This window comes from Streptomyces sp. NPDC094032 (assembly GCF_040303965.1).
Classification (GTDB): Bacteria; Actinomycetota; Actinomycetes; order Streptomycetales; family Streptomycetaceae; genus Streptomyces.
This window is the reverse complement of the sequence record NZ_JBEOUE010000009.1, coordinates 1-57,671: the sequence shown is the minus strand read 5'-3', so window position 1 is coordinate 57,671 and position 57,671 is coordinate 1. Positions and strand designations below refer to the sequence as shown.

Genomic DNA, 57,671 nt, shown 5'->3' with positions numbered 1-57,671 from the left:
ACAGAACTCGGGGCCGGCACCGGCACGCATGCCGCCCACTCTAGGACAAGCGAATGGCGCCGTACGGCTGTTGACCGGACGACGCCATGAGCTCACCCCGAGTGGACTGTCACACCTTCAGGTACTTGCGCAACGCGATGAACGCGGCAAGGGCGGGCATCAGCAGCCCCACGGCGATGACGAGCGGCAGCTTGGACAGCACCGCGTCCCATCCGATGAACTCGACGAGCTGCATCTTGTCGGCGAGCGCGAGACCGTGGTCGATCAGGAAGTAGCGCCCGACCAGCAGCATCACCGAGGCGACGGCGCCGCCCAGGAGACCGGCGAAGGCGGCCTCCATGATGAACGGCATCTGGATGTAGAAGTTGGTCGCGCCGACCAGCCGCATGATGCCGGTCTCACGCCGCCGGCTGAAGGCGGAGACGCGCACCGTGTTGACGATCAGGATCAAGGCGATGACCAGCATCAGCGCCATCACGTACAGCGCGACGACGTTCATGCCGTTCATGAGGTCGAACAGATTCTGGAGGATGCCCCGCTGGTCCTGGACGGACTCGACGCCGTCCCGCCCGGCGAAGGCGGTCGCGACGACCTTGTACTTCTCCGGGTCCTTCAGCTTGACCCGGAAGGACTCCTGCATCTGGTCCGGCGTGACGACCGAGGCGATGGCCGTGTCGCCGTACTGCTCCTTGTAGTGCTTGAAGGCCTCGTCGGCGGACTCGCGGTGGACCGTCTCCACGATGTCCATCTTCTTCAGATCGGCCTCGATCTGCTCCTTCTGCTGCGCGGTGACCGCGCCCTTGGCGCACTTGGGCGAGGTGGCCCCGTCGCTCTTGTTGCAGAGGAAGATGGAGACGTTGACCTTGTCGTACCAGTAGTCCTTCATCGTGCTGACCTGCTCGCGCATGAGCAGCGCACCGCCGAAGAGGGCGAGCGAGAGGGCCACGGACACGACGACGGCGAAGGTCATCGTGAGGTTGCGCCGAAGACCGACCATGATCTCGGACAACACGAACTGAGCGCGCATCTGTCTGTATCCCCTACCGGCTCAGTGCTGATATCCGTAGACGCCGCGCGCCTGGTCGCGGACGAGACGGCCCTTTTCGAGCTCGATGACGCGCTTGCGCATCTGGTCGACGATGTTCTGGTCGTGGGTCGCCATGACGACGGTGGTCCCTGTCCTGTTGATCCGGTCGAGCAGCTTCATGATGCCGACGGAGGTCTGCGGGTCGAGGTTGCCGGTGGGCTCGTCGGCGATCAGCAGCATCGGCCGGTTGACGAAGGCCCGCGCGATGGCGACGCGCTGCTGCTCACCGCCGGACAGCTCGCCCGGCATACGGTCCTCCTTGCCGCCGAGGCCGACCAGGTCGAGCACCTGGGGGACGGCCTTGCGGATCTCGCCGCGCGGCTTGCCGATGACCTCCTGGGCGAAGGCCACGTTCTCGGCGACGGTCTTGTTCGGCAGCAGCCGGAAATCCTGGAAGACCGTCCCCAGCTGGCGGCGCATGTGCGGCACCTTCCAGTTGGACAGCCGGGCGAGGTCCTTGCCCAGGACGTGCACCTGACCTTGGCTGGTGCGCTCCTCGCGCAGGATCAGCCGAAGAAAGGTCGACTTTCCGGAGCCGGAGGAACCGACGAGGAAGACGAACTCCCCCTTCTCGATCTCCAGGGATACATCCCGGAGCGCGGGGCGGTTCTGCTTCGGATAGGACTTGGAGACGTTGTCGAATCGAATCACGGATGCACCACGGTCGGCCGGGAGTAGGTGTGCGTGACCATACGCGAACGGGGATGGCCCGCGCAGTCGCGGTCCGGACTTGTGTGCTTTATCCTTTTCGCCCTTCGGTACGCGTTCCCCCGGGGCGCGCCGAAAACCGCCGGAGCTGGCACAGTGGTAGGGGAACGCCCGGAGGGCCCGGACCGTTCTCCATAAGGCAAGGGGTCGAAGGATCGTAAGGACCACCAGGCCCGTGAGGATCGCGAGGATCCCCGCGCGGGAGGAGGAGAGCGCATGACCTATGACCGACTGGTGTGCGCCAACTGCGCGGCCCCCGTCGCGGAGGGCCGCTGCCCCGTCTGCCGCGCGAACCGCGAGCGCCTGCCCCAGCCCGGCGGCCTGACCCCGGCGATGCTCCTGACCCTGATCCTCGCCCTGGCGGCGACCCTGGCCCTGCTGGCGGCACTGCGGGGCGCGTAGAACGCGAGAGAGGGCCGGGGCGTTGTCCACACACCCCGACCCTCCCCTTTCACTCACCTACCTCAGGCGACGGTGCGCCCGCCACCCACGAGACGCGGCAGCATACGGAACCCGATGCCACCGGCGATCATGGTCGCGGCCCCGATGACCAGGAACGAGGTCTCGGCAGCACCGGTCTCCGCCAGCTCCTCCTTGGCCGCACCCTGCTCGACAGGCTGCGAGCCGGCGTTGTTGGTGCCGTTGTCGTTGCTCCCGTTGTCCACGCACTCGGCACCATCGAGATCGACGGTGCAGGTGCCGGTGCCGCCGTCGGTGGAGGACCCACCGCTGGTGGAGGAGCCACCCGAGGTGGAGGAACCACCCGTGGAGCCGGAGGTGCCGCTACCACCGGTGGCGGAGGAGCCGCCGGTGGTGGAGGAGCCACCCGTGGAGCCGGACGTGCCGGAGCTCCCGGACGTGCCGGAGCTGCCGGAGCTGCCGGACGTGCCACTGCCGCCCGTGGTCTGCGAACCACCAGTCTGGGACCCACCGGTCTCAGAACCACCGGTCTCGGAACCACCGGTCTGCGAACCGCCGGTCTGGGACCCACCGGTCTCAGAACCACCGGTCTGCGAACCACCAGTCTGGGACCCGCCGGTCTCGGAACCGCCGGTCTGGGACCCACCGGTCTCAGAACCACCAGTCTGCGAACCACCGGTCTCGGAACCACCGGTCTGGGACCCACCGGTCTCAGAACCGCCAGTCTGCGAACCACCGGTCTCGGAACCACCGGTCTGCGAACCACCGGTCTCAGAACCGCCAGTCTGGGACCCACCGGTCTCAGAACCACCGGTCTGCGAACCGCCAGTCTCGGAACCACCGGTCTGGCCACCGGTCTGACCACCGGTCTCGCAGAGGGTCGGGTCGATCTCGCAGTCGTCGCCGCTGCCCTGGGTGCTGAAGCCGATGCTCACACCCACGGCCTGCGCGGCACCGGCCGCGGTCAGCGAGGCTCCGGCGGCGATCACGGCGCTGGCCGCTATCCGCGCGACACGAACCCGCGTCTTCTTCGTCATCTGGCTGCTACCCCCAGTAGCTCATCTCGTCTGTAGAGCTGCGCTCGGGGCACGGACCCGGGGCACGGCCGAACCTCACCGGACCTGCCCCCGTTCACACGCGCCCCAGTTACACGCATGCCGTTTGCCACCCTTCCGAGTTTCCGATGGCCAGTCAAGGTCGTTGCGCGCGCAATGCCCGAAAGATCACCAGTTACCCCTCATGCGGCGATGCAACTGTGACGTAAACGCGGAACTACAGCTCCCGCAGCACCAGTTCCCATGTCGACAAAGCGCCAGACTCGCCACTCAACCGCTTGCGCCCGCGAACCCGCACCTTCATCACGGAGGTCACTTCGGGCAATGCGCCTGAGCGTTGATCTCATCCCGCGTCAGGATCTTGCCCTTGTCGGTCAAGTACTCGTTCGGGGCCAGGGACCTGTTCTTCAAACTCGACGGAGTGACCCAGTGATCCTGGCCGTCCTTCTCCTTGCCGGCGACGCGCTCCGTCACCGAGACGTAGTAGCCGTCCGGCAACGGCGACCTCACGGGGCGGGGCTCCTGACCGAAGCTGGTGTTCGTTCCCACGGTGAAGACGCCGCGCTTCGCCTCCTCCCCCGTCGGCTCGCTGCCGCTCCACAAGGTCGTGAAGCCATCGCCGTCCTCGCCCTTGCCCGTAGCGCGCACGTAGACGCTCGCGCCGACCACCTCGTGCGCAGCGCACAGCGGGTAGGCCACCACCACATCACCGGCGGAGTCCAGACGGAAGCCGAAGTCGACCTGCCGAGGAGCCGGTCCGGTGAGCGCGCAGCCCGTCAGAGCGAACGAGATCGCCACCAGAGCGGCGAGGACCACGCCTGGCCTGAGCGGTCGCTTCAGGGAGTGCCGCACGGATAGTCCCCCTTCCCCAGATCGGCATCGATCTCGTACTGATTGGTACATGGATTCAGGCCCTCGCCGAAGTAGCGCCAGATCATGGCGATGCCCTCCCTGTCCCACTGCTGGTGGTGCACTCGCTCGTGGTCCATCTTGTCCTTGTCGCTCATCCAGTCTTCCTTGCCGGTCACATACGTGTGGCCGATCGTCGTCCCACCTCGTCCGTAGATCGGGATGTCCGTCTGGCAGACGACCATGTCCCCATTGGGTGCGCACGCGCCCGGGCCCGCGGCCACATTCGCGACCATCTGATACCCGGCTCCCAGAAGGAAGCTCTGCGTCTCCTTCTGGAACTTTCCCATCCCCTTGTTGGGGACGAAGAGCTCGTAGGCGATCTTGTCGAGCAGATAGCAGCCCTCTCCGCCGCACTCGAAGAGATACCGGTTCCCGCCGCCGGTCGTCTTGTTGTCGGCGATGCTCAGGCGCAGGACTTCGGCCTTGCACGCGTCGTCGCAGCCGGTCATGTCGACCAGGGGCAGCAAGTTCGGCTTCTTCCAGCCGAGGCCGTTCGTCATCATCCGGATCTGGTCGGCCCTCGCCGCCCGCAGGGCCAGGATGCGCTGCTGTTCGTACAGGATCGCTGCCCGGCACTTCGAATCGCAGGTGTTGACGGAACTGGCGGTTCCCCCGCCCTTGCCGCCCTTGCCACCACGGCCACCACCCGTGCCGCCACCGCCGCTCTCAAGCTCCCCACCCAGCGGAGGGGACACCGTCTCTTCGCTCGCGATGACCTCCGGGCTGCAGGTCCTGCCCACTTCGCACGTGGACGAGGCCAGACCCGACGGGTCGGACACCGTGACCGGGTTGTTCTCCGCGTAGCCATAGCCGTTCATCGACTGCGGCTTCGACGACTCCAGTCTCGGGTCCACGCTCAGGAACTGGGCGATCTGCGGATCGTACTCACGCGCCCCGATGTGTGTGAGTCCTGTTCCCGCATCAGCCGGCTTTCCAAGGAAGCCCTGGTCATCCGGCCAGGTACCCACCGTGCCCGAGCGGGGCGAGCCGAACGGGGTCGTGTACCTCTTCGTGACCGCCTGCGTCACGGCATCCAGCGCGAGGCTGCTTGTGCCGTGGTGGTCGCCGGCCAGGAAGGACAGGCTCCCCGAACCGGACTCCGTTGTTCGGACCGCGATACTCACCACGCCCGCGGTGTAGGTACGTGTCGCCCATGTCTTCGTCGTCGCGCCCGCGACCTTGAGGTGAACCTCGGTCGCCCCGAGATACAGGACGGACTCTCCGTCGCCTACCGCGCGCCGCATCAGCAGCGCGCCCTCCGCGTCGTAGAGGTACTCGGTCCGCTTCGTCCCCTCTGTCAACGAGGACAGTTTTCCTTCCGCGTTCCACGTCAGTGTCTGCGCCGTGCCGTTCGGGCCGGTCCGCTTCTCGGTGTTGCCGGAGGCGTCGTAGCCGTATGTCTCCGTTACGTCCACGCAGCTCGCAGCGGTCGTCGTGGCCCGCAAGGTGTGACGCTGCGCGGGCTGTGTGTAGCAGGACCGCGTGGTGACCGGACTGCCCGCGGCAGGGGTCTGCGTCTCTGTCTCTCGCTGGCCCGCGGCATTGTAGGTGTACGACGTCCGGTACGGGGCGGGCCCGCCCAGCAGCGTGCTCGCGCAGTCGTCCGTCGACGGCGTCCATGCTTCGGAGAGGCGGCGCTGGCCGTCATACCGGAAACACTGGATATCGCTCTTCAGCATCGGGTCGGGATTCGGAATGTCCGCGATCCGCGTCACGTTCCCGGCCTGGTCGTATGTGTAGTAGAGGTCCTGCGGCTTGTACGGCGTCGTCTGCGGCATCGTCACATAGGAGCGACTGAGCCGGTCGGTGCCGCTCTCGTATTCGTTGTTGACGTACGCCTTCTTGCTCTCGGCCGCCGACGAGACGCCCAGCGTCAGCTGCTGCGGCAGACCGGTACTGCTGTAGCTGGCGGCGAGCAGGTAGCCGGTCGTGCCACTGACGGAAGTGACCTGTCCAGTCGTGGTGTAGTTGTACGACAGCGTCTCAGCAGGCAGACCGCCCGCGGCCGGCTCCTCCATCTGCTTGAGTGTTCCGTCGAGGTTGTACGCATTGCCGAAGACGTAACTACTCACCGCGGCGCCAGCCTTGACCATCGGATCGTTCGGATCCAACTGCAACTCGGTCGTCTTCGCCCGGTAGAACTCGTCGTATGCCGTGATCTTCTTGGTGTAGGTCTTGCCCGTCGTACCTCCGTCGTACCGGACGGAGCTTGCCTCCTTGCCTTTCATCACGGTGTCGTAGGTCCAATGCGCCAGCTTGGTGGCGTCATCTCGGGAACCCGACCACAGGTCGGTCTTCCGCCCGATCTCGTCGTAGGCGTACAGCAGCTTCCGGTGCTCGGCATCCTCGGTCGAATCCACCCGGTCCGAGAGCGTGTACCACGTCTTGGAGGTGCCCTTGTCGGGGTCGGTCGCCATGACCTGGCGGCCATGAAGGTCGTAGGTGTACGTCCATTGAGCGCCGTCCGGGCCCGTGATCGTGCTCTCCTTCCCGTCCCTCGTGTATGTGAACCGAGTGGACGAGTACGCAACTCCCAGCGCACCTCCGTACTGCGTGTCGGTCGGCGCCACGCCGGCGTACTCGCGCCGCTCGACCGTGCGGCCGAGTACGTCGACGATCACGCGGGTTGCCTGCCCCCCGGTGATCCCGCTGGTGGCGGTCGAGTCTCCGGTGTACGTCGTGGTCGTCGCCCAGTTGGGCTGGCCGAAGACCTTGAAGGCGGTATTCGTCGCGCGGCCCGCACCGTCGAAGACCGTGTCCGTCTGTTTGGGAGCCTCGCCGTACTCGGCGCGCGTGTATGTGCCGTTCGGCAATGCCGTCGAGTCGAAGATGTCGGCGTACATCTCGGTCGCCAAGCCTCGCGAGTCGTACCGGGTGTCGGTGAGGAGTCGACCGCCGTTCGAGGTCGGCTTCTGCTTCTGGAGCGGGCGGAGCAACGAGTCGAAGATCTCGTACGACGTCGAGACCGTGCTCGACGACTCGATCCGTGAGGTCCGCACGGAGGGGGCGACTCCCCGTTTCACGGTGTACCCGAACGTCATGCTGGCACTCTGGCCGGCGTCCTTGCTGCGGTTGGGCAGCCACAGTCCGGTGAGCCGGCCCATCGCGTCATAGGTCTGCTCGGTCTTCTTGGCGTTGATGTCGAAGGTGCGGACGGGCAACCCACGGAGACCGTCGAGATAGGTGGTGACCTTGTGACTCTTGGGGTTGGTCACGATGGTCTTCGTCGGCGTGCCCGCACCCGCCGGGGTGTAGTCGGTGACGGTGGGCAAGGCGTTCTCGGGGTCCTTCAAGGTCCGAATCCGGCCCAGGGAGTCGTAGGTCGACGTGGTCTGCGTCTGCCAGCCGGTGGTGGGCGCCGGATACCGTTCCCCGCCGGTGGCCGTCGCCGGATACCCGGTGGGACGGCCCGTCCAGGTGGCCTCACCCTTCGTCGGAAGCTGGTCGGGGGACCAGCCGGTGGCCGCCGGGTCGTCGTACACGGTCGCTGTGTCGGCGAGGACGCTGCCTCGCGTACCGGTGGTCGTCGGCAGGGTCAGGTTCGTCTCGGCGATGGCGCAGGTCGCACCGACCGTACGGGTCCGGGACACCAGGCTGTTGATGCCCTTGCTGTCATTGCGCGCATACCAGATCCGTGTGCAGGTCTCGTCACCGGTAACGTCGGTGTCGCCGAAGTTGTCGACCTTGGCCGCCATTCCATAGGCGTCGTACTCGGTTCCCGTGGTAGTCGTCCGCCAGGTCTTCGGAGCAGTGAGATAGGTGTGCTGCGATGTGCTTCCGGTCCGCACGTAGTACGCCTCGGTGTCGGCGTACGACTTGTGCTGAGTAGCCGTCTTCGCGGACCAAGGGGTGTTGACGGTAACGCTCACAGGAGTGGCGCCGTCATAGACGATCTGCTGGCGGGTGAAGCCCGCGTACTGCGCGTAGTCCGTCGTGTCCGGGACGTTCAGCCCGGGTGGGTCGACTCCAGGTACGGTGACGCTGCGGGTTCCGCCGGCCTTCAGTCGGTCGCCGTGCATGCCCTGGAGGAAAGTGGTGACGGTCTTGGACTGCGTACCAGTGGCCGCTCCGGTTCGTACGGTGACCTTCTGATAGCCACGCCAGATCGACCAGGTGCGCTCGTCCTCGGGAATGAAGGGGCTCTCGTTGTAGTGCCAGGCCGGGCTTCCGTACGTGTACTCGTGCTCGACGAGTTCTCCGTGGCCGGCCGGATCCGCGAGGCTGACATGGGTGACCCGGTACTTGTGGAACCAGTCGAGGCTCGCGACGTCGGAGCCGTTGATGTTCCAGTACAGCGGATAGCACGAAGTCGCGTTGTCGTCCTCCGCGGCCGGCATCGACGCGCCGCGTACACACTCCGGCTCGTTGTAGGTGACGGTGGTGATGGCCCCGGTCTCGGTCGTCACGCTGTTCACGCGGGGCTTGGTCAGCGGAAGGATGTTGCCGCCGCCGGGTTGGGTGCCGCCGGCGACCCGGTTCGGGCGCTTGTGGTAGGTGAAGGTGATCGGATCGAGTCCCATCGCCGCGCCGGTGCGCCCCGTCCGCCGAATACTGTCGAGGGTGAGGGTCTGATCGGACGAGTCGCCGATGTCCCCGCCGTCGTAGTAGCTCTGCGTGAACGCCCATGAGTCGACGGCCGCGTACGCGGACCCGCTCAGGACGGACGTATCGATCTGGGTGAGCCGCTTGCGCGTGAAGAAGCTCGGGTTCTCGGAAAGGCAGTCGGTGTTGCTTGCGCCCGCCGCGCAGATCCGGTCGAAGGGAACGTCCGGCCAGTTCTCGGCGGTCGCGTCGGTCAGTGAAGTGCAGTCGGAGACCGTACAGCGCTCCGCGTAGGTGAAGTCGACTTTGCCGGGAGCGGTGGCGGAGAAGAGCGTGTCCTTGGTCTGCCCGTAGAGGATCTTCTCAAGGTAACCACCGCGGGTATAGGCAGCATTGGCGGTGGACGCCTTGTTCTTGCGGTAGTAATTGACCTCTTCCTTGTACCAGTAGGTCATGGCGTTGCCATGAGTGTCCTCGACATAGTCGAGATTCCATCGCCACGCCTGTGTGAGCGAACGGTCCGCGAAGGATGAGCCCCCGGAGTAGCCCGGCTCCCCGGAGTCGTCACCGAACACCGGCACGGTCCAGACCGAGTTGGTGCGCTCGGTGGTCGCGCCGGAGAGTTTGTCGAGCCCGAAGACGTACTTGGTGCCGTCGCCTGTGATGACCGTCCAGTACTCGCCGTCGTCGTCGCCGTTGATCACGTTCCCGGTGCTGTGAATGACGGTAGAGGCATCGTCGTCCTTGAGTCGCCACCTTCCATCGGTGTCGTCCTTCACCAGCTCCGTCGCCTTGCCGTTCAGGACAAGGGAGGCGTTGTCGTACTTCCAACACAGGTCATAGACCTTGTCCTGGCCGTCCTTGGAACAAGAACCGTATGTGCGCTCCACAAAGGAGACTGTGGACAGATCGAAGCCCTCACCGACCTCGGTGCCCTGGTTGTTGGTCGAGGCGCTGCGCCCGTCGACCCCTCCGGAGTCGTAGGACAGCGTCAGTGATGGCGCGGGCCCGGCAGCCGGCTTGGGCGCCTCCATCGGATACGACCAGGAGAACGCTCCTGACGACTTGCCGGCCTCCCAGCTGGAGGAGGAGGCGAGCGGGGTGGCGGCGAAATCGCCGGTGCCGGAAGCGGACTGACCGCCGGATCCGGCGGTCACGGCGAAGAGAGTGGAGCCCGACGTGAGGTTCACATCGGCTGAGATCTCGTGGCTTTGAACGTCGTTGACCGACTCCAGCTCGGTGATCTTCCGGCAGGCCGCGGCCTTCGGGGTGGTGAGCAGGCAGGCGGGTAACCGGACGAGACGGAGCCGGCCTGACCAGCCTCCACCATAGGAGGAGGCGAAGGACGCGTAGTCGAGGGTGAGCTTCGCCGCGCCGGGGCGATTGCTGCGCGCGGTGAACAGCACGCCGCGAACACCGGCTTCCCTTGTCGCCTCACGTCCGAGGACCTGCACTGTGCCGGTGGCGGCAGGGACGTACGGAACGCCGGCGTTCGGCCTGGCAGCGCCGCTCCGCATCGTGCCCGTCGGCGCGAGGGTGACCGCCAGGCCACCGGCTTCTCTCGCGACCCCGTCGGCCGGGACAGTCGCAGTCCCACCCACCGGCCAATGCGCCAACCGCCGTTCCGCGGCGCCTCGGGCCACGTCGGAGGCATTGCGCGCCGCTGTGTCGACGACCCCCTTCCGGGTCTTCTCCGCACCCGGTGTTCTCATCGCTTCAACCTGGCTCACGCGCTGCTTCGGCACACCGGGTTTCCCGATGCCGCTTGTTCCGCCGACTGCCTCAGCCACCGGCATGAGCCCGGCGGGGACGGCCAGGACAGCCGCGAGCGCGATGACGCCCGACGTCCACACTCCGCCGGTGACTCCGCCGATCCGATGTCGCCTTCGGGCACCGTTGCCCATGGACCCAACCCCCACGAGTCGCGTACGCGTGCATCCGCGTACGAGGGCACGCTGAAGTGCCCTGACGAGAAAGCTCAGAAACGCGAGTGGCGAAACAGCGGCGACGACCCTCGCCGCCCGACCGCCCGCTCCCCAGGGCCGTGCGGCCTGCCGGGGAGCACGGCGCCCGCGTCACTCACCGATGACAATGTCCTTGACCTGCGCGTCGTCCTTCATCGCACCGGCCCAGAGACGTACGTCGCTGACCCGGCCGGGCAGGAAATGGCCCCAATCGGTGGCGCTGAGGCCCTTGCCGACGGCGAACTCACCGGAACCCACCAGAGTCGGGTACGTCGACTCCCTGTCCTGTGGGGAACTGCCGACGTAGAGCTCGAACGTCTGGCCGGTGGCCCCGTCCGCCTTCACGACGCCGGTCAGCTGGACAGCGTTACCGACATCGGCAACGTCGTCCGACTCCACCCAGTTCTTCGTTCCGTCCTTGTCGACTCGGCCGAAGTGCCAGAAGCCGATCGGTGAGACCTTCTCCTTGCCTTCGTCGTCGAGTTCGGTCGAGAGCGAGCGCAACTCGAACCAGAGCCCCCAGGAGGACCCGTCCGCAGCCCTCTGCCCGACGACCTGGCTGATGGAGCCCAAGGGGGCGTCGAGCAGTTTCGCCCGGTCCAGTTCCACCTTGGCGGTGACCGTGAACGACCCCGTGTCGTCCGTCAGCGGCCCGGGCGCGGTCGCACCGTCGTCCTTGCCGTCGAACACCAACGCCTGGCCGTCGGCAGCGGCGCCGCCTTCGAGTGTCAGGGCCGGACCGTACCCCGAGGTGCCGTCGATGAGCGGCGAGGTTCCGGTGACACCCGCGGCATTCCAGGCTGCTACCAGTTCGGCCTCAGGCCGGTCGGTTCTCGCGTTCACGGTTCGCGCTTCCGTCGCGATTTCTTCGGGTGTGAGCACACGCTGCCATACGGCCACCTCGTCGATGGATCCGTCGAAGTAGTCCACGAAAGTGTTCCCGTACAGCAGACGGCCGATCTGGAGGGCACCATCGGCGTTCCAGGCCAGCCCGGTGTCGATCGTCCCTTGTGTCCGTCCGTTGACGTAGAGCGTCGCCTTGTGGGCCACGGTGTCGTGGACGGCGGCCACGTGCGTCCACACTCCCTTGGCCGTCGGGGTGGTCTGCCGGATCTCCTGCGTCAAACCCCCATTGACACTCGTGGTCGACAGCGTCCGAAAGCTCCAGCCGTCTTTCCCGTTGGCACCGTAAGAGAGTATGAACGGGCTGTACTTGTCCACCCATGGGCTCGTCGTCGTAGCTTGACCGAGGACGGTCATGGTCCGGGTGGGCGCCTTGCTCACGCGGACCCATGCGGACACGGTGTACGAAGCGCGCGACTCGAGCGCCGGCCCCGCCGTCGCCGCGTACGAGGTCGAGCCATTCAGCTGCAAGCCGCGGTCCGCCCTCGGTGCGGTCAGCGGATTCCCCACCGCGTCGTACCAGACTTCACCGCGCCGGCCCTGGTCGCTCCGGACGGCACCGCCGAACAGTGTGGCGTTGTCCTGGTTCGCCGCCACCGTCGTGGACGTGTCCAGCGCGTCACCGCTGTCCTCGTCGAAGCGCCAGCGGCCGACCGGGCCGCTGCCCTCGTTCACGAGGATGCTCACGATCTGCGAGGCACCGTAGCGTCCGAGGCCGTCCTTCGCCCGGACCTCCAGCTGGTAGGTGCCAGGCTCCGGCGGGACGATCGGCTGCTTCACCGTGCTGCCTGCGGCGGTCTGTGACCACGCCGCCTGGCCCGAACGTCGGTACTGGTAGCCGGTGATGGTGTCGCCGCTCGCGGGCGTGAAGGTGAACGGAGCGGACACGCCAGGGCTTCCGCCGGGCAGGCACGTCGTGGCGCACAGCGAGTACGGAGTGCCGACGGTGACCGTCGGAGCCTTCGGAGCGGTCGGGTCGACCTTGAAGTAGCAGTATCCGGCGCTGGTGGAAACCAGCCAGCTGGAGAAGTTGTTCCAGTACGAGCGCGTCCACGAGCTCATCCGATAGCTGGTGCCCTCGGCGAGGGTTGTCGTCACGGACGGTGTGGTGCGCCCGCCGGAGGCGAGATAGCCGGTACCGGTCGGTGAGACGAAGTCGCTCTGGGCGGCGACCCATGACGTGCCGGACTGCTTCTCCACCCTGAACAGTGCCTTCAGCATCGCGCCGGACTCGCCGCCGGAGTACGTGCGGACGGTAGCGGCGAGCTGCGGGGTCGGGTCGCTGACAATGGTGGGCTTTGCGGCGTCCGGGGAGCAGGTGGTTCCGGAGCCTGCGACGATGCCCTGCGAGCTGGGATAGTACGGCTTGCCCACGTAGTCCACGACCAGCACGGCGTCGTTCCTGAACCGCTTCCAGGCGCTCGTGTCGGTCTCGGTCTTGGCGCGGAGTTCCAGTGTCAGCCTCGCGAACTTGCCCGCCGCGAAGTCACGGACGGTCGGCGTGAGGTTCTCGAAGGACTTGGTCGGGTCGTCGTTGAAGTCGATCGGGGCGTCCGGCTGGTTCGGTGCGCAGAGCGAGCCGCGACCGGCCGAGACCGAGCGCTCCACCATCCAGTCCAGCTCGGCGGGTCGACTGGTCCAGGTCGTGGCCGTGGAGATGTCGTTGGTGCGCACGAGGCTGACCACTCGGGGGTCGCACTGGAAGGCCCAGGGCTCGGTCACCCGGAAGGTCGCGTCGAGGACGTGCTTGCCGGCGAGGGCGCTCGGCGAGAACTCGAAGTACAGCCGCTGTACGTATCCGGGACCGCAGTAGTAGCCGTTCCAGGAGCCGCACTCGCCCACGCCCTGGCCCCGGTTGTCGTCACCGTTGCCCCAGCCGTACGACTCGTAGCCGTCGGACCTCAGCTGGGTCCGCTCCGCCTCACCCCATGTCACCTGGGGGTCGATGTAGATCGGGAAGGCAGAGCTGTCCTTGTCCCCGAGAAGCGCGGCGTCGGGGACGATCGTCAGGCGCTCCTTGCCCAGGACGATCGGCAGTCCCGCATGGCGGTCGCCCGGGCGCGGCGCCCTCAGGCGGGTCTCGGCCGTGGAGGCAGGAGCACGGCCCACGGTCGGCGGCGGTGTGCTTGTCGCGGGGGCCCCGCCCCGCGAGTCCCACATGGCCGCGGGTGGGACGGCGAAGATCTTCAGACCGTTCTCGTCGAGAGCCGCTACGCCTCCCTTGGCGGTGGGCCTGAGTTTGAGTCCCTTGCTCGCGAACCCGAAGTCGATCCGCTTGAGCGCCGGGTTCGCCGCAGCACGGGGTGTCTTGACGACGAGAACGTCCCGGAAGCCGTCGGTCGAGGCGGTCATCCTCAGGTCGACGCCGGGCAGGACGTCGGTGTAGACGGCGGTGTCACCGTCCAGGGTCGGCTTGGGCAGCCGCCCGGGCCACGCCATGGTCAGCGACTTCTGCCCGCGGGCGACCGTGGCAAGGGCCGCGCCGTCGCCTCCGCCGGAGAACCGCACGTCGACCGCGGCGGCCTTCGGCGCGACCGTCCCGTCGGGCCGGACCTCCAGGGTCGCGTCGGGCTTCACCCAGCCACCGGCACCGCCCCGGACGCGGACGGGGACAGCCGACTGCTCAAGCCGCAGCGAGGCGCCGTCGGGGTTCGCGTACGTCGTGGTGAGTTCGGTGCGCGCACCGACGACCTCGACGCGTTCGCCGGTCCTGGCCGCTTCGGCGAGGGCCGTCCGCTCCTCGGTGGCCGGGCCGCCGAGGGCGCTCGGCGCCGCGTTTCCGACCGCGTTCGCGGTCATGGCCGACAGTCCCGTCCAGGTCAACGCACCTGCTACGAGCACGGCGACGGTTCTGCGCCGTCGGCGTTTTCCGGCATGGCTGTGCATGACTCGCCCCCACCCCTGAGTGAACACATGTTCCACGAGCGGGGCGCAGCCTTGTGACTGTTGGGGTCTGGGTCAACGGTGTGGTGCGGAGAATGTCAGGTGCCGGTACGGCGAGGGGCCCCGCTCATCCAGTGAGCGGGGCCCCTCGCCGAAGCGGTGCGGACGGGCGACTAGCTCGCCTGTTCCTGCTGCTTGCGCCAGCGGATGCCGGCCTCCAGGAAGCCGTCGATCTCGCCGTCCAGGACGGACTGCGGGTTGCCGACCTCGAACTCCGTGCGGAGGTCCTTGACCATCTGGTACGGGTGGAGGACGTACGAGCGCATCTGGTTGCCCCAGGAGCTGCCGCTGTCCTTGAGGGCGTCCATCCTGGCGCGCTCCTCCTGGCGCTGGCGCTCCAGGAGCTTGGCCTGGAGGACGTTCATGGCGCTCGCCTTGTTCTGGATCTGGGAGCGCTCGTTCTGGCAGGAGACCACGATGCCGGTCGGGAGGTGGGTGATGCGCACCGCCGAGTCGGTCGTGTTGACGCCCTGGCCGCCGGGGCCGGAGGCGCGGTAGACGTCGATGCGGAGGTCCGACTCCTCGATCTCGACGTGGTCGGAGGACTCGACGACCGGGAGGATCTCGACGCCCGCGAACGAGGTCTGGCGGCGGCCCTGGTTGTCGAAGGGCGAGATGCGGACCAGGCGGTGGGTGCCCTGCTCGACGGAGAGGGTGCCGTAGGCGTACGGGGCCTTGACCACGAAGGTCGTGGACTTGATGCCGGCCTCTTCCGCGTACGAGGTCTCGTAGACCTCCGTGGAGTAGCCGTGGCGCTCGGCCCAGCGCAGGTACATGCGCTGGAGGCGCTCGGCGAAGTCGGAGGCGTCGACGCCGCCGGCCTCGGCGCGGATGTTGACCAGCGCCTCGCGCTCGTCGTACTCGCCGGAGAGGAGGGTGCGGACCTCCATCTCGTCGAGCGCCTTGCGGACGGACGTCAGCTCGGCCTCGGCCTCGGCCCGGGTGTCCGGGTCGTCCATCTCCTCGGCGAGCTCGAAGAGCACCCCGAGGTCGTCGATGCGGCCGCGCAGCGCCTCGGTCTTGCGCACCTCGGCCTGGAGGTGCGACAGCTTGCTGGTGATCTTCTGCGCCGCCTCCGGGTCGTCCCAGAGGGACGGGGCCGCGGCCTGCTCTTCGAGCACGGCGATGTCTGCCCTCAACTTCTCGAGGTCCAGAACGGCCTCGATCGACCCCATGGTCGAGGAGAGGGACTTCAGCTCTTCGGATACATCGACGACTGCCACGCGTCCAGCGTAACGGCTCCGGGCCGGGAGCCGGACCTGTGGATGCCGAAGGATGCCGAAGGGCTCCTACGGTTGTGAGGACTGCTTCGAGTCCTGTGGCGGGGTCTCCGTGTCGCCCGACACCGCCAGGTAGCCGCCCGCCCCCAGCGCGCCCGCGAGGACGACCGCGGCGACGGTGAGCGTGATCCGGCGTTTGCGGACCGTCTCGGCCTTGTGCCGGGCGGCTCCGGGCCGCCTGGCGCTCGCCGACCTGGGCGCCCGCGCGGTGCCCAGCGGGCCGCCGGAGAGCTCGTCGGGGCCGGGCACCCGCATGGAGGTGTGGGTGTCCCGGTTGGAGTCGGTCGAGGCGCCCGGGACGAGCGGGACGGCGGCCCGGCGCGGCGCGGGCTCGCCCGTACCGGTCGGGAAGGGGTCCTCCTCGTACGCGGGCTCCGCCGCCGGGTCCGCGTCGGGCTCGTCCACGTCGAGCGGCGGGATGCCCTTGAGCAGCGGCAGTACGTCCCTGAGCCGGGTGCCCAGCTCCGAGGCGCGCAGCCGGGAGGCGGGGGCCTTGGCGAGGCACTGGACCAGGAGCTGCCAGAGCTCCTCGGGGATGCCGGGGAGCGGGACGACGGTCTCGGTGACGTGGCGGCGCAGGACAGCGCCGGGGTGGCCGCCGCCGAAGGGAGTGAAGCCGGCGAGCAGCTCGTACAGGACGGTCGCCAGGGCGTAGATGTCGACGGCGGCGCGCGGCGGCAGGCCCTCGACGATCTCGGGGGCGAGGTAGTCGGGGGTGCCGATGATCCGGGTGGCCTTGGTGCGGCCGGGGGTGTCGATCAGCTTGGCGACGCCGAAGTCGGTGAGGAGGGCGGGGTGGGCGCCGCCGGGGCCGAGCGGGCCCTCCATGTCGAGCAGGATGTTCTCGGGCTTGACGTCCCGGTGGACGACCCCGGCCTTGTGGGCGGCGGCGAGGCCGTCGGCGACGTCGGCGATGATCGCGACGGCTGCCTCGGGCGCCAGCCGGCGTTCCCGGTCGAGGCGGGTGCGCAGGTCGGTGCCGCGGATGAGGTCCATGACCAGCGCCAGGTCGTTGCCGTCGACGACGAGGTCACGGACGGAGACGACGTGCGGGTGGTCGAGTCCGAGCAGGGCGGTGCGCTCCTGGACGAAGCGGCCGACGAGCTCCTGGTCGGAGGCGAGGTCCTCGCGCAGCAGCTTGATGGCGACGGGGCCCTCGGGGCCCTCGCCGAGCCACACCGTGCCGGCGCTGCCCCGCCCGAGGATCTGGTGGGCCGTGTAGCGGCTGCCGATATTCCGTGCCAAGACTGCTCCCTCAGCGGCTGCGGTTCGCGTCAAAGTTACGCGGCCGAGGGCGCTCACCGGCACTTCCGAGGGGAAATCACCCCTCGGAAGTCGACAAAGAGACAGAACCGGCGTCCACTGCCGCCTTTTTACTGCCCCGTACCGCCGGTAGTACCGCCGCTCGCGGAATCGCCGATCGACGACACCCAGTCCGCGATCGAGCTGATCCCGTCGCCGATCGCCTGCCAGTAGCCCTTGCCCTGGGCGACCCAGTCCTGGAGCGGGGTGAGCTCCCAGACGAGCCAGCCCGCGATCACGAACAGCACGATCGTGAACAGGCAGCCCTTGAGGCAGCCGAGGCCGGGGATCCGCATGGGGTTCGCGGTGCGCTGGCGCGGCGGGCGCGGCTCGCGCGGCACGGGGGCCGGCGCCGGGGCGGGCGGAGGGGCCTGCGGCGGCGTGTACTGCTGCTGCGGGGGCTGGGGCGCGTACTGCTGCCGCTGGGGCGGCTGAGGCGCGTACTGCTGAGGCTGGGGCTGCTGCTGGTACTGCTGCGGCTGCGGCGGGCGCTGCGGCTGCTGGTACTGCGGGGGCCGCTGCTGCCCCTGATACGGCTGCGGCTGCCCCTGCGGGTGCTGCCCCTGGTACTGCTGGGGCTGATGCTGCGGCTGCGGCTGCGCCTGGCGCTGCGGGCGGCGGCGCAGGGGGTCCTGGCTCGGGTCCAGGTACTGCATCTGCGTCTGCTCGTTGCGGTCGCGGACCGCGCGCAGCTGGCTCTCCCACGGGTGCGGCTCGTCGCTCTGCGGCGCGGACTGCGGCGGCTGCGGGGGTACGGGGGGCATGACGGCGGTCGGGTCGGCCGCGCCGGTCGCCGGGAGCAGCGCCGTCGGGTCCGCCGCGCCCGCCGGGCCGCCGAGCGGGCCGCCCGTGGGCATCACGCTGGTCGGCGCCGCCGGGTCGTACTGCCCGGCACCGCTCGGCAGCACCTGGGTCGCGCCGGCCGGGTCCACGCCCGGGGTCTGCGGGACGGGCGCCGGGGCCGGGTCGGGGGCGAGGAGGGCGCCCACGCCGTCCGCGGCCTCGATCTGGGCCGGGGTGGCGTGCACGCCGATGCCGGCGGCGACCGTGCGCAGGCCGCGGGCCAGGTTCTCGGCGCTGGGCCGCCGGTCCGGGTCCTTGTCCAGGCAGCGCTCTATCACCGTCCACAGCGGCCCGGGCACGGTCGAGGGGCGGCGCGGCTCCTCGCTCAGGTGCCGGTGCAGGACCTCCAGGGCCGTGCCGCCGGCGAACGGCGGGCGGCCGGTGACCAGCTCGTACAGCAGGATTCCGGCGCCGTAGATGTCGACGGCGGAGGTCTGCGGGCGGCCCTCGGCGGACTCGGGGGCGACGTACGCGGGCGTGCCGACGAACTCGTGGGTGCGGGTCAGGCCCGGGGAGTCGGCGAGCCGCGCGATGCCGAAGTCGGTCAGCATCGGGAACATGGCGCCGTCCCGCTCGGCGAGCAGCACGTTGGCGGGCTTGAGGTCGCGGTGGACCACCCCGTCGGTGTGGCTCGCGGCGAGGGCGTCGGCGATCTGCGCGGTCAGCAGCGCGGCGGCGACCGGGGTGAGCGGGCCGTTCTCGCGGATGTAACGGTGCAGGTCGGGGCCGTCGACGAGGTCCATGACCAGGGCGAGGAGGTCGCCCTCGACGACGAGGTCACGGGTGCGCACGATGTTGGGGTGGGTCAGCCGGAGCAGCACGGACCGCTCGCGCAGGAAGCGCATCACGATGTCCGGGTCGCCGGCGAGCTCCTCCTTGAGGACCTTGATCGCCACGGTCTCGCCGGGCTGGCCCGCGACGGCCGCCTCGGCGCCGGCCGCCTCCCGCTGGCGGGCTCGCCAGACGGTGCCCGTGGCGCCGCGGCCGAGCGGCTCCTCGAGCAGGTACTTGCTGCCGATAGGCCGCACGTCACGCGCTCCCTGCTGATCGTGGTCCTGGGGGGGCCTTGGGTGGATCTGAGGAGGGTCCCCGGGGTTCCTGTGTGTTCTGTGACCCGTCCGGGTGTCCGACCCACTTTAGTGCCGCCGAACGGGTCATCGACCGTGCACGGGAGGGCGTATTCCGGTGGGTCGGGCGGGGCCGGCCGGGGGATGTCGCCGGGTGCGGCCCGCGAGGGGACGGGTCCGGCCTGTCCGGAATGGAGACGCCCGGTACGCGCCGGAGGTTGCCGGAAGCGACGCGAGACATACGTAACCAGGCGTTTTCGCGTCGACGAGCGACCGAACAAGATCACTTCTGGTCGACCCGTGGGCGGGTTGTCAGCGGCAGGTGCGAGGATGCGTGCAGCACGTCGTGTCGAGGGTCGGGAGCCCTCGCGCCGTGCCGACCTGAACCGGACGACGCGTCCGTGCCGGGTGGGGGGAGTCAGTGGGCGGTCCCCCCGCCGGGCACGCCGCGCAGAAGGGACCGCTGACGGCGATGCAGATCCGGCTGACCGTCCTCGCACCGCACGCCGGCCACGGCGCGGGGCGCGCCTGCGACGTGCTCGTCACCGCCCCCGCGGGGACGGAGCTGGCCGCCGTGGCCTCCTCGCTCGCCGCGGCCGTCGCGGGCCCCGACACCTCCTCCTCCGGCACGACCGTGCTCTACGCGGGCGGGGAGCGGCTCGACACCCGGCGCTGCCTGCTCGGCGAGCCGCCGCTGGTCGACGGGGCGGTGCTCTCGCTCCAGGTGCCCGGCCCGGACGACGGGATAGGCGAGGGCGCCCCGGCCCGGCTGCACGTGGTGGCGGGGCCGGACGCCGGCGGCGTGCATCTGCTGCACGGCGGAGCGATCAGAATCGGCCGTTCCGTCGACGCGGACGTGCCGCTCGACGACCCGGACGTCTCGCGGTCCCACTGCACGGTGACGGTCGGCCCCGACGGCCGCGTGGCGGTCACGGACCAGGGCTCCACGAACGGGACGACCCTCGACGGCGCCCCGGTCGGCCCGCGGCCCGTCCGCTTCCCGCCGGGCGCGGTGCTGCGCGTCGGCGAGTCCGCGCTGCGGCTGACGGGCGGGAGCGGCGCGGGCGGCTCCGGCGGCCCCGGCGGGGCCTCCGCCGACGCCGGCCTCCCCACGACACCGGACGGCGAGGGACACCTCCGCGTGCCCCGCGAGGCCACCGCGTCGGGCGTTACGGGCGTTACGGGCGTTACGGGACAGGGGACGCGCCCCGTCGCGTACGCACCGCCGTACGGCCCGGGAGCGGTCTCCGAGGACGCCACCTTCGGCGGCTCCCACGGCGTCGGAGCCCCGGACGGTCACTCGCGCGCGCAAGAGCCTCCGGGGGCCGAGGGCGAGACCGAGATCGAGGCGCACAGCCGCACCCGCCAGACCCGCAAGCGCGGGCTCGGGGCGTGGGCGCGGCGGCTCGCGGGCGGCAAGGACGACGCCGGGAACGGCGAGTACGGCGTGGCGCCGGTGCCGGCGTTCGCCGAGACCAGGCCCGGCAGCCTGCCCGGCACCGCCGCGGCCGGTCCCGCGCCCTCGCCCGACAGCTGGCCCGACCCCGCCGCCGTCCTCCTCACCGCGCTCGGCCCCGGCCGGCGCCTGTGGGAGCGGGGCCTCGACCACCCCGAGGCCCTGGTGGTCCGGCTCGGCACGACGGACCGCGCCGAGCTGTCCGGAGTGCCCGTCACGGTCGGTCTGCGCGAGGCCGGTTCGCTGGGGCTCGCCGGTCCCGGCGGGCGGCTCGCGGGTCTGGCCCGCTCGGTCGTCGCCCAGCTGGCCGCGCTGCACTCCCCCGGCGACCTGGAGATCGTCCTGATCAGCGCCGACCGGAGCCGCCCCCTTGAGGAGCGGCGCCGGGCCTGGGGCTGGCTCGGCTGGCTCCCGCACGCGCGGCCGGTGCACGGCCAGGACTGCCGGCTGCTCCTCGCGTACGACCGCGAGCAGGCGCAGGCGCGGCTGACCGAGCTCACCCGGCGCCTGGACGACGGCCCGCTCGGCGCGGGCTGGCCCAGCGCGGACCGGGCCGCGGTCGCCGAGGCGGCCGCGCACCACGAGGGACCGGCGACGGTCGTGGTCCTGGACGGCGACCCCGGTTCCGCCGCGCTGCGCGAGACGGCGGCGCGGCTCGCCGGGGCGGGCGCCGCCGCCGGTATCCATCTGATCTGCCTCGCCGAGGCGCCCGCCGCCTCGCCCGCCTCCCCGGTGGCGGCGACGTACGAGGAGGCCTGCGCCGCCTCCTTCGCCTTCCGCGAGTGCGGGGCGGCGGCGCTGCTCAGCGGTGACGTGGCCACGGCGCTGCGGCTGCTGCGGACGGCCGGCGGCCGGGTCGCGGGGCACGGCACGGTCGGCGTCGTGGACGCGGTGTCGGTGGCGTGGGCGGACCGGTTCGGGCGGGCGCTGGCCCCCTTGCGTACGGAGACGGCCGCGGGCGCGGGGCAGGGGCGGTCCGCCGCGCTGCCGCCCTCGGCCCGGCTCCTGGACGAGCTGGGCCTGGCCCGGGCCACCCCGGCGTCGCTGATGGCGCGCTGGGCCTCGGCCGCGGACGGCACGGCGGTCCTGGGCGCGGGCCCGCGCGGGCCGGTGGCCGTGGACCTCACGGCGGAGGGCCCGCATCTGCTGATCGAGGGCCCGGCGGGCAGCGGCCGCACCGAGCTGCTGCGTGCCATCGCCGCCTCCCTGGCGGCGGGCGGGCGCCCGGACCGGCTCGGGCTGCTCCTGGTCGACGGCGCGGGCGGCGAGCGCGGTGAGGGCCTGGCGGCCTGTACGGAGCTGCCGCACGTCACCGAGCATCTGGTCGCTTCCGACCCGGTGCGGATGCGGGAGTTCGCGCAGGCGCTGGGCGGCGAGCTGAAGCGCCGCGCGGAGCTGCTCGGCGACACCCACTTCGCGGACCGCCGCTCCGGCCGCCTGATCGGCCAGCGCGCCGCGAGCCCCGCCGAGTCCGTCTCCCCACCCCCACGCGCCACCGTCCGCCTCCCGGACGCCCGCACGGGCGCGCCGGACCTCACGGACCGCCCGAGCGGCCGCACCCTCCGCACCAGCGGGGGCGACCTGGGCGACACGCCGAGCGGGCGCCTGCCGCGCGCGGGGGCGGGCGACCTAGGCGGTACGCCGAGCGGGCGCGTACCCCGCGCGGGGGCGAGCGACCTCGGTGGCACGCCCAGCGGGCGGCTGCCGTACCCCGGGGCGGGCAACGTCGGCGACACGCCGAGCGGCCGCGTGCCCCGCACGGGGGCGAGCGACCTTGGCGGCACGCCGAGCGGGCGCCTGCCGCACCCCGGAACGGGCAACCTCGGCGACACCCCGAGCGGCCGCGTGCCCCGCACGGGAACGGGCCACCTCGGCGACACCCCCAGCGGCCGCCTCCCCCACCCCGGCACCGGCGACAGCACCCGCACCCCCTACCCGAGCTCCGGCGCCCACACCCCGCCCCCCGGCTCCGACCTCCTCGGCGACCGCCCGAGTGGCCGCACCCTCCGCACCAGCGGGGGCGACCTCGGCGACACGCCGAGCGGGCGCGTGCCCCGCGCGGGGGCGGGTGACCTCGGCGGCACCCCTAGTGGTCGTCTGCCCTACCCCGGGGCGAGCGACCTCGGCGGCGCCCCCAGCGGCCGCCTCCCCCACCCCGGAACGGGCCACCTCGGCGACTCCCCGAGCGGCCGCCTCCCCCACCCCGGCACGGGCGACCTCGCCGACACCCCCAGCGGCCGCCTCCCCCGCCCCTCCGCCGGCGACCTCGGTGACCGTCCCAGTTCCCGTACCCATCGGCTCGGCGCCGACGACCTCACGTACCTCCCCAGTGGGCGTACGGGGCGGACGGCGCAGCCGGGGGGTGGTGAGGTGGCTGCCGGGTCGCAGTCGGCCTCGGAGGGGGTCGGGTCGTTGCCTCGGCTCGTCGTGCTCGTGGACGACTTCGACGCGCTGGTCGCGCCCGCGCTCGGCGCGCCGGGCCGGCCGGCCGCCGGGTCGGTGGTGCGGGCGCTGGAGGCGGTCGCGCGCAACGGTGCCCGGCTCGGGGTGCACCTGATCGCCGCGTCCGCGCGGCCGGACCGCACGGTGGACACGGAGCTGGCGCACGGCGCGCGGCTGCGGATCGTGCTCGACGCGCCGCCCGCGACGGCCGGTCCGGACGAGCCGCAGCCGGGACGCGGGCGCCTGGGGCATCCGGACGGCCGGGTGACACCGTTCCAGACGGGCAGGGTCACCGGCCGCATCCCGCGCACGGCGACGCTGCGTCCGACCGTGGTCCCGCTGGAGTGGGAGCGGATGGGCGATCCGCCCACCCGCCGCCCGGTCCGCGAGCTGGGCAACGGCCCGACGGACCTGGCCCTGCTCGCCAGCGCCCTGGACCGGGCCGCCAGGTCGGTCGAGGCCACTCCCGTACCGCCGCTGACCTCACCCACCCACGCCTGACGGCACGTCACGAGCCCATCACGATCCCCCTCTTGACACGGAAGGCGGTATTGCGGGCCCCGGGCGCCCGGCGTAGACCTGAGCCCACGGGACCAGGAAACGCGGGAGAGGCGGGGCTCGGATGCGTGGCAGCGGAACTCTTCGGATCGGCGCCGTGGCGGCGCTCGTCGCCCTCACGGCCACGGCGTGCGGCAGCGACGGCGGCGGGCACACGGACATCGGCCCCTCATGGAGCGCGAGCCCCGGCCCCGGGGTCTCCCTGCCCGCCCTCCTGGGCGAGAAGATCGAGGTGGCGGCCGTCTGGACCGGCCCCGAGCAGGAGAACTTCGCCAAGGTCCTGAAGGAGTTCGAGAAGCGCACGGGCTCGGCCGTCTACTTCGTGCCCGCGCAGGACCCGATCGTGAACTTCCTCGGCACGAAGATCGCCGGCGGCTCCCCGCCCGACGTGGCGCTGCTCCCGCAGGTCGGCGCGATCCACCAGGCCGTCGCGCAGAAGTGGCTCAAACCGCTCGGCCCGGAGGCGAGGGCCCAGCTGGCGAAGAACTACTCGAAGGGCTGGCAGGACCTCGGCACGGTCGACGGCACCCCGTACGGCGTGTACTTCAAGGCCGCCAACAAGTCCCTGGTCTGGTACAACACCGCCACCTTCGACGCCGCGGGCGCCGGCGAGCCGAAGACGTGGAAGGAGCTGCTCACGACCGCCGAGACGATCTCGGCCTCCGGCGTCGCCCCGGTATCCGTCGGCGGCGCGGACGGCTGGACCCTCACCGACTGGTTCGAGAACGTCTACCTCTCCCAGGCCGGGCCCGAGAAGTACGACCAGCTGGCCAAGCACACCATCAAGTGGACGGACCCGTCCGTCACCCGCACCCTGACCACGCTCGCCGAGCTGTTCGGCAAGCCGTCCCTCCTCGCGGGCGGCACCAGCGGCGCGCTCCAGACGGAGTTCCCCGTCTCCGTGACCCAGACCTTCACCGGCGGCGACCGGGCGAAGGCCGCGATGGTCTTCGAGGGCGACTTCTCCGCCGTCAACATCGCGCAGACCGGCGCCAAGATCGGTACGGACGCGAAGGTGTTTCCCTTCCCGGCCGTCGGCGACGGCGGCACGGCCCCGGTGGTGACCGGCGGCGACGCGGCCGTGGCGCTCAAGGACACCAAGGGGGCGCAGGCCCTGCTGACCTTCCTCGCCTCGCCCGAGGCGGCCCGGATCTGGGCGGCCGAGGGCGGCTTCGTCTCCCCCAACAAGGCCCTGGACAAGGCCGCGTACCCGAACGAGGTGCAGCGTGAGATCGCCACGGCGCTGATCGGCGCGGGCGACACGTTCCGCTTCGACATGTCGGACCAGATGCCGCAGTCGTTCGGCGGGACGCCCGGCAAGGGCGAGTGGAAGGCGCTCCAGGACTTCCTCAAGAACCCGAAGGACATCGCGGGGACCCAGGCCAGGCTGGAGGCCGACGCCGCCAAGGCGTACAAGGCGACCAAGGGCTGACCGGTGACCCGCGCCCGCCCCCGGTCCACCACCGCAGCCGCCCTCTTCCTCCTCCCCGCCCTCGTCCTGCTCGGCGCGCTCGTCGTCTACCCCATCGGCTACTCGCTCCAGCGCTCCCTCTTCGACAAGGCGGGCGACTCCTTCGCGGGCCTGGACAACTACGTCACCCTGTTCACCGACGAGTCGATCCGCACGGCCGTCCGCAACAACCTCGTCTGGGTGGTCGTCGCCCCCACCGTGGCGACGGCGCTCGGTCTGGTCTTCGCGGTGCTCACCGAACGGGTGCGCTGGGGAACGGCGTTCAAGCTGGTGGTCTTCATGCCGATGGCCATCTCGATGCTCGCCGCCGGGATCATCTTCCGGCTGGTGTACGAGCAGGACCCGGACCGGGGGGTCGCCAACGCGGTCTGGGTGGGCGTGCACGACACCTTCGCCGAGGCCTCGGGCTTCCCACGGGCCCGTCCGCTGCCGGTGCACCCGCTGAAGGACGCGGGCGGCGGGGCGTACGTCACCAAGTCCCCGGTCCGCGCCGGGGAGATCGCCCGGCTGCCGCTGATCGGCGTGGCGCCGGGGCGGATGCCCGAGGGCGCCCGCCCGGCCCGTACGCCCGCGCCGGCCGCCGACGCGATCACCGGCACCGCCTGGCTGGACTTCACCCGGGGCGGCGGCGGGAGGCCCAACGTCGTCGACCCGAAGGAGCTCGGTCTCAAGGGGCTGCGGATCGAGGCGGTGAAGGACGGCGTCGTCGTCGCGCGCGCCACGGCCGCCGCCGACGGCACCTTCACCCTGCCCCGGGCCGCCGACGGGGCCGTCCTGCGGCTCCCCGCCGGCAACTTCCGCGAGCAGTACGACGGGGTGGAGTGGCTCGGCCCCTCGCTCGTCACGCCCGCGATCATCGGCAGTTACGTGTGGATGTGGGCCGGCTTCGCGATGGTGCTGATCGCCGCGGGCCTCGCGGGTCTGCCGCGCGAACTCCTGGAGGCGGCCCGGGTCGACGGGGCGAACGAGTGGCAGGTGTTCCGGCGGATCACCGTGCCGCTGCTCGCGCCGGTCCTGGCGGTCGTCCTGGTGACCCTGATGATCAATGTGCTGAAGATCTTCGACCTGGTCCTCATCATCGCGCCGGGCTCGGCGCAGGACGACGCCAACGTGCTCGCGCTCCAGCTGTACCGCTCGTCCTTCGGCACGGACGCCGACCTGGGGGTGGGTTCGGCCATCGCCGTGCTGCTCCTGCTGCTCGTGCTGCCGGTGATGGCGTTCAACATCCGCCGGATGCGCCGCGCCCGAAGGGAGACCCACCGATGAGCCCCAGCCCGGCCCGGCCGCTGACCCGATCCCCGTACGGGCCCCCGACCCGGTCCCCGGCCCGCCCCCTAGGGGCCCGGATCGCCGCCCGTGTCGCCGGCGGCGCCGTACGGGTCTTCCTCGTCCTGGTCGCCCTGTTCTGGCTGATGCCGACGTTCGGGCTGCTCCTCTCCTCGCTGCGCTCCCCGTCCGACATCGCCTCGGGCGGCTGGTGGCAGGTCTTCGCCACGCCCGCGCAGCTCACCACCGAGAACTACCGGCACCTCCTCGCCGACCCGACGATCACCGACTCGCTCGTCTCCACGGTCCTGATCACCGTCCCGGCCACCCTCCTGGTCATCGTGATCGGCGCGCTCGCCGGCTACGCCTTCGCCTGGCTGGACTTCCCCGGCCGGGACTGGTGGTTCCTGGTGGTCGTGGGCCTGCTCGTGGTGCCGGTCCAGGTGGCGCTCGTACCGGTGTCGAAGCTGTTCGGCACGGTCGGGATCTTCGAGACGACCCTGGGCGTGGTGCTGTTCCACACGGCCTTCGGGCTGCCGTTCGCGATCTTCCTGCTGCGGAACTTCTTCGCGGAGATCCCGCGCGAGCTCCTGGAGGCGGCCCGGCTCGACGGGGCGGGCGAGATCCGCCTGTTCACGCGCGTGGTGCTGCCGCTGGGCGGCCCCGCGGTCGCCTCGCTCGGCATCTTCCAGTTCCTGTGGGTGTGGAACGACATGCTGGTGGCGCTGATCTTCGCGGACGCCCAGTCGCCGCCGATCACGGTGGCGCTCCAGCAGCAGGTACGCCAGTTCGGCAACAACGTCGACGTGCTCGCGCCGGGCGCCTTCGTGTCGATGGTGATCCCGCTGCTGGTCTTCTTCGCCTTCCAGCGGCAGTTCGTGTCCGGGGTGATGGCGGGCGCGGTGAAGTAGGGCCCCTGCCCCCGCCCCGTACCCGTCCCGTACGGACTACCCCGTACGGGCTACGCCCGCAGCGCCGCCACCGCCGACCGGGCGAGGTCGTCGAGGTAGCCCTTCGGCGTCCCGGTGCGGACCACGACGAGCCGCCAGTAGAGCGGGCCGACGACCAGGTCGAGGGCGCGGTCCGGGTCGGCGCCCTCGGGCAGTTCGCCGCGGGCGACGGCCTCGCGGACGACCTGGGCGACGACGCCCTGCTGGCTGTCGAGGAGGGCGGCCTTGATGGCCTCGGCGATCTCGGGGTTGCGCACCGACTCGACCAGCAGGTCCGGGATGACCTGCGAGGCCACCGGGTGGCGCAGGGCGTGCGAGGCGAGCTCCAGGAGGGCGCGTACGTCCCCGAGGAGCGAGCCGGTGGAGGGCGCGGGCAGGCCCTGGACGGCGACGGCGCCGACGAGGTCGAGGACCAGGGAGAGCTTGGACTTCCAGCGACGGTAGACGGCGGTCTTGCCGACCCCGGCGCGGCGGGCGATGCCCTCGATCGACATCCGGGCGAAGCCGACGGCGGCGAGCTCCTCGAAGACGGCGGCGCGGATGGCCTCGGTGACGTCCTCCCGGAGCACGGCGGCTCCCGCGGGGGTGCGGCGTGGGGTCCCGGAAGGTGTCGTCATGCCCAGGATTTTAGCCAGCGATTACCTGGGCGTAAACGACACGACGACACGGTTGCGTTCCGACGCAGCCGCCCCCTACTCTCCCCGTAGCGACGATACGGACCCGTTCCATCGAAACAGGAGCGGTACCGAGAGCGAAGGCGACCCCCGTGACCGTGACGACCCACACCCTCGACGCCCCCGAGGCCCCCGCCGTACCCCCCGCACCCCCGACCTCCGAGGAGCTCCAGGCCCTAGCCCGGCGCCACGGCCTGACCGTGAGCGGCGCACGGCCCTCCCTCCCCGCGTACACCCGGCAGATCTGGGCCCGGCGGCACTTCATCACCGCCTTCGCGACGGCCAAGCTGACCGCGCAGTACAGCCAGGCCCGGCTCGGCCAGGTCTGGCAGGTGATGACCCCGCTGCTCAACGCGGCCGTCTACTACGCGATCTTCGGCGTCCTCATGGACGTCCAGCGGGGCGTCCCCGACTACGTGCCGTTCCTGATCACGGGCGTCTTCGCCTGGACCTTCACCTCGCAGACGATCATGACCGGCACCCGGGCCATCAGCGGCAACCTGGGCCTGGTCCGCGCCCTGCACTTCCCGCGCGCCAGCCTGCCCATCGCGCTCGCGCTCCAGCAGCTCCAGCAACTGGTCTTCTCGCTGGGCGCCCTGGTCGTGATCCTGTTCTGCTTCGGCGAGTTCCCGCGCCCCGCCTGGCTCCTGGCGATCCCCACCCTGCTGCTCCAGACGCTGTTCAGCACCGGGCTCGCCCTGGTGATGGCCCGGCTCGCCTCCCGCACGCCGGACATCGCGCAGCTCATGCCGTTCGTGCTGCGCACCTGGATGTACGCCTCCGGGGTCATGTGGTCGATCCAGCACCTGGCCGGCAGCGGGCGCTTCCCGCACCTGGTGGTGCTGGCACTTCAGTGCAATCCGGCGGCCGTGTACATCGACCTGATGCGCTTCGCGCTGGTCGAGAGCTTCACGGGCGCCCAGCTCCCGCCGCACGTCTGGGCGGTGGCGACCGGCTGGGCGCTGCTCGCCTTCGTCGGCGGGTTCGTCTACTTCTGGAAGGCGGAGGAGCGCTATGGCCGTGGCTGAGCACGAGACCCCGGACGCGGCGGCGGCGCCCGACCGCGAGCCGACCGTCATCGCCGACGGTGTCCACGTCACGTACACCGAGCGGGGCGGCGCCGGGCGCAAGCCGCACACCGTGCACGCCGTCCGGGGCGTCAGCTTCGCCGCGTACCGGGGCGAGGCGATCGGCCTGATCGGTTCGAACGGATCGGGCAAGTCGACCCTCCTGAAGGCCGTCGCGGGCCTGCTGCCCACCAGCGAGGGCCGGATCTACACCCGTGGCCACCCGGCGCTCCTCGGGGTCAACGCCGCCCTGATGGGCGACCTGACGGGCGAGCGGAACGTGGTCCTCGGCGGGCTCGCGATGGGCATGAGCCGCAAGGAGATCGGCGAGCGCTACGCCGGGATCGTCGAGTTCTCCGGGATCAACGACAAGGGCGACTTCGTCTCGCTGCCGATGCGCACGTACTCCTCCGGCATGGGCGCCCGGCTCCGCTTCTCCATCGCCGCCGCGCGCAGCCACGACGTGCTGCTCATCGACGAGGCCCTGGCCACCGGCGACGCGCGGTTCCGCCGCCGCAGCCGGCGGCGGATCGACGAACTGCGCGCGGAGGCGGGCACCGTCTTCCTGGTCAGCCACTCGAACTCGACGATCACCGAGACCTGCGACCGGGCCCTGTGGCTGGAGGCGGGAACGCTGCGGATGGACGGCCCGGCGGACGAGGTCGTGGCGGCGTACGAGGAGTTCACCACGTCCGCCTAGGTCACCTGCCCGCACCCGCCGCGTTCACCAGTACGGACCCCAAGACCGGTAAGAACCAGGACATACCGGACTAGAGTGCGGAGGGATGACGACCGACCCGCCGCCCCCGCCCGGTGCGCCCGGCACGGCCCGTACGGAGTCCGCGCCGCCCGCCCTCACCCGCTCCCCGTTCGAGTCGGAGACCTTCACCTCCGCGACCTTCGTGACCGTCGGCCTCGGCCCCCGGCTCGCCCTCGCCGCGCTCTGGGTGCTCACCCGCGCCGGAATGCTCTATCTGCTGCACCGCGACAACCTCGGCATCGGCGGCGTCGCCAGCGAGGTGCACGTCCTCTACCGGCACTGGTACGGCCTGTTCGCCCAGGGCACCTTCCCGCCCGACGACGCCACCTGGCAGTACCCGCCCGGCGCGGGCCTGGTCATCATGTCCCCCGGGATCCTGCCCTGGCTGACCTACTTCCAGGGCTTCGTCCTGCTCACCCTCCTCGCCGACGCGACCGTCGCCGTGGCCCTCGCCCGCGCCGACGGCGCCCGGCTCACCCACGGCGCCTGGTACTGGGTCCTCGGCCTCCCCCTGCTCCTGCACATCCCGCTCGCCCGCTACGACGTGCAGACCACCGCCCTCGCCGTGCTCGCCCTGCTCGCCCTCACGGCCCGCTCCCCCGCCGCCCACCGGATCGGCGGGGCGCTCGCCGGGCTCGGCGCCCTGGTCAAGGTCTGGCCCGCGCTCACCCTGATCGGCACCCCGCGCGGCCGCACCACCCGCGAGGCCTGGACCGCCGCCGCCGTCACCGCCGGGGTCCTCCTGCTCACCCTGACGCTGCTCTTCTCCGACGCGCTGGGCTTCCTGCGCCAGCAGGGCAACCGGGGCATCCAGATCGAGTCCCTGGGCGGCACGGGCCTCGCCGTGGCCAGGGCGGCCGGGCTCTGGCCGGGCACCGTCCAGTTCCGCTACGGCGCCTACGAGTACGTCGGCCCCTACGTCTCCACCGTCGGCCACGTGGCCCTGCTGCTGACCGTCGCCGCCTTCGGCTGGCTGGTCCTGTGGCGGATGCGCGCCCGCTCCTGGACGGGGGCCACGCCGCTCGACGCCGCGTTCGCCGCCGTGCTGCTCTTCACCGTCACCAGCCGGGTGATCAGCCCCCAGTACATGATCTGGCTGCTCGGCCTGGCCGCCGTCTGCCTGACCTCCCGGCAGACGGTCATGCGCCCGGTCGCCCTGCTCCTGCTCCCGGCCGCCGCGCTGAGCTCCCTCGCGTATCCCGTGCTGTACGCGGACGTCGCCGCCGGCACCTGGACCGGCCTCACGGTGATGGTGCTCCGCAACGGCCTGCTGCTCGCGGCCGCGGCCCTGGCGGCCCGCCGCCTGTGGACCGGCTCGGTCACCTCGTAGAAGCGGATACGGGAAAGCGGATACGGGAAAGGGGGCGCCCCCACCGGTACGAACCGGTGGGGGCGCCCCCTTCGCGTATCCGCGACTAGCTGTGCGTCCGCAGCAGCGTGCGCATCGTCCGCATCGCGACCGAGAGGTTCGCCAGGTCGAAGCCCTCCGAGCCCTGGATCTCCTCCAGGGTGGTGCGCGCCCGGCCCAGGATCGCCGCGTTGTCGTCCTCCCAGGCCTTGAACCGCTCCTCCGGCGTGGAGGTGCCGTTCCCGGCCGCCAGGACGTCCGCCGTGAGCCCGGCGTGCGCGGCGAACAGGTCCTCACGGATGGAGGCGCGGGCCATCGACTGCCAGCGGTCGCTGCGCGGCAGCTCGATGATCCGGTCCATCAGGTCGGTGATCCTCAGCCGGTCGGCCAGGTCGTAGTAGACCTCGGCGACCGCCAGCGGGTCCTGGCCGGTGCGGTCCGCGATGGCGACGATGTCGAGCGTCGGGAACGCGGACGAGAACCCGGCCACGCGCAGCGCCAGCTCCTCCGGGACGCCGACCTCGGTCAGCTCGGCCAGGATCGACTCGTACCACTCCAGGTCCGAGCCGCGCAGCAGCTGCGGCAGCTTCTCCCAGACCAGCTCGACGCGCTCGGCGAAGAACTCGATGGTCTCGCCGATCTGGAGCGGCTGCGGCCGGTTGTTGAGCAGCCAGCGCGTGCCGCGCTCGACCAGGCGGCGCGAGTGCAGGCGCATCCGGGTCTGGAACTCGGCCGGCACCTTGTTGTCGAGCGCCTCGACGGCGTCCCAGACCTCGCCCAGGCGGAAGATCGCGCGGGCCGCGGCCTGCGCCCGGACGATCTCCTCGATGGACGCGCCCGACTCCTCGCGGAGGCGGTGCAGGAAGGTCGAGCCACCGGTGTTGACGGTGTCGTTGACCAGCACCGTGGTGATGATCTCGCGGCGCAGCGCGTGGTTGTCGACGGCCTCGGTGAACTTCTCGCGCAGCAGCGTCGGGAAGTACGCGTGCAGCAGCCCCCGCAGGTACGGGTCGTCCGGCAGATCCGTACCGATCAGCTCGTCGGCCACCGTGATCTTGGTGTACGCGAGGAGGACGGCGAGCTCGGGCTGGCTCAGGCCCCGGCCGCTGTTGAGCAGCTCGCGGATCTGCCGGTCGTTGGGCAGGAACTCCAGCGCGCGGTCGAGCGCCCCGTCGCGGCCCAGGCGGCGCATGAAGCGCTGGGCGGCGTGCAGCAGGGACGGCGACTGGGCGACCGCGTTGGCCAGGGCGGTGTTCTGCGCGTAGTTGTTGCGCAGGACGAGCGCGCCGACCTCGTCGGTCATCTCGGCGAGGATCTTGTTGCGCTGCTTGACGGTCATGTCGCCCTCGGCGACCAGACCGTTGAGCAGGATCTTGATGTTGACCTCGTGGTCGGAGGTGTCGACGCCGGCGCTGTTGTCGATGGCGTCGGTGTTCACCTTGCCGCCGGTGCCCTCGGGGCCGCCGGAGCGGGCGAACTCGATGCGGCCGAGCTGGGTCGCGCCGAGGTTGCCGCCCTCGCCGATGACCTGGGCGCGGACGTCCTGGCCGTCGACGCGGATGGCGTCGTTGGCCTTGTCGCCGACCTCGGCGTTGGTCTCGGCCGAGGACTTCACGTAGGTGCCGATGCCGCCGTTCCACAGCAGGTCGACCTGCGCGTGCAGGACGGCCTTCATCAGCTCGGCCGGGGTCATCTTGGTGACGCCGTCCTCGATGCCGAGGGCGGCCCGCACGTGCGCGTTGACCGGGATCGACTTGGCGGTACGCGGGTGGATGCCGCCGCCGGTCGACAGGAGCGAGGTGTCGTAGTCGGCCCAGGACGAGCGGGGCAGCTCGAAGAGGCGGCGGCGCTCGGCGTACGAGGTGGCCGCGTCCGGGGTCGGGTCGAGGAAGATGTGCCGGTGGTCGAAGGCCGCGACGAGGCGGATGTGCTCGGAGAGCAGCATGCCGTTGCCGAAGACGTCGCCGGACATGTCGCCGACGCCGACGACGGTGAAGTCCTCGGTCTGGGTGTCGTGGCCCAGCTCGCGGAAGTGGCGCTTGACCGACTCCCAGGCACCGCGGGCGGTGATGCCCATGCCCTTGTGGTCGTAGCCGGCCGAGCCGCCGGAGGCGAAGGCGTCGCCCAGCCAGAAGCCGTACGACTCGGCGACACCGTTGGCGATGTCGGAGAAGGTCGCGGTGCCCTTGTCAGCGGCGACGACCAGGTAGGTGTCGTCCTCGTCGTGGCGGACCACGTCGACCGGGGGCACGACCTCGCCGGCGACCAGGTTGTCGGTGATGTCGAGCAGCGCCGAGATGAAGGTCTTGTACGAGGCGATGCCCTCGGCCAGCCAGGCGTCGCGGTCCACGGACGGGTCCGGGAGCTGCTTGGCGACGAAGCCGCCCTTGGCGCCGACCGGGACGATGACGGTGTTCTTCACCATCTGCGCCTTGACCAGGCCGAGGATCTCGGTACGGAAGTCCTCGCGCCGGTCGGACCAGCGCAGACCGCCTCGGGCGACCTTGCCGAAGCGCAGGTGGACGCCCTCGACGCGCGGCGAGTACACCCAGATCTCGAAGGCCGGGCGGGGCGCCGGGAGGTCGGGGATGGCCTGCGGGTCGAACTTCATCGACACGTAGGAGTGCTGGCGCCCGGCCGCGTTCTTCTGGAAGAAGTTGGTCCGCAGGGTCGCCTTGATGACGGTGAGGAAGGACCGCAGGATCCGGTCCTCGTCGAGGGAGGCGACCTGGTCCAGGGCGCCGTCCAGCTCCTCCAGGAGGCCGTCGATCAGCTCGGTGCCCGCACGCTGGCGCTCCGGGGCCATCCGGGCCTCGAAGAGGTTGATCAGCAGCCGGGTGGTGTGGACGTTGTTGCGGAGGGTGTCCTCCATGTAGTCCTGGCTGAAGGTCGAACCGGCCTGGCGCAGGTACTTCGCGTAGGCGCGCAGCACCATCGCCTCGCGCCAGGTGAGCCCGGCGGACAGGACGAGCGAGTTGAAGTTGTCGTTCTCGGCCTCGCCGGTCCAGGTGGCCGCGAAGGCCTCCTGGAAGCGCTCGCGGGCGTCCTCGCCGATGTAGTCGCCGCCGTTGCCGGTGGGCGTGGGCATCCGCAGACCGAAGTCGTAGATCCAGGAGTGCGGGCGGTCGGCGCAGCGCAGCTCGTACGGGCGCTCGTCGGTCACCTCGACACCGAGCCGGTTGAGGACCGGCAGGACGGCGGAGAGGGAGATCGGGTCGCCGGTCTTGTAGATCTTGAAGCGGCGCTCGCCCGCGCCGGAGGCGACGGGCTCGTACAGGGAGAGCGCGAAGTCCTTGTCGCTGTCGGCCAGGGCCTCCAGGTGGACCAGGTCGGAGACGGCGGCGCGCGGCGAGTGGTCGGCCTTGTAGCCCTCGGGGAAGGCGTTGCCGTAGCGGCGCAGCAGCTCGGCGGCGCGCTCCTCGCCCAGCTCGGCGTTGAGCGCCTCGCCGAAGCCGTCGGCCCAGGAGCGGGCGGCGTCGGCGAGCCGGGCCTCGATGCGGTCGACGTCGGCCTCGGTCAGCTTGGCCAGATCGGTGCCGGGCTCGACGCGGATGACGAAGTGGAGGCGGGAGAGGATCGACTCGGTGTTCCAGGCCGTGAAGTCGACGCTGGTGCCCTGGAGCTCCTCCTTCAGGAGGTCGATGATCCGCAGCCGGACGCGGGTGGTGTAGCGGTCCCGCGGCAGGTAGACGAGGGCCGAGTAGTAGCGGCCGTACTCGTCCTGGCGCAGGTAGAGCCGCAGCCGGCGCCGCTCCTGGAGGTACAGGACGCTGGTGACGATGGCGCGCAGCTCGTCGGCCGGGGTCTGGAAGAGCTCGTCGCGCGGGTAGGTCTCCAGGATCTGGAGCAGGTCGCGCCCGTCGTGGCTGCTCGGCGAGAAGCCGGCGCCCTCCAGGACCTCCTGCACCTTGCGCTTGACGACCGGGACGCGGCGCACGGACTCGGTGTAGGCGGCCGAGGAGAACAGGCCGAGGAAGCGGCGCTCGCCGATGACGTTGCCGTCGGCGTCGAACTTCTTCACGCCGACGTAGTCGAGGTACGAGGGGCGGTGCACGGTCGCGCGGCTGTTGGCCTTCGTCAGGACCAGCAGCTTGTGCTCGCGCGCCTTGGCGCGGGCGTCGGCGGGCAGCCGGCTGAACGAGGGCGAGACGGGGTGGGCGTGCGGGTCCTCGCCGCTGTGGTGCGGGTCGGCGCGCAGGATGCCGAGTCCCGTGCCGGGGACGGCGGACAGGGCGTCGCCGTTGACCAGCTCGTACTCGCGGTAGCCCAGGAAGGTGAAGTGGTCGTCCGAGAGCCAGCGCAGCAGCTCGCGGGCCTCCTCGACCTCGGTGGGCCGCAGGTCGGCGGGGGTGGGCTCGTCGGGCAGGGCGTCGGCGATGCGCAGCGCGGCGTCGCGCATCTTCTCCCAGTCCTCGACGGTCTCACGGACGTCGGACAGGACGCGCAGCAGGTCGGCGGCGATCTGCTTGAGGTCGGCCTTGTCGGTCTCGCGGTCGATCTCGACGTGGATCCAGGACTCGACGAGCGCGTCGTGCGGCAGGGCGCCCTTCGGCTGCTCGGTGAGCACCTCGATGAGCTTGCCGGTCACGTCGCGGCGGACGAGGACCTGGGGGTGGATGACGACGTGGATGCCGCGGCCCTGGCGGGACAGCTCGTTGGTCACGGAGTCCACGAGGAACGGCATGTCGTCGGTGACCACCTCGACGACGGAGTGGCTGCAGGTCCAGCCGTTCTCCTCCACCGTCGGCGTGTGGACGCGGACGCTCGCGGTGCCCTGGGGACGGTTCTCCGCGAGGCGGTAGTGCGAGAGAGCGGCGCCGAAGACGTCGACGGGGTCGCGGTCCGTCAGGTCTTCCGGCGCGGTGTGCAGGTAGTAGCGCTGGAGGTAGTCGAGCAGGGTGTCACGGTCCGGACGCTCCCCGTTCTCCGGCCCTGTCGGAAGTCGCCCCCCGACCGGGCTGTTCTCAGCTACCCGGGCGGCCCGATCGAGCAGCTCGGCCTTGGCTTCGTCCAGCTTGGTCTGCATGTCCTCTGACTCCTGTCGCGCGCCATTGCGTGACGTCGGTGGAAGAAAGGGCACAACGCCACGACGCGGTGGTACCGGTCGAGGTCGACGTTATGCCGCGATGAGAGATGTCCGGGCGCATATCGGCCATCACGGCCGTCGTGCCCGGACGGAACGGATCGGCGAACGCACCATCGGCCCGGTCGCCGTGGCGAACCGAGCGGAGGCCGGGGGCCGCACTGCCCCCTCGGCGTATCGCGCTGATCACGGGAAAAGCCTATCGCTGTTGACCCCCGGACCGTCATGGTCCTTATGTGTACAAAACCAGGGGGGGAAGTTTGACACTGTGGACAGCGACGAATGGTTACCCGGGGCATACCGACCGACGAGCGCTCTTGGGGAGACGCAGTGGCGAAGATTCTGATCGTGACCGGTGACGCGGCGGAGTCGCTGGAGGTGATGTACCCGTACCAGCGCCTGCTGGAGGAGGGGTACGAGGTCGACATCGCGGCCCCCGCCCGCAAGCAGCTCCGCTTCGTGGTCCACGACTTCGAGCCGGGCTACGACACGTACACGGAGAAGCCGGGCTACACGTGGCCGGCCGACCTGGCCTTCTCGGAGGTCGACCCGGGCGAGTACCTGGCCGTGGTCATCCCGGGCGGCCGCGCCCCGGAGTACCTGCGCAACGACCCGGAACTCCGCAAGATCCTCAAGTCCTTCTTCGACGCGGACAAGCCCGTGGCCCAGATCTGCCACGGCCCCCTCCTGACGGCCGCGACCGGCAGCCTGGAGGGCCGCCAGGTCACGGCGTACCCGGCCCTGGAACTCGACATGCAGGCAGCCGGCGCCACCTTCCAGGACGCGGCCGCCGTAGTGGACGGCACCCTGGTCTCCTCCCGAGCCTGGCCGGACCACCCGAGCTGGATGCGCGAATTCCTGAAGGTCTTGCGAGACACGAAGGCGTAAGGAGGCCTGCGGCCGGGGGTTTGTGGGCAATCGTTCCGCAGGGCGGAACGGGTGGGCACAAACCCCCCACCGGGCCGCACGGCCCCCTCCCCGGCACCGCCCGCAGCCGCCAACGGCGCCCGGCCCCCCACGGGAAGTCCCGCAGACGTCGTCGTTGTCGCACGGGTGGTGCGGGTGGGAAACACAGCCCGGCCGGAGGCCGGGCGCACCCCCACCGGCGCGGCACCGCGCCGGAAAGCCCCGCCCTAGACCAACCCCTCCGCCACCGCCACCGCCTCCGCGAGCGAGTCGACCACCGGCACCCCCACCCGCTCCAGCGACGCCCGACTGTGCGACCCCCCGGTGTAGAGCACGGCCCGCGCCCCCACATGCGCCGCGGCCACCGCGTCGTCCGCCGCGTCCCCGATGACCACGACCCGCTCCGCCGGCACACCCTCCAGCGCCGCGAGATGCCGCACCATGTTCGCCGACTTGCCGTCCGTGGACCGGTCCACCCGCCCGTCGACCCGCAGGAACCGCTCCGCGATCCCGTGCCGCCGCACCAGCGGCAGCAGCTCCTCGTGCGGCGCGAGCGACAGCAGCGACTGGGTGAAGCCGGACGCCTGCCGCCCCGCCAGCAGCTCCGCCGCGCCCGCGGTCAGCCCGCAGCCCTCGGCCCGCTGCCAGTAGTGCCGATGGAAGGCGCCGTCCATCACCGTCCACTCCTCGGACGTGGGCAGCCGCCCCATCAGCCGCTCGTAGAACTTCGGCACCGGCACCGTGTACAGCTCGCGGTACCGCTCCAGCGTGATCGGTTCGAGCCCCAGCTCCGCGAAGGCGGCATTGGTCGCCCCGATCACCGCGCCGATGTCGTCGAGCAGTGTGCCGTTCCAGTCCCAGACCAGATGCTTCCCGTGCTTCCCCATGCAGGCACGGTACCGGTCGGCTCAGCCCAGCAGCGCCGGGATCTCCTGCACCCCGTACCAGAGCAGCTCGTGGTCCTCGGCGCCGTCCACGACGAACTGGGCGTCGTCGTCGCCCTGGTCCGCCGCCCCGAGCGCGTCCGCGGCGGCCGTGACGTCCGCCCGGGCGTCGTCCGCGTCGGCGTGCACGGCCGCGGCCTTGGCCAGCGACACGGCCCCGGCGATCCGGACCTCACCGAGCGCGCTCGCGTCGAGCCCCCGGTCGGGGTCGACGGCCGCGTCCTTGTCGGCCACGTCCACCGCGACGACGATCCGGCGCCGCGCCGCCCCGGGGTCACCGGCGAGCAGCCGCAGCGAGGCCGCGGCGGCGCGGTTGAGGGCCGCGTACTCCAGCTCCTCGATGTCGTCGGAGACGTACCACTCGCGCAGCGCGGGGGTGACGGCGTAGGCGGTGAGGGGCCCGGGGCCGAGCTCGCCCGCCTTGTGCGCCTGTGCGAGACCGGGAAGGGTCAGGGGGACGTAGACGCGCATGGCTGGCCGCTTTCGTAGTCGGAGACGCCCTCAGGATACGTGTGGAGTCCCCCTTCGGGGCCCCCGGCCCGACCCCTCCCCCCGTCACCCCGGGGAGTCGCGCCCCCAAGGCCCCATGGGCCCCCGGAGCCCCTCGTCACCCAGATAGGTGAATCGCCGCGCGCCCCAGCACACGCATGCGCGCCCCTTGCCCGGACGCCCGCCACCCCCGTACAAGATCCCCAAGAAGTTACCGACTGGTACCAGTCGATGACTCACCGCGACGATCGCGACGAACGGGGACCCCGATGACCACGCACACCCCCACCCGCCCCGCAGGCCCCGCAGGCACCGGCCCCCGCGGCCGTGCCGGCACCGCCCCGCGCCGGACGGCACCCCCGCACGTCCTCTTCGCCGAGAAGCTGCTCGCGGTGCTCAGCGGGGAGCGCCCGGTGCACTGGATGCTCGGTCACACCATCGGCGAGGCGTACGAGCAGCTCGTCCGGCTCGCCCCGACGACCCCGCTGCGCTCCTGCGGCCCCCGCCCGGTCCTGCGCCACTGCTCGGCGCGCCCACCGGGCCCGGGCGCCGTCGAGGTCTGCGCGACGATCGCGACCGGCGAGCGGGTCCGCGCCATGGCCTTCCGCCTGGAACGCGGCCGGGACCGCCGCTGGCGCTGCGCGGCGGTGGAACTCGACGGCCTGCCCTCGTAGCCGTACGCACGCATGGCCGTACGTACGCCGAGGGGCCGGCCACCGCACCCGGTGACCGGCCCCTCGTACCAGCTCTGCCGCTTACTTCTTCCGGCGGCGCCCGCCCGCGTTCTTCTGCGCCTTGCGGCGCTCCGCGCGGGTCATGCCGTCGCCGGACGCGTCACCGCCGTCGGAGGCGAAGTCGCCCTCGACGACCGATCCGTCACCGTCGACCTTCGGCGCGGAGAAGTGCAGCCGGTCCGGGCGCTGCGGCGCGTCCAGGCCCTTGGCGCGGATCTCCGGGCGGCCGGCCGGGACGGCGTCCTTCTCCAGGGACGGCGAGTCCTGCACCGGGACCTCCTCGACCTGCTGCTCGACCTGGACCTCCAGGTTGAACAGGTAGCCGACGGACTCCTCCTTGATGCCCTCCATCATCGCGGAGAACATGTCGAAGCCCTCGCGCTGGTACTCGACCAGCGGGTCCTTCTGGGCCATCGCCCGCAGGCCGATGCCCTCCTGGAGGTAGTCCATCTCGTAGAGGTGCTCGCGCCACTTGCGGTCGAGCACCGACAGGACCACGCGCCGCTCCAGCTCACGCATGATCTCCGAGCCGAGCTGCGTCTCACGGGACTCGTACTGCTCGTGGATGTCGCTCTTGACGGACTCGGCGATGAACTCGGCCGTGATGCCCGCCCGGTCCCCGGCCGCGTCCTCCAGCTCGTCGACCGTGACCTTGGCCGGGTAGAGCTGCTTGAAGGCGTTCCACAGCCGGTCCAGGTCCCACTCCTCGGCGAAGCCGTCGGCGGTCTCCTGGCGGATGTAGTCGTCGATCGTGTCGTCCATGAAGTGGCCGACCTGCTCGTGCAGGTCCTCGCCCTCCAGGACGCGGCGGCGCTCGCCGTAGATGACCTCGCGCTGGCGGTTGAGCACCTCGTCGTACTTCAGGACGTTCTTACGCGTCTCGAAGTTCTGACTCTCGACCTGGCCCTGCGCGGAGGCGATGGCCCGGGTGACCATCTTGTTCTCGATCGGGACATCGTCCGGCACGTTCGCCATCGCCATCACGCGCTCGACCATGGCGGCCTTGAACAGGCGCATCAGGTCGTCGCCGAGCGACAGGTAGAAGCGGGACTCGCCCGGGTCGCCCTGACGGCCGGAACGACCGCGGAGCTGGTTGTCGATACGACGCGACTCGTGCCGCTCGGTGCCCAGGACGTAGAGCCCGCCGAGGTCCTTGACCTCCTCGAACTCCGCCTTCACGGCCTTCTCGGCCCGCTCCAGGGCGCCGGGCAGGGCCGCGGCCCACTCCTCGACGTGCTCGACCGGGTCCAGGCCGGACTGGCGCAGCTCGGCCTCGGCGAGGTCGTCCGGGTTGCCGCCCAGCTTGATGTCCGTACCGCGGCCGGCCATGTTGGTGGCGACGGTCACGGCGCCCTTGCGGCCCGCCTGCGCGACGATGCTGGCCTCGCGCTCGTGGTGCTTGGCGTTCAGCACCTCGTGCTGGATGCCGCGCTTGCTGAGCTGCTGCGACAGGTACTCGGACTTCTCGACCGAGGTGGTGCCAACGAGGACCGGCTGGCCCTTCTCGTGCTTCTCCGCGATGTCGTCGACGACGGCGGCGAACTTGGCGACCTCGGTGCGGTAGATCAGGTCGGGCTGGTCCTTGCGGACCATGGGGCGGTTCGTCGGGATCGGGACGACGCCCAGCTTGTAGATCTGGTGGAACTCGGCCGCCTCGGTCATGGCCGTACCGGTCATGCCGGAGAGCTTGTCGTAGAGGCGGAAGAAGTTCTGGAGGGTGATCGTGGCGAGCGTCTGGTTCTCGTCCTTGATCTGCACCCCCTCCTTGGCCTCGATCGCCTGGTGCATGCCCTCGTTGTAGCGGCGGCCGGCGAGGATACGGCCGGTGTGCTCGTCGACGATCATGACCTCGCCGTCGATGACGACGTAGTCCTTGTCCTTCTTGAACAGTTCCTTCGCCTTGATGGCGTTGTTCAGGTACCCGACGAGCGGGGTGTTCACCGACTCGTAGAGGTTGTCGATGCCCAGCCAGTCCTCGACCTTGGCGACGCCGGACTCGTGGATGGCGACGGTGCGCTTCTTCTCGTCGACCTCGTAGTCGCCGGTCTCCTCGATGCCCTTCAGCGGGTTGCCGGGCTCGCCCTTGGAGAGGCGGGTGACCAGCTTGGCGAAGTCGCCGTACCACTTGGTGGCCTGGTCGGCCGGGCCGGAGATGATCAGCGGCGTACGGGCCTCGTCGACGAGGATCGAGTCGACCTCGTCGACACAGGCGTAGTTGTGGCCGCGCTGGACGAGCTCGTCCTGGGACCACGCCATGTTGTCGCGCAGGTAGTCGAAGCCGAACTCGTTGTTCGTGCCGTACGTGATGTCGGCGCCGTACTGCTCGCGGCGCTGGGCCGGGGTCATGTTGGCCAGGATGCAGCCGACCTCCAGACCCAGGAAGCGGTGCACGCGGCCCATCATCTCGGAGTCGCGCTCGGCCAGGTAGTCGTTCACCGTGATCAGGTGGACGCCCTTGCCGGACAGCGCGTTCAGATACGCCGGGAGGGTACCGACGAGGGTCTTGCCCTCACCGGTCTTCATCTCGGCGACATAGCCGAGGTGCAGGGCGGCGCCGCCCATGATCTGGACGTCGTAGTGGCGCTGGCCGAGGACGCGCTTGGCGCCCTCGCGGACGGTGGCGAACGCCTCCGGAAGCAGGTCGTCGAGGCTCTCGCCGTCGGCGTACCGCTGCTTGTACTCATCGGTGAGCGCCCGCAACTCGGCGTCGGAGAGGTTGACGAAGTCCTCTTCGATGGAGTTGACCTGGTCCGCGATGCGGTGCAGTTTGCGCAGGATCTTGCCTTCGCCTGCACGCATGAGCTTGTTGAAGACGGACACTGAGGCTGGTCTCCTTGCCGGTCGGGCCTGGCACTGGGTCTTGTCATGACTCGGGCGCGGGCACGGCAGGTGGTCCCCACCGCAACGGCCATCGTAAGCGAGACCACCGTCGCGGAGGGAGGCCCGCTGTGCCGGAGCCCCGCTCTCGCCCGTGAGAGCTCTCCGAGAGCTCCCTCAGAGAGAACGCACGAGGCCACCGGAAGGTGCCGCCCATTACCGAAAACTGTTCGCATCGGTCCGGGCGGGTCACCAGAATTCCGTCATGGAGCCCATCACTCTCACCACCGACCGGCTGCGCCTGCGCCTCTTCACCCCGCAGGACGCGGAGGCGGTCTACGCGGCCTGTCAGGACCCCGACATCCAGCGCTGGACCACCGTGCCCTCCCCGTACCAGCGCAAGGACGCCGACTTCTTCGTCAACCGCCTGGTGCCCGAGGGCTGGAGCACCGACCGGGAGTACACCTTCGCCGTCGAGCCGGTCCAGGGCGGGCCGCTGCTCGCCGCGACGGGTCTGATGGCCCGGGGGGAGGGCGTCCGGGAGGTCGGCTTCTGGCTCGCCAGGGAGCACCGGGGCAAGGGCTACATGACGGAGACCGTCGGCGCCGTCGCCCACTGGGCCTTCACCTCGCTCGGCTGCCACCGGCTGCTGTGGCGCGCCGAGGTCGGCAACACCGCCTCCCGCGCGGTGGCCGAACGGTCCGGCTTCACCCTGGAGGGCGTCGAGCGGGCCGGCCTGGTCAACAACGGCACGGTCCGCGACGCCTGGCTCGGCTCCCTGCTCCCCTCGGACCTGGGCCTCCCGGCGAAGCTGCCGTACCTCCCGTCGGGCGGGTGAGGGCGGGCGGCAGGAGGCCGGGGTGCGCTGCCGACGGCGGGCGGTCGCGGCCGACGGGAGGTGCGGCGGCAGGCCCGGAGCGTTGTCAGTGCCGCCCTCTAAGGTGCGGATCATGACGACCGCCCCGCGCCCCGCCGCCGAACTGTCCGCCGACGACGCCCGCCGGATCGCCCTGCGGGCCCAGGGGTTCCTCGGCTCCCCCGACCGCCGGGCCGGGGTGCGCGGCGTGCTGCGCCACCTCGGGCAGGTCCAGCTGGACACCATCTCCGTGCTGGCCCGCTCGCACGAGCTCATCCCGTACGCGCGCCTGGGCGCCGTCGGCCGCACCGCGGTCGAGGAGGCGTACTGGACCGAGGGCCACGCCTTCGAGTACTGGTCGCACGCCGCCTGCATCCTGCCGATCGAGGAGTGGCCGCTCTTCGCCTTCCGCCGCCGCGCCTACCGCGACCGCCCGCACTGGGGGCACGAGCTGTCGGACGGCGCGTACGACGCCGTGATCCGGCAGTTGCGGGACGAGGGCCCGCGGACGGCGACCGAGCTCGGCGGCGCGAAGAACAAGGGCGAGTGGTGGGACTGGTCCGACTCGAAGATCGCCGTCGAGCGGGCGCTGATGTACGGCGAGGTGGTGGTCACCGAGCGGCGCGGCTGGAAGCGCGTCTACGACCTGGCCGAGCGGGCCGTCCCGGAGGCGCTGCTCCACGACGACCTGGACGACACGGAGTGCCTGCGCCGGCTCGTACGGCAGGCGGGCGAGGCGCTGGGCGTCGGCACCCGCGCGGACATCGCCGACTACCACCGGATCAAGGGCGAGGCCTTCGACGCGGTGGTGGCGGACTCGGGGCTCGTCCCGGTGACCGTGGCGGGCTGGGGGAAGCCGGCCTGGGCGGATCCGGCGGCGCTCGCGGCCGAGCCGCGCGGCCGGCACCGGACGACGCTGCTCTCGCCCTTCGACTCGCTGATCTGGGAGCGGGCCCGCACCGAGCGGATCTTCGGCTTCACGCACCGCCTGGAGGCGTACGTGCCGAAGCACAAGCGGGTGTACGGGTACTTCGCCATGCCGGTCCTGTCCGGCGGCCGGCTGGTCGGCCGGGTGGACCCGGCGCGGGAGGGCGGGACGCTGGTCGCCCGGCAGGTGTCCCTCGACGGCCCGAAGGCGGTGCCCGCGGTGGCACGGGCGCTGCGCGAGGCGGCCGAGTGGGTGGGCTGCGACGCGGTGGCGGTGGAGCGCGTGGATCATCCGGAACTCGCGGCAGAGCTCGTCAAGTCGCTCGGCTGAGAGGGCCTGACGGGGGCGGATCCGGGGGGGGGCGGCCCGTCAGCGGATTTCGAGGATCTTCTCCCGCATCGCGTAGACCACGGCCTCCATCCGGGAGTGCAGCTGGAGCTTCTCCAGGATGTTCCGGACGTGGTTCTTCACGGTGTTCTCGGAGATGAACAGCTGCTTGGCGATGTCCCGGTTGTTCATCCCGGTCGCCACCAGCTTGAGGACCTCCAGCTCGCGGTCGGTCAGCCGGGGCGCGGGCACCAGCCGGCGCTCGTCGGTGCGCTGGATCATCGACTTGAACTCGGTGAGCAGCTTGGAGGCCATGGAGGGGCTGATCTGCGACTGTCCGTCGGCGACCGCGCGGATCGCGGTGGCGACCTCGTCGGTGGAGATCTCCTTGAGGAGGTAGCCGGTCGCGCCCGCCTTGATGGCGTCGTAGAGGTCGGCCTCCTCGTCGCTGATGGTCAGCATGATGATCTTCGCGCTGGGGGCGACCTCCTTGATCGAGGTGCAGGCCTCGATCCCGCCGCGCTTGGGCATCCGCACGTCCATCAGCACGATGTCGGGCAGCAGATCGGCCGCCTTGTCGACGGCCTCCGCGCCGTCCCCGGCCTCACCGACGACCTGGATGTCCTCCTCCTGCGCGAGGACGATCTCCAGTCCCCGGCGGAAAAGAGCGTGATCGTCCACGACCAGGACCCGGATCGGCTCGTCGCGCGAAGCGCCCATGGCCGGATCCGATCCCTCCGGATTCACCGTGCCCAGTGACTCTCGCCCGCCGTGCACCGGCCCGAAGCTGTCCGCCATCGTTCCTCCCCCTGAAGGCCGTGGCCTGAAGTCGTGTACTGCATCGCTTTCGGTCCTCCAACCGCTGCTCAGGGAGCTCCGGTTGGCGTGCACGCCATGATTTCATGCCCCGGCGCCCTCGCGGTGAACGCGTGGTCGCACGCGGTCGCATTCCGTCGTTTCCGGTCACACAGGGGTGCCCCTGGGAGCACGGGGGGCGCTCCAGGGGCACCGTGTCGAAATCATCGACCGCGGCTCGGCCGACGGGGTGGGCTCGGGCGGGCCGGATCAGCCGCCGAGCGCGCCGCCCGCGCCGCCGAGGTCCTCACCCGCGAGCGGGTCGCTCTCCAGGTGGATGACGCCGTAGTCGTAGGCGTGCCGCCGGTAGACGACACTGGGGTGCTTCGTGTCGGAGTCGACGAAGAGATAGAAGTCGTGCCCGACCAGCTCCATCTCGTAGAGCGCCTGGTCAAGCGTCATGGGGGCGGCCTTGTGGGTCTTCTCGCGGACCACCAGCGGTCCTTCGCCCTGGACCTCGATCGAACCCATCATCGTGGTGGGGACGGCACCGGACTCCTCCGGCACCACCTGACCGTTGCCGTTCAGCGACGCGACGCCCGGCACCACGTCGGCGACCTCCGCCGCCGAGAGCCTGCCGTTGCCACGGCGGGTGAACCGCTTGTCATGCTGCTTGCGCAGCTGGGTCTCCAGCTTGTCGCTGGCGAGGTCGAGCGCTGCGTACGCGTCACCGGCCGCCGCCTCCGCCCGGATCACCGGGCCTCGGGAGTGGAGGGTGATCTCCACGCGGTCGGACCGGTCGGCCTGCCGCGGGTTGTGCTCCTTGGACACCTCGACGTCGAGGCTGATCACCTTGCCGTCGAGCTTCTGGATCTTCTCCAGCTTCAGCTTCTCGGCCACGTGCTTACGGAACCGCTCGGGCACCTCGGTCTTGCGGCCCTTGACGACGATGTCCACGCAGAACTCCGTTCCCGGATCGCTCACTACGGCTCCTTGGCCGTCGAGCATCTCCCTTTGCACCAGACTCCGGCGATTGCCGGGGTCTCGGACTTGGCGACTTCGCCCCTCTCCTCCCCAGTCGGCAAGCACCCCACCCCATCAACAAGAGGTTAATTCGCCCTGAACTCCTGTCCTGTAGGCGCACCCGTGCATTAGGTGAGGTATAGCCTTCGCCATTCCTCACAACCGAACATAGCTCGTTCGGACGGGTGTCGTCACCCGCTGACGGGACTTACCTCCATTCGGGTGTTCTCACCTCTCACCACCTGCAACGATGCAAGTTCTCCATGAGTTCCGGTTTATTTCGAACGAAGCCGGAGAGGATGCGACTACCGCCGCTGCCGGCTGTTCGAAAAGGCCTTCCGCCACACGTTCCTTCGGGCTGCCCTTGCCGCCTCGTAATCCGTGAATGAACGTGGGGTGTACGCGAGGACGGACGGCACCCAGTGCCCTCGCCGCCTCCGCGAGCGACGCCCCCGTGGTCATCAGGTCGTCCACGAGAACCACTCTCCCGGCCTCCCGCGCGGCCTCGTCCAGGAGCCGTACGCCCCCCGCGGCGACCTCCAGGGCCCCGGCCAGGTTGGCGAACCGCCCACGCGCCCCGAGCCCCGTCTGGTCGGCCACCGCCCTGCCCTGCCGCAGCACCGGCAGGACCCGGGCCGCCCGGCCCGAACGACGCAGCCGCGCCGCCGCGGCCAGCGCGATCCGCCGGGTCGGATCGTGGCCACGCGCGCGTACGGAGCGCCGCGAGGACGGCACCGGTACGAGGAGCAGCGGTCGGCCCCCGGACGCCTCACAGGGCCCGGTGGCGGCCGCCACGGCACCCGCGAGCGCGGCGCCGAGGGCTCCGGCGAGCGGCAGCGCCCCGCGCTCCTTGTGGGCGAGGAGCAGCGCGCGTACGGCCCCCTCGTACGGCGCGGCGGCGTGGACGACCGGCAGCCCCGGGGGTTCGGGCCACGGACGCACCCTGCGGGGACCGGCGCCGGTCAGCCCGGCCTCGCACCGCGGGCACAGCGCCGTACGGGGTCTCCCGCAGCCTCCGCAGGCGACCGGCAGCACCAGCCCGGCGATCTCACGCCACCACCCCCGCATGGCTCCACTGTCCTCCCGCGGAGCCCACCCGGCCACCCCTGTGGAAAACCGGCGCCGCCCCTCTCCGGACCAGGTCGAGAGGGGCGGCGCAGGTACCGTCAGCCGGGGTGGACGCGGGTGCCGTCAGCCGGGGTAGACCGGCGACCGCCCGCCCTTGACGATGGGCTGCCAGTTCGCCCCGGGCACGAGCCGCACGATGCCGTCGTTGTCGGAGTCCGCGACCACCGGCGACTGCTCGCCGTACGGCGCGGCGACCGCCGTGACCCCGTTGAGGCCCGGCAGGACCGACGTCGTCGACGTCGAGCCGTCCGTCTGCACGTACCGCACCTGCTGCACCCCGCCGGCCTCCGTACCGACCACGACCAGGCGGCTCGGGCCCGCCCAGGACACGGAGGTGACGGACTCCAGGCGCGGCGCGGCCCGCTGCGGGGACTCGACGGAGACGCTCTCGCGTCCCTCGCTGCGGGTGCGCTCGACCCGGCCGATCTGGAGGGTCGTGCGGTCGTCCTTCGTCACGAGCAGCGCGATCCGCACGCCGTCGGCGGAGACCCGCAGGGACTCGATCCGCGCGCCGTCCTTCAGCCACGGCGTGCTGACCTCGACCGGCTCGCCCTGCCCGCCGGGCACCAGCCACAGGCGCGGCTTGGCCCGGTTGCGGTCGGCGACCCACAGGTCGCCGTGGCCGTCCCAGCTCGGCGCCGAGAGGCGGTCCTCGTGCCGCAGGCCGCTGCTGGTCACGATCGGCGCCGCGGGCTCCTCGTCGGAGGTGATCGACGCGACCCGCAGCTCACGGCCCTCCTGCACGATCCCGGCGGCCCGGTTCTCCTCGCGGTCCACCGCCACGGACGTCAGCGGCAGCGTGCCCCGGCCGAACGGTCCGCTCACCTCGACCGGCTTGTCCAGCTGCTTCGAGGCGACCGACAGCATCTTCAGCCGGCCGTGCTCGTCGACGAAGAACGGGTTCTCGCCCCGGCCCGGGTCGCGCACCGGCGAGTACTCCTCCGTGGCCTGCCCCTTGCCGAGCAGGCAGAGCCGGTTGCCGTCGCTGCCCTGGAGCTCCACCTGCTCCACCCGTGCCGACGTCAGGTCCCCGAGCGTGAACAGCAGTTGCGCCGCCATGCCCTTGCAGACGAGGGCGCTGACGTGGTCGGCCTTGGCGTTGAGCGGGACCTTCAGCGTGGACTGGTCGTCGGTCGTGAGCGTCGTGACGCCCCTCTTCAGCTCCGTACCGGAGGGGAAGCGCGAGTCGACGGCCGGCCCGAGCCAGCCCGTCGGCCCCTCCAGGAGCGCCTTCACCGTCTGCGTCACCGGGTCCATGCGGGTGACCGGGTCCTGCCGCTGCCGGATGTAGACCGGGTCGGCGACGACCCAATCCTGCCCGGAGGCGAAGTAGTACTTGTTGACCGAGCGGTAGTTGCGCAGGAAGTCCGCCTCGCCGAGCACCAGGCCCGAGGGGAGGCTGTCGATGCGCCACTCCTTGCCCTTGCCGTCGGCGGAGGGCTGCTGCACCACGTGGATCGACTCGTTGAACTCGGCCGGGACCTCCGGCCGGTACGCGTGCCGGGCGTCGACCTTCGCGATCCGACGACCGGAGATCGGGTAGGACTTCCCCTGGTTCTCCGTGTCGGCCATGCGGTCGGCCTGGTCGCGGTCGGGCGCGTTGGTGAGCACCGTGATGCTCGCCTCCGGCCGCCAGGTGCGCGCGGCCTGCCGGGTCAGATACTTCCGCGCCGTCGCGAAGCCGGGGTCGTCACTCGTCATCGCCTCCAGGAACCCGTCGACGATCTCCTCGGGATCGGCGTTGTCCCGGGGCGCGACCGCGTACACCCGCACCTGCGAGTCGCCGCCGTTGGCCGCCTTCACGGCCCGTACGTCCCCGCGGTCGGGCATGCTCGCGCAGCCGGCCACCAGCAGCGAACCGCAGGCCAGCAGCACCACGCCGCGCACCGACCGTGCCCGCCCCAGGGCCTCCCTCGTCCCTCGAAGGTCAGCGCCCACGTGTCCCGCCCTCCTGCTCGGCGCGCGTCGACGCCATCGGCTCGCTCCCGGCACCCGCGTCGTCGTCGGCCCCCGTCGCCTGCCGCGCGACCACTCGCGCGCCACTGCCCGGCAGGGCCGTCGGATCCACCGTCGCCCGCGGCACGGACGGCATCCGCGGCGGTACGGGCAGAGCCGGATGCTCCCCTGCGGACTGCGCGGGCACCGCCGCCAGGCGGGTCCCGGCCGAGGCGGCCGCCTGCTCGCGGTTGCGCCGCGAGTCCTCGGGCTCCAGCGGGATCGGCGAGCCGCGCAGGGGCTCGTCCGCGGTGCGCGGCAGGGTCAGCCGGAACTGCGAGCCGCCACCGGGCTCGCCCCAGGCCTGGAGCCAGCCGCCGTGCAGCCGCGCGTCCTCGACGGCGATCGACAGGCCGAGGCCCGTACCGCCGGTGGTGCGCGCGCGGGACGGGTCGGCCCGCCAGAACCGGTTGAAGACCCGGGTCGCCTCGCCGGGCTTGAGCCCGATGCCGTGGTCGCGCACGGCGACGGCGACGGCCCCGCCCGCGGCGGCCAGCTTCACGGTCACGTCCCGGCCCTCGCCGTGCTCGACGGCGTTCACGACCAGGTTGCGCAGCACCCGCTCGACCCGGCGGGCGTCCGCCTCGGCCACCACGGGCTGCTCGTCGCCGACGACGAGGATCCGGCTGCCCTTGCGCTCGGCCAGCGGCTCGGCGCCGCCGATGACCCGCCGTACGACCTGGCGCAGGTCTATCGGCTCGGCCTCCAGAGCGGCGGCACCCGCGTCGAAGCGGCTGATCTCCAGCAGGTCCGACAGCAGCGACTCGAACCGGTCGAGCTGGTCGCCGAGCAGCTCGGCGGAGCGCGCGGTAATCGGATCGAAGTCGACCCGAGCCTCGTGGATGACATCGGCCGCCATCCGGACCGTCGTCAACGGAGTCCGCAACTCATGCGACACATCCGACACGAACCGCCGCTGCATCCGCGACAGGTCCTCCAGCTGCTGGATCTTCAGCTGGATGGTCTGCGCCATCTTGTTGAAGGCCTCGCCGAGGCGCGCGATGTCGTCCTCGCCGGTGACCTTCATGCGCTCCTGGAGCCCGCTGGCCGACAGCCGCTCGGCGACCGCGGCGGCCATCCGCACGGGGGTGACGACCTGGCGCACGACCAGCCAGGCGATGGCCCCGAGCAGCACGACGACGAAGAGCCCGGCGGTCGCGAGCGTCGTCTTCACGAGCGCGAGGGAGTCCTCCTCCTGCGTCAGCGGAAAGAGGTAGTACAGCTCGTACGGGGTGCCGTCGGCGTCGTTGAGCCGCTTGCCGATCACCAGGCCGGGCTCGGACGCCTTGCCGCTGGTGTAGTGGATCCGCGCGGGCTGCTGGAAGGTGCTGGTGCCCTGGGCGACGTTGTGCCGCAGCTCGGCGGGGATGCTGGTGGTCGGATCGACCTCGCCCGAGGCGCGGGCGCCCCGGCTGGCCGTGTTCCCGGTCTCCAGCGACAGCGCGACCACGTTGAACGCGCTCTGCCCGCCACTGGCCAGCTGCTCGACCAGCGTCGAGCGCCAGTTCACCGAGGCACCGGCCCGGCCGCCGTCCTGCCCGCCCGGGGCGGACGGCGTGGTCGCCGCCTTGTCCTGGGCCGCCGAGAAACCACCGGCGGCCTGGCTCTGCGCGGCCTTCTCCTTGGCGTCGAGCAGCCCGTTGCGCACCTGGCCGATGACGACCAGGCCGAGCAGCAGCACGACACCGAGCGACATGAGCAGGGTGCCGGCGACCACCCGCACCTGGAGGTTGCGCCGCCACAGCCGTACGGCGGGCAGCAGCGGCCGGCGCACCCAGCGCGCGACGAGCCGGAACGCGGGACCGCCCGGTGCCCCGTCCTGGAGCAGACGGCCGAAACGCGAGCCCCCCCGCCCCGGTCCGGCAGCCCGCCCCGTACGGACTCCCGGATCCCCGGGCTTCGGAGCAGTACTGCCTGCGCTCATGTCAGCTCGGCCCTGCCTTGTAACCGACACCGCGGACGGTCACGACGATCTCCGGGCGCTCGGGGTCCTTCTCGACCTTGGAGCGCAGCCGCTGCACATGCACGTTCACGAGCCGGGTGTCGGCGGCGTGCCGGTAACCCCAGACCTGCTCCAGCAGGACCTCACGCGTGAACACCTGCCACGGCTTGCGCGCCAGCGCCACCAGCAGGTCGAACTCCAGCGGCGTCAGCGCGATCGACTGCCCGTCCCGCTTGACGGAGTGCCCGGCCACGTCGATCACGAGATCCCCGATGGCCAGCTGCTCCGGCGCGGGCTCCTCGGACCTCCGCAGCCGCGCCCGGATCCGGGCGACGAGCTCCTTCGGCTTGAACGGCTTGACGATGTAGTCGTCAGCCCCGGACTCCAGGCCCACGACGACGTCGACCGTGTCGCTCTTGGCCGTGAGCATGACGATCGGCACACCGGACTCGGCCCGGATCAACCGGCAGACCTCGATGCCGTCCCGACCGGGCAGCATCAGATCGAGCAGCACCAGATCCGGCTTGGCCTCGCGAAAAGCAGCGAGTGCCTTGTCACCGTCCGCGACGAACGACGGCTCAAAACCTTCACCACGCAGCACGATCCCGAGCATCTCGGCCAGTGCGGTGTCGTCGTCGACGACAAGAACGCGTCCCTTCATATCGACATCATCCCATTTCCGTATCAGTCTCAAGGCGACTGGTGAGATACCTCACCGACCTGCGGTGACGTCCGTGCTTGCCCGCCGTTTTCCGCCGGTGTCTGTGGGTGTCGATGTCAGACATGGATGTCACCCCCGTGCCCCCCGTGGTCGCCCAGAACCGTACCCTGCGGGGCCACCACCGGCCCATGGCGAGGACCGGCCCGATCGGCGGCCTTCGCACCCGGCCTCCGCCACCTTGATCGAAAGCGCCCACGAGACGGCCCCCCGGCCCCTTCCACCGGGGGTGGGCGGGCACAAGGCACCCAGGTGGGACAGGGCCCGCCCGCGGGCGGGTCCCGCGTGGCACGATGGCTCCCGGCCCGTCGCCGCACCAGGCGGGAGGCCGCAGTGACCGAGCCGGTTCGCCGATCCGGCCCCGCGACCATTCCTCGAGGTGGACGACCGTGAACGACACTCCGGGCTGGACCTCGCCCGGATCCGCTCCCTCCGACGGCCAGGACGGCTCCGGCGTTCCCCGGCCCGCCTCGCCCGGCGACGCGGACGGCTCCGCCCCCCACTGGTCCAAGGAACAGCCGCCCGCCGGCCAGTGGCAGCCGCCGACCGCTCCGGTCCCCGGTGCCCCGGCCCCGGCCCGCGCGCAGTCCGGCCCCGGCTGGGGCGGCCAGCCGCCGTACCAGCAGTGGGGCCGCCCGCCGGCCGCGAAGCCGGGAGTGATCCCGCTGCGCCCGCTCACCATGGGCGAGATCCTCGACGGCGCGGTGACGACGCTGCGCCGCTACTGGCAGACGGTGCTGACCATCTCGGTCACGGTCGCCGTGATCGGCCAGGTCGCCCAGATCCTCGCGCAGCGCTATCTCGTACCGGCCACCCCCGCGGCGGATGCGAGCGCGAGCCCGTCGGAGGTACTCCAGCAGACCGCCGACGCCATGAAGAACAGCCTGATCGGCATGGCCCCGGCCTACCTGATCATGCTGGTCGCCACCCTGGTCTGCGCCGCGCTGCTCACCGTGGTGATCAGCCGCGCCGTCCTGGGCCGGCCCGTCACCCTCGGCGCCGCCTGGCAGGAGGCGAGGCCCCGGCTGCTCCCGGTGATCGGCCTGACCCTGCTGGTGGTGGGGATGACCGTCGGGATCGTGTTCGTCGGCCTGCTGCCGGGCATGCTCCTCGGCGGCGCGGGCGGCATGGCCCTCAGCGGCGTGGGCTTCATCGCGGCCGCCGTGGTCGCCGTCTGGCTGACCGTCCGCTTCACCCTCGCCTCCCCGGCGCTGATGCTGGAGCGTCAGGGCATCCTCACGGCCCTGAAGCGTTCGGCCAAGCTGGTCCAGGGCTCCTGGTGGCGCACCTTCGGCATCCTGGTCCTCACCCAGCTGATGATCTTCGTCTTCGCGATGATCATCGCGATCCCGTTCACGGCCATCGCCATAGGCGCGAGCGAAGGCGGCTTCAGCGGGCTCCTCTCGGGCACCACTCCCGAGAACAGCTGGTCGTTCCTGATCATCACCGGCATCGGCGGAGTGGTCATCAACGCGATCACCTACCCGATCTCCGCCGGCGTGACCGCGCTCCTCTACGTCGACCAGCGCATCCGCCGGGAGGCCCTGGACCTCGAACTCGCCCGATCCGCCGGTCTGCCCGGCTACGGGGGCTGATGGCGTGAGGCTCACGGGGGGCACGGCCGGTGACGTACCGGTGGACATACCCCGCATCCCCGCCCAGGAGGCGGCCGAGCGGGAACTGTCCAAACCGATGTACCACGAGAACGATCCCAACCTGCTCCAGCGCGGCCTGAACGCCTTCTGGGACTGGATCGGACGTCTCTTCGACTCGGCCTCCGGGGTCACCCCCGGGGGCGTGGTCGGCCTCGTGGCCGTCGTCGTAGTCGTGCTCGCCGTGATCGGCGCCCTTTGGTGGCGCCTCGGCACCCCCCACCGGTCGCCCTCCGGCACCGGCGGCGACGCCCTGTTCGACGACGGGCCCCGGACCGCGGCCGAGCACCGCGAGGCCGCCGCCCGGCACGCCGCCGCCGGCCAGTGGAACCAGGCCGTCCAGGAGCGGATGCGGGCGATCGTCCGCTCCCTCGAAGAGCGCGCCCTGCTCGACCCGCGCCCCGGCCGCACCGCCGACGAGGCCGCCGCGGAGGCCGGCCGGTCGATGCCCGCGCACGCCGACGGACTGCGCTCCGCCGCCCGCGCCTTCGACGACGTCACATACGGCGGCCGCACCGCCGACGAGCCCGCGTACCGACGTGTCGAGCAGCTCGACACCGCCGTGGAGCGGACCAGGCCGACCCTCGAACCGGCCGCCGTCTCCACCGCTTTCACGGAGGCCCCCCGATGAGCCGGCCGGCCACCAGCACCACCTCGACCTCGCTCACCCCCCGCCAGCTCTGGGCCCGCGCGCGCGGCGCCCTCCTGGTCCTCGCCCTGATCCTGATCGGCGGCATCGTCCTCGCCACGATGAACTCGTCCGACCAGCACGGCCGCCTCGACCCGCGCTCCGCCGACCCCTACGGCAGCCGCGCCCTCGCCGAACTCCTCAAGGCCCAGGGCGTCTCCGTCGAGGTGACCACCACCCTCGCCGGAGCCACCGCCGCCACCGGCGCGGACACCACGCTCCTCGTCACCGCGCCGGACCTGCTCACCTACGACCAGCAGTCCACGCTGTACGGAGCGATGAAGGGCTCGGCCGCCCGCACCGTCCTGCTCGGTGCCGGCGCCCCCTCCCTCGGCACCCTGGTCCCCGGCCTCAGCACCGGCGGCGACACTCGGGTGACATCCCTGGAACCCGCCTGCACCCTGACCGCCGCCACCCGCGCCGGCAGTGTCGACCTCGGCGGCGAGCGCTACGTCACCGACCACACCACCGCCGACAGCTGCTACTACGCCGACGGCCTGCCGACCCTGGTCCGCGTCCCCGGCGAGGGCACCGCCGACACCGTCCTGCTCGGCTCCCCCGAACCCCTCTACAACAAGCGGCTCGACCAGCAGGGCAACGCCTCCCTCACGCTGCAACTCCTCGGCTCCCGGCCCCATCTCGTCTGGTACCTCCCCTCGCTCACCGACGCCCCGGCCGACCCCGCGGCCGAGGACACCGGCACCGCCTTCTTCGACCTGATCCCCTCCGGCTGGCTCTGGGGCACCCTGCAACTAGCCGTCGCGGCCCTGCTCGCCGCCGTCTGGCGCGCCCGCCGCCTCGGCCCCCTCGTCACCGAACGCCTCCCCGTCGCCATCCGCGCCTCCGAGGCCACCGAGGGCCGCGCCCGCCTCTACCGCAAGGCCGACGCCCGCGACCGCGCCGCCACCGTGCTGCGCACCGCGGGCCGCACCCGGCTCGCCCCGCTCCTCGGCGTCCCCACCCGGGACGCCCACTCGGCCGAACTCCTCCTCCCCGCACTCTCCGCCCGGATCCCGGCGAACGCCGTGGACCACCGGGACCTCCTCTTCGGCACGGCACCCGCCGACGACGCCGCCCTCATCCGCCTGGCGGACCAACTCGACGCCCTCGAAAGAGAGGTACGCACCTCATGAGCGCCCCGACCCCCGAGACCGTCACGACCTCGGACACCGCACGCGCCTCCCTGGAGGCCCTGCGCACCGAGATCGGAAAGGCCGTGGTCGGCCAGGACCCCGCCGTCACCGGTCTCGTCGTCGCCCTGCTCTGCCGGGGGCACGTCCTCCTCGAAGGCGTCCCCGGCGTCGCGAAGACCCTGCTCGTCCGGGCGCTCGCCTCCGCTCTCGAACTCGACACCAAGCGAGTCCAGTTCACCCCCGACCTGATGCCGGCCGACATCACCGGCTCACTCGTCTTCGACAGCAGGTCCGCCGAGTTCTCCTTCCAGCCCGGCCCGGTCTTCACCAACCTGCTGCTGGCCGACGAGATCAACCGCACCCCTCCGAAGACCCAGTCCTCGCTCCTGGAGGCCATGGAGGAGCGCCAGGTCACCGTGGACGGCGAACCCCGCCCGCTGCCCGAGCCGTTCCTGGTCGCCGCGACCCAGAACCCCGTCGAGTACGAGGGCACCTATCCCCTGCCCGAGGCCCAACTCGACCGCTTCCTGCTCAAGCTGACGGTCCCCCTGCCCTCACGCGAGGACGAGATCAGCGTCCTGACCCGCCACGCCGAGGGCTTCGACCCCCGCGACCTGAAGGCCGCCGGCGTCCGCCCGGTCGCCGGTCCGGCCGAACTCCAGGCCGCCCGCGAGGCGGTGGCCAAGGTCGCCGTCTCCCCCGAGATCGCCGGCTATGTCGTCGATATCTGTCGTGCCACGCGTGAATCCCCCTCGCTCACTCTCGGTGTCTCCCCCCGAGGAGCCACCGCCCTGCTCTCCACGGCCCGCGCCTGGGCCTGGCTCACCGGCCGGGACTACGTCACCCCGGACGATGTGAAGGCCCTGGCCCTGCCGACCCTCCGTCACCGCGTCCAACTGCGGCCCGAGGCCGAGATGGAGGGAGTCACCTCCGACTCCGTCATCAACTCGATCCTCGCCCACGTCCCCGTACCCCGCTGAGAACGGCGCCCCATGGCCCTCACCGGACGAACCGCGCTGCTCGCCGCCCTCGGATCACTCCCCGTAGGCATCCTCGCCCCCAGTTGGACGGGGATGCTCGCGGTGAACGCGCCCCTCTCACTCGCGATTCTGTGCGACTACGCGTTGGCCGCGCCAGTGAGAACGCTCCAGTTCACCCGAAGTGGTGACACAAGCGTTCGACTGGGTGACGGCGCGGACGTCCAGCTCACGGTCACCAACCGGTCCCGCCGCCGCCTGCGCGCCCAGCTCCGCGACGCCTGGCCGCCGAGCAGCACCCAGGACCCCACGCGCCAGAAGCTGACGGTCCCGGCCGGCGAACGCCGCCGCCTCGCGACCCGCCTGCGGCCCAGCCGTCGAGGCGACCACCGCGCCGAGCGCGTCACCGTCCGCTCGTACGGCCCGCTCGGCCTCGCAGCCCGCCAGGGCAACCACGAGGTGCCCTGGACGGTCCGGGTCCTGCCGCCGTTCGCCAGCCGCAAGCACCTGCCGTCGCGCCTGGCCCGCCTCCGCGAACTCGACGGCCGCACCAGCGTTCTGACGCGCGGTGAGGGCACCGAATTCGACAGTCTCCGCGAGTACGTCCCCGGCGACGACACCCGCTCCATCGACTGGCGGGCCACCGCCCGCCGGACGACCGTCGCCGTCCGCACCTGGCGGCCCGAGCGGGACCGGCACATCCTCGTCGTCCTCGACACCGGCCGCACCTCGGCCGGCCGCGTCGGCGACGTTCCCCGCCTCGACGCCTCAATGGACGCCGCTCTCCTCCTGACCGCCCTGGCCTCCCGCGCCGGCGACCGCGTGGACCTCCTGGCCTACGACCGACGCCTCCGCGCCCAGGTCCAGGGCCGTTCCGCGAGCGACGTGCTGCCCGCCGTGGTCGACGCCCTGGCGCCCCTCGAAGCCGAACTCGTCGAGACCGACGCCCGCGGCATGGCGGCCACCGCCCTGGCCCGCGCTCCCCGCCGGTCCCTGATCGTCCTGCTCACCGGCCTGGACGCGGCCCCGGTCGAGGAGGGCCTCCTGCCCGTCCTGCCGCAGCTCACCCAGCGCCACACGGTCCTGGTGGCCGCCGTCGCCGACCCGCGCATCGCCCGCATGGCCGACGCCCGCGGCACGGTCGACGGCGTCTACGAGGCCGCTGCCGCCACCCAGGCCCAGGCCCAGCGCCTCCGCACCGCGGAACAGCTCCAGCGCCACGGAGTCACCGTCGTGGACGCGACACCCGACGACCTGGCCCCCGCCCTCGCGGACGCCTACCTGGCCCTGAAGGCGGCCGGCCGCCTCTGACACACCCCGGTGGGGCTTCCTGTACACAAGGGAGCCCCACCGCAGGGAACAGGACTGCCCCGTAAACGCAGAAAAGCCCCGCACCATAAGGTGCGGGGCTTTCCCACAATGATTGTTCGGCGGCGTCCTACTCTCCCACAGGGTCCCCCCTGCAGTACCATCGGCGCTGAAAGGCTTAGCTTCCGGGTTCGGAATGTAACCGGGCGT

The 57,671-nt window shown here is 71.3% G+C and carries 37 protein-coding genes, 1 rRNA gene and 1 pseudogene (1 of these 39 running past the window's edge); 17 read left to right on the top strand and 22 right to left on the bottom strand.

Going from position 1 to position 57,671, the window contains the following annotated elements; genetic code table 11:
• From ABTZ54_RS15270 to ftsE, 3 genes are all read right to left on the bottom strand, one after another.
• Nucleotides 1–30, bottom strand: the start of a protein-coding gene (locus tag ABTZ54_RS15270; RefSeq protein WP_351662558.1) for a S41 family peptidase. It extends 1,152 nt beyond the left edge of the window; the window shows 30 of its 1,182 coding nt (coding positions 1–30); it begins with the start codon at nt 28–30; the stop codon falls past the left edge of the window.
• A gap of 79 nt (nt 31–109) precedes the next feature.
• Entirely contained in the window at nt 110–1,027 is a 918-nt protein-coding gene (gene ftsX / locus ABTZ54_RS15265; RefSeq protein ID WP_351662555.1) for a permease-like cell division protein FtsX, read from the bottom strand.
• A gap of 21 nt (nt 1,028–1,048) precedes the next feature.
• Nucleotides 1,049–1,738: a cell division ATP-binding protein FtsE gene (gene ftsE, locus ABTZ54_RS15260; RefSeq protein WP_046910798.1), complete on the bottom strand. Its 690-nt coding sequence runs from the start codon at nt 1,736–1,738 to the stop codon at nt 1,049–1,051.
• A gap of 273 nt (nt 1,739–2,011) precedes the next feature.
• On the opposite strand from ftsE, the gene ABTZ54_RS15255 reads away from it, so the two are divergent.
• On the top strand, nt 2,012–2,197 hold the full coding sequence (locus tag ABTZ54_RS15255; RefSeq protein WP_351662552.1) for a hypothetical protein: 186 nt from the start codon (nt 2,012–2,014) through the stop codon (nt 2,195–2,197).
• 62 nt (nt 2,198–2,259) lie between these two features.
• On the opposite strand, the gene ABTZ54_RS15250 is transcribed toward ABTZ54_RS15255, so the two are convergent.
• The 7 genes from ABTZ54_RS15250 to ABTZ54_RS15220 form a co-directional block, all read right to left on the bottom strand.
• Nucleotides 2,260–3,252: a hypothetical protein gene (locus ABTZ54_RS15250; protein WP_351662549.1), complete on the bottom strand. Its 993-nt coding sequence runs from the start codon at nt 3,250–3,252 to the stop codon at nt 2,260–2,262.
• Between the two features lie 330 nt (nt 3,253–3,582).
• Nucleotides 3,583–4,122 carry a hypothetical protein gene (locus ABTZ54_RS15245; protein WP_351662546.1) on the bottom strand — a complete coding sequence of 180 codons (540 nt, stop codon included), beginning with the start codon at nt 4,120–4,122 and terminating at the stop codon, nt 3,583–3,585.
• Complete coding sequence (locus tag ABTZ54_RS15240) at nt 4,107–10,628, bottom strand: RHS repeat domain-containing protein (protein ID WP_351662543.1); 6,522 nt, start codon at nt 10,626–10,628, stop codon at nt 4,107–4,109. The genes ABTZ54_RS15245 and ABTZ54_RS15240 overlap by 16 nt, the downstream gene beginning before the upstream one ends.
• 171 nt (nt 10,629–10,799) lie before the next feature.
• The gene (locus ABTZ54_RS15235; RefSeq protein WP_351662540.1) at nt 10,800–14,390 is read right to left on the bottom strand and encodes a LamG-like jellyroll fold domain-containing protein; all 3,591 of its coding nucleotides are present in this window, start codon (nt 14,388–14,390) and stop codon (nt 10,800–10,802) included.
• Between the two features lie 257 nt (nt 14,391–14,647).
• Nucleotides 14,648–15,757, bottom strand: a complete 1,110-nt coding sequence (gene prfB, locus ABTZ54_RS15230; RefSeq protein WP_351662538.1) for a peptide chain release factor 2 — start codon at nt 15,755–15,757, stop codon at nt 14,648–14,650.
• Between the two features lie 66 nt (nt 15,758–15,823).
• Nucleotides 15,824–17,059, bottom strand: coding sequence for a serine/threonine-protein kinase (locus ABTZ54_RS15225; protein ID WP_351662535.1), 1,236 nt, complete (start codon nt 17,057–17,059; stop codon nt 15,824–15,826).
• A 128-nt stretch (nt 17,060–17,187) separates the two neighbouring features.
• Nucleotides 17,188–18,987: a serine/threonine-protein kinase gene (locus ABTZ54_RS15220; protein ID WP_351662532.1), complete on the bottom strand. Its 1,800-nt coding sequence runs from the start codon at nt 18,985–18,987 to the stop codon at nt 17,188–17,190.
• Nucleotides 18,988–19,498: 511 nt separating this feature from the next.
• Between ABTZ54_RS15220 and ABTZ54_RS15215 the strand changes: the two genes are divergently transcribed.
• From ABTZ54_RS15215 to ABTZ54_RS15200, 4 genes are all read left to right on the top strand, one after another.
• Nucleotides 19,499–23,425: an FtsK/SpoIIIE domain-containing protein gene (locus ABTZ54_RS15215; RefSeq protein ID WP_351663028.1), complete on the top strand. Its 3,927-nt coding sequence runs from the start codon at nt 19,499–19,501 to the stop codon at nt 23,423–23,425.
• Nucleotides 23,426–23,546: 121 nt separating this feature from the next.
• Nucleotides 23,547–24,914, top strand: a complete 1,368-nt coding sequence (locus tag ABTZ54_RS15210) for an ABC transporter substrate-binding protein (protein WP_351662529.1) — start codon at nt 23,547–23,549, stop codon at nt 24,912–24,914.
• A gap of 3 nt (nt 24,915–24,917) precedes the next feature.
• Nucleotides 24,918–26,219 carry a carbohydrate ABC transporter permease gene (locus tag ABTZ54_RS15205; RefSeq protein WP_351662526.1) on the top strand — a complete coding sequence of 434 codons (1,302 nt, stop codon included), beginning with the start codon at nt 24,918–24,920 and terminating at the stop codon, nt 26,217–26,219.
• Entirely contained in the window at nt 26,216–27,130 is a 915-nt protein-coding gene (locus tag ABTZ54_RS15200) for a carbohydrate ABC transporter permease (protein WP_351662523.1), read from the top strand. Before ABTZ54_RS15205 ends, ABTZ54_RS15200 begins: the two co-directional genes overlap by 4 nt.
• 50 nt (nt 27,131–27,180) lie before the next feature.
• On the opposite strand, the gene ABTZ54_RS15195 is transcribed toward ABTZ54_RS15200, so the two are convergent.
• Entirely contained in the window at nt 27,181–27,786 is a 606-nt protein-coding gene (locus ABTZ54_RS15195) for a TetR/AcrR family transcriptional regulator (RefSeq protein ID WP_351662520.1), read from the bottom strand.
• A gap of 155 nt (nt 27,787–27,941) precedes the next feature.
• Between ABTZ54_RS15195 and ABTZ54_RS15190 the strand changes: the two genes are divergently transcribed.
• The 3 genes from ABTZ54_RS15190 to ABTZ54_RS15180 all read left to right on the top strand — a co-directional run bounded on the left by ABTZ54_RS15190 (nt 27,942) and on the right by ABTZ54_RS15180 (nt 31,000).
• Nucleotides 27,942–28,871: an ABC transporter permease gene (locus ABTZ54_RS15190; protein ID WP_502997253.1), complete on the top strand. Its 930-nt coding sequence runs from the start codon at nt 27,942–27,944 to the stop codon at nt 28,869–28,871.
• On the top strand, nt 28,858–29,610 hold the full coding sequence (locus ABTZ54_RS15185) for an ABC transporter ATP-binding protein (RefSeq protein WP_351662517.1): 753 nt from the start codon (nt 28,858–28,860) through the stop codon (nt 29,608–29,610). The genes ABTZ54_RS15190 and ABTZ54_RS15185 overlap by 14 nt, the downstream gene beginning before the upstream one ends.
• 85 nt (nt 29,611–29,695) lie before the next feature.
• Nucleotides 29,696–31,000 (top strand): glycosyltransferase 87 family protein, encoded by a 1,305-nt coding sequence (locus ABTZ54_RS15180; protein WP_351662514.1) that lies wholly within the window; start codon nt 29,696–29,698, stop codon nt 30,998–31,000.
• A gap of 85 nt (nt 31,001–31,085) precedes the next feature.
• Here ABTZ54_RS15180 and ABTZ54_RS15175 read toward each other — a convergent pair whose 3' ends face one another.
• Nucleotides 31,086–36,044: an NAD-glutamate dehydrogenase gene (locus ABTZ54_RS15175; RefSeq protein WP_351662511.1), complete on the bottom strand. Its 4,959-nt coding sequence runs from the start codon at nt 36,042–36,044 to the stop codon at nt 31,086–31,088.
• A gap of 387 nt (nt 36,045–36,431) precedes the next feature.
• Between ABTZ54_RS15175 and ABTZ54_RS15170 the strand changes: the two genes are divergently transcribed.
• Entirely contained in the window at nt 36,432–36,989 is a 558-nt protein-coding gene (locus ABTZ54_RS15170; RefSeq protein WP_351662435.1) for a DJ-1/PfpI family protein, read from the top strand.
• Between the two features lie 245 nt (nt 36,990–37,234).
• Here ABTZ54_RS15170 and ABTZ54_RS15165 read toward each other — a convergent pair whose 3' ends face one another.
• Nucleotides 37,235–37,894 (bottom strand): HAD family hydrolase, encoded by a 660-nt coding sequence (locus ABTZ54_RS15165; RefSeq protein WP_351662432.1) that lies wholly within the window; start codon nt 37,892–37,894, stop codon nt 37,235–37,237.
• Between the two features lie 21 nt (nt 37,895–37,915).
• Nucleotides 37,916–38,422, bottom strand: a complete 507-nt coding sequence (locus tag ABTZ54_RS15160; protein WP_351662429.1) for a DUF6912 family protein — start codon at nt 38,420–38,422, stop codon at nt 37,916–37,918.
• A 287-nt stretch (nt 38,423–38,709) separates the two neighbouring features.
• Between ABTZ54_RS15160 and ABTZ54_RS15155 the strand changes: the two genes are divergently transcribed.
• A complete protein-coding gene (locus tag ABTZ54_RS15155) occupies nt 38,710–39,114 on the top strand; it encodes an Rv3235 family protein (protein WP_351662426.1) in 405 nt (134 codons plus the stop codon).
• Between the two features lie 81 nt (nt 39,115–39,195).
• Here ABTZ54_RS15155 and secA read toward each other — a convergent pair whose 3' ends face one another.
• The gene (gene secA, locus ABTZ54_RS15150; RefSeq protein WP_351662424.1) at nt 39,196–41,994 is read right to left on the bottom strand and encodes a preprotein translocase subunit SecA; all 2,799 of its coding nucleotides are present in this window, start codon (nt 41,992–41,994) and stop codon (nt 39,196–39,198) included.
• Nucleotides 41,995–42,256: 262 nt separating this feature from the next.
• Here secA and ABTZ54_RS15145 point away from each other — a divergent pair, with 262 nt between their 5' ends.
• The gene (locus ABTZ54_RS15145) at nt 42,257–42,829 is read left to right on the top strand and encodes a GNAT family N-acetyltransferase (RefSeq protein WP_351662421.1); all 573 of its coding nucleotides are present in this window, start codon (nt 42,257–42,259) and stop codon (nt 42,827–42,829) included.
• A 112-nt stretch (nt 42,830–42,941) separates the two neighbouring features.
• Nucleotides 42,942–44,105, top strand: coding sequence for a winged helix-turn-helix domain-containing protein (locus tag ABTZ54_RS15140; protein ID WP_351662418.1), 1,164 nt, complete (start codon nt 42,942–42,944; stop codon nt 44,103–44,105).
• A gap of 39 nt (nt 44,106–44,144) precedes the next feature.
• Here the strand turns inward: ABTZ54_RS15140 and ABTZ54_RS15135 are convergent, their stop codons facing one another.
• The 6 genes and pseudogenes from ABTZ54_RS15135 to mtrA all read right to left on the bottom strand — a co-directional run bounded on the left by ABTZ54_RS15135 (nt 44,145) and on the right by mtrA (nt 51,646).
• Nucleotides 44,145–44,900, bottom strand: coding sequence for a response regulator (locus tag ABTZ54_RS15135; protein WP_351662415.1), 756 nt, complete (start codon nt 44,898–44,900; stop codon nt 44,145–44,147).
• 267 nt (nt 44,901–45,167) lie between these two features.
• The gene (hpf, locus tag ABTZ54_RS15130) at nt 45,168–45,854 is read right to left on the bottom strand and encodes a ribosome hibernation-promoting factor, HPF/YfiA family (RefSeq protein ID WP_502997252.1); all 687 of its coding nucleotides are present in this window, start codon (nt 45,852–45,854) and stop codon (nt 45,168–45,170) included.
• 294 nt (nt 45,855–46,148) lie between these two features.
• Nucleotides 46,149–46,988: a ComF family protein gene (locus tag ABTZ54_RS15125; protein ID WP_351662410.1), complete on the bottom strand. Its 840-nt coding sequence runs from the start codon at nt 46,986–46,988 to the stop codon at nt 46,149–46,151.
• 123 nt (nt 46,989–47,111) lie between these two features.
• Nucleotides 47,112–48,950: pseudogene (locus ABTZ54_RS15120) on the bottom strand (LpqB family beta-propeller domain-containing protein); the annotation flags it as partial.
• 25 nt (nt 48,951–48,975) lie between these two features.
• The gene (gene mtrB, locus ABTZ54_RS15115; RefSeq protein ID WP_351662407.1) at nt 48,976–50,967 is read right to left on the bottom strand and encodes an MtrAB system histidine kinase MtrB; all 1,992 of its coding nucleotides are present in this window, start codon (nt 50,965–50,967) and stop codon (nt 48,976–48,978) included.
• Nucleotide 50,968: 1 nt separating this feature from the next.
• Nucleotides 50,969–51,646: a two-component system response regulator MtrA gene (gene mtrA / locus ABTZ54_RS15110; protein ID WP_009333493.1), complete on the bottom strand. Its 678-nt coding sequence runs from the start codon at nt 51,644–51,646 to the stop codon at nt 50,969–50,971.
• A 446-nt stretch (nt 51,647–52,092) separates the two neighbouring features.
• On the opposite strand from mtrA, the gene ABTZ54_RS15105 reads away from it, so the two are divergent.
• From ABTZ54_RS15105 to ABTZ54_RS15085, 5 genes are read left to right on the top strand one after another with little or no spacing between them, the layout of a single operon-like run.
• On the top strand, nt 52,093–53,298 hold the full coding sequence (locus ABTZ54_RS15105; RefSeq protein WP_351662403.1) for a DUF7847 domain-containing protein: 1,206 nt from the start codon (nt 52,093–52,095) through the stop codon (nt 53,296–53,298).
• 4 nt (nt 53,299–53,302) lie between these two features.
• Nucleotides 53,303–53,986 carry a DUF4129 domain-containing protein gene (locus ABTZ54_RS15100; protein WP_351662400.1) on the top strand — a complete coding sequence of 228 codons (684 nt, stop codon included), beginning with the start codon at nt 53,303–53,305 and terminating at the stop codon, nt 53,984–53,986.
• Nucleotides 53,983–55,176: a DUF4350 domain-containing protein gene (locus ABTZ54_RS15095; protein WP_351662398.1), complete on the top strand. Its 1,194-nt coding sequence runs from the start codon at nt 53,983–53,985 to the stop codon at nt 55,174–55,176. Before ABTZ54_RS15100 ends, ABTZ54_RS15095 begins: the two co-directional genes overlap by 4 nt.
• The gene (locus tag ABTZ54_RS15090) at nt 55,173–56,156 is read left to right on the top strand and encodes an AAA family ATPase (RefSeq protein ID WP_351662396.1); all 984 of its coding nucleotides are present in this window, start codon (nt 55,173–55,175) and stop codon (nt 56,154–56,156) included. Before ABTZ54_RS15095 ends, ABTZ54_RS15090 begins: the two co-directional genes overlap by 4 nt.
• 12 nt (nt 56,157–56,168) lie before the next feature.
• A complete protein-coding gene (locus ABTZ54_RS15085; protein ID WP_351662393.1) occupies nt 56,169–57,464 on the top strand; it encodes a DUF58 domain-containing protein in 1,296 nt (431 codons plus the stop codon).
• A 114-nt stretch (nt 57,465–57,578) separates the two neighbouring features.
• Here ABTZ54_RS15085 and rrf read toward each other — a convergent pair.
• Nucleotides 57,579–57,671, bottom strand: a 5S ribosomal RNA gene (gene rrf, locus ABTZ54_RS15080); the annotation flags it as partial.

Excerpts from the sequence above, each read along its gene's own strand:
- ABTZ54_RS15210 (WP_351662529.1), top strand. The coding sequence starts at position 23,547 with ATGCGTGGCAGCGGAACTCTTCGGATCGGCGCCGTGGCGGCGCTCGTC.
- ABTZ54_RS15200 (WP_351662523.1), top strand. The coding sequence starts at position 26,216 with ATGAGCCCCAGCCCGGCCCGGCCGCTGACCCGATCCCCGTACGGGCCC.
- ABTZ54_RS15085 (WP_351662393.1), top strand. The coding sequence starts at position 56,169 with ATGGCCCTCACCGGACGAACCGCGCTGCTCGCCGCCCTCGGATCACTC.
- ABTZ54_RS15155 (WP_351662426.1), top strand. The coding sequence starts at position 38,710 with ATGACCACGCACACCCCCACCCGCCCCGCAGGCCCCGCAGGCACCGGC.
- ABTZ54_RS15095 (WP_351662398.1), top strand. The coding sequence starts at position 53,983 with ATGAGCCGGCCGGCCACCAGCACCACCTCGACCTCGCTCACCCCCCGC.
- ftsX (WP_351662555.1), bottom strand. The coding sequence starts at position 1,027 with ATGCGCGCTCAGTTCGTGTTGTCCGAGATCATGGTCGGTCTTCGGCGC.
- ABTZ54_RS15135 (WP_351662415.1), bottom strand. The coding sequence starts at position 44,900 with ATGGCGGACAGCTTCGGGCCGGTGCACGGCGGGCGAGAGTCACTGGGC.
- mtrA (WP_009333493.1), bottom strand. The coding sequence starts at position 51,646 with ATGAAGGGACGCGTTCTTGTCGTCGACGACGACACCGCACTGGCCGAG.
- ABTZ54_RS15195 (WP_351662520.1), bottom strand. The coding sequence starts at position 27,786 with ATGACGACACCTTCCGGGACCCCACGCCGCACCCCCGCGGGAGCCGCC.
- ABTZ54_RS15175 (WP_351662511.1), bottom strand. The coding sequence starts at position 36,044 with ATGCAGACCAAGCTGGACGAAGCCAAGGCCGAGCTGCTCGATCGGGCC.
- ABTZ54_RS15250 (WP_351662549.1), bottom strand. The coding sequence starts at position 3,252 with ATGACGAAGAAGACGCGGGTTCGTGTCGCGCGGATAGCGGCCAGCGCC.
- ABTZ54_RS15240 (WP_351662543.1), bottom strand. The coding sequence starts at position 10,628 with ATGGGCAACGGTGCCCGAAGGCGACATCGGATCGGCGGAGTCACCGGC.
- ABTZ54_RS15235 (WP_351662540.1), bottom strand. The coding sequence starts at position 14,390 with ATGACCGCGAACGCGGTCGGAAACGCGGCGCCGAGCGCCCTCGGCGGC.
- ABTZ54_RS15145 (WP_351662421.1), top strand. The coding sequence starts at position 42,257 with ATGGAGCCCATCACTCTCACCACCGACCGGCTGCGCCTGCGCCTCTTC.
- ABTZ54_RS15165 (WP_351662432.1), bottom strand. The coding sequence starts at position 37,894 with ATGGGGAAGCACGGGAAGCATCTGGTCTGGGACTGGAACGGCACACTG.
- ABTZ54_RS15255 (WP_351662552.1), top strand. The coding sequence starts at position 2,012 with ATGACCTATGACCGACTGGTGTGCGCCAACTGCGCGGCCCCCGTCGCG.
- mtrB (WP_351662407.1), bottom strand. The coding sequence starts at position 50,967 with ATGAGCGCAGGCAGTACTGCTCCGAAGCCCGGGGATCCGGGAGTCCGT.
- ABTZ54_RS15180 (WP_351662514.1), top strand. The coding sequence starts at position 29,696 with ATGACGACCGACCCGCCGCCCCCGCCCGGTGCGCCCGGCACGGCCCGT.
- ABTZ54_RS15185 (WP_351662517.1), top strand. The coding sequence starts at position 28,858 with ATGGCCGTGGCTGAGCACGAGACCCCGGACGCGGCGGCGGCGCCCGAC.
- ABTZ54_RS15215 (WP_351663028.1), top strand. The coding sequence starts at position 19,499 with ATGCAGATCCGGCTGACCGTCCTCGCACCGCACGCCGGCCACGGCGCG.
- ABTZ54_RS15125 (WP_351662410.1), bottom strand. The coding sequence starts at position 46,988 with ATGCGGGGGTGGTGGCGTGAGATCGCCGGGCTGGTGCTGCCGGTCGCC.
- ABTZ54_RS15160 (WP_351662429.1), bottom strand. The coding sequence starts at position 38,422 with ATGCGCGTCTACGTCCCCCTGACCCTTCCCGGTCTCGCACAGGCGCAC.
- ABTZ54_RS15090 (WP_351662396.1), top strand. The coding sequence starts at position 55,173 with ATGAGCGCCCCGACCCCCGAGACCGTCACGACCTCGGACACCGCACGC.
- ABTZ54_RS15140 (WP_351662418.1), top strand. The coding sequence starts at position 42,942 with ATGACGACCGCCCCGCGCCCCGCCGCCGAACTGTCCGCCGACGACGCC.